Annotated in this window: 41 protein-coding genes and 2 pseudogenes; 24 read left to right on the top strand and 19 right to left on the bottom strand. The window is 59.4% G+C overall.

Translation table 11 applies throughout. From position 1 onward, the window contains the following. Window positions 1–2,200: heavy metal translocating P-type ATPase (locus tag C0V97_RS07935; protein ID WP_148114928.1), on the bottom strand; the 2,200-nt coding region annotated here is incomplete at its 3' end. Window positions 2,201–2,335: 135 nt separating this feature from the next. Then, window positions 2,336–2,551 (bottom strand): heavy-metal-associated domain-containing protein, encoded by a 216-nt coding sequence (locus C0V97_RS07930; protein ID WP_158625374.1) that lies wholly within the window; start codon window positions 2,549–2,551, stop codon window positions 2,336–2,338. Window positions 2,552–2,660: 109 nt separating this feature from the next. Between C0V97_RS07930 and C0V97_RS07925 the strand changes: the two genes are divergently transcribed. The 5 genes from C0V97_RS07925 to pstS all read left to right on the top strand — a co-directional run bounded on the left by C0V97_RS07925 (window position 2,661) and on the right by pstS (window position 8,949). Continuing rightward, entirely contained in the window at window positions 2,661–3,041 is a 381-nt protein-coding gene (locus tag C0V97_RS07925; protein WP_127102080.1) for a hypothetical protein, read from the top strand. Between the two features lie 75 nt (window positions 3,042–3,116). Further along, on the top strand, window positions 3,117–5,003 hold the full coding sequence (locus C0V97_RS07920; protein ID WP_127102079.1) for a copper resistance system multicopper oxidase: 1,887 nt from the start codon (window positions 3,117–3,119) through the stop codon (window positions 5,001–5,003). Then, on the top strand, window positions 5,000–5,785 hold the full coding sequence (locus C0V97_RS07915) for a copper resistance protein B (RefSeq protein ID WP_127102078.1): 786 nt from the start codon (window positions 5,000–5,002) through the stop codon (window positions 5,783–5,785). The genes C0V97_RS07920 and C0V97_RS07915 overlap by 4 nt, the downstream gene beginning before the upstream one ends. A 307-nt stretch (window positions 5,786–6,092) precedes the next feature. Continuing rightward, window positions 6,093–7,670, top strand: a complete 1,578-nt coding sequence (locus C0V97_RS07910) for a carbohydrate porin (protein WP_233582046.1) — start codon at window positions 6,093–6,095, stop codon at window positions 7,668–7,670. Between the two features lie 271 nt (window positions 7,671–7,941). Then, the gene (pstS, locus tag C0V97_RS07905; protein WP_127102077.1) at window positions 7,942–8,949 is read left to right on the top strand and encodes a phosphate ABC transporter substrate-binding protein PstS; all 1,008 of its coding nucleotides are present in this window, start codon (window positions 7,942–7,944) and stop codon (window positions 8,947–8,949) included. A 946-nt stretch (window positions 8,950–9,895) separates the two neighbouring features. Here the strand turns inward: pstS and C0V97_RS07900 are convergent. From C0V97_RS07900 to C0V97_RS07875, 6 genes are all read right to left on the bottom strand, one after another. Continuing rightward, window positions 9,896–11,218, bottom strand: coding sequence for an MFS transporter (locus C0V97_RS07900; protein ID WP_127102076.1), 1,323 nt, complete (start codon window positions 11,216–11,218; stop codon window positions 9,896–9,898). A 51-nt stretch (window positions 11,219–11,269) separates the two neighbouring features. After that, window positions 11,270–13,408, bottom strand: a complete 2,139-nt coding sequence (locus C0V97_RS07895) for a TonB-dependent receptor (RefSeq protein ID WP_127102075.1) — start codon at window positions 13,406–13,408, stop codon at window positions 11,270–11,272. A gap of 96 nt (window positions 13,409–13,504) precedes the next feature. After that, entirely contained in the window at window positions 13,505–13,897 is a 393-nt protein-coding gene (locus C0V97_RS07890) for a DUF2946 family protein (RefSeq protein WP_127102074.1), read from the bottom strand. 218 nt (window positions 13,898–14,115) lie between these two features. Continuing rightward, window positions 14,116–15,327 carry a Dyp-type peroxidase gene (locus C0V97_RS07885; protein ID WP_127102073.1) on the bottom strand — a complete coding sequence of 404 codons (1,212 nt, stop codon included), beginning with the start codon at window positions 15,325–15,327 and terminating at the stop codon, window positions 14,116–14,118. Continuing rightward, a complete protein-coding gene (locus C0V97_RS07880) occupies window positions 15,324–16,478 on the bottom strand; it encodes a hypothetical protein (RefSeq protein WP_127102072.1) in 1,155 nt (384 codons plus the stop codon). Before C0V97_RS07880 ends, C0V97_RS07885 begins: the two co-directional genes overlap by 4 nt. Window positions 16,479–16,486: 8 nt before the next feature. Then, window positions 16,487–17,980, bottom strand: coding sequence for a carbohydrate porin (locus tag C0V97_RS07875; RefSeq protein WP_127102071.1), 1,494 nt, complete (start codon window positions 17,978–17,980; stop codon window positions 16,487–16,489). Window positions 17,981–18,548: 568 nt separating this feature from the next. Here C0V97_RS07875 and C0V97_RS07870 point away from each other — a divergent pair. Together C0V97_RS07870 and C0V97_RS07865 are read left to right on the top strand one after the other, a co-directional pair. Beyond that, the gene (locus C0V97_RS07870; protein WP_233582045.1) at window positions 18,549–20,921 is read left to right on the top strand and encodes a TonB-dependent receptor; all 2,373 of its coding nucleotides are present in this window, start codon (window positions 18,549–18,551) and stop codon (window positions 20,919–20,921) included. Window positions 20,922–21,146: 225 nt separating this feature from the next. Beyond that, window positions 21,147–23,768: a TonB-dependent siderophore receptor gene (locus tag C0V97_RS07865; protein ID WP_127102070.1), complete on the top strand. Its 2,622-nt coding sequence runs from the start codon at window positions 21,147–21,149 to the stop codon at window positions 23,766–23,768. Window positions 23,769–23,858: 90 nt separating this feature from the next. On the opposite strand, the gene C0V97_RS07860 is transcribed toward C0V97_RS07865, so the two are convergent. Beyond that, complete coding sequence (locus C0V97_RS07860; protein ID WP_233582044.1) at window positions 23,859–25,616, bottom strand: hypothetical protein; 1,758 nt, start codon at window positions 25,614–25,616, stop codon at window positions 23,859–23,861. 312 nt (window positions 25,617–25,928) lie between these two features. Between C0V97_RS07860 and C0V97_RS07855 the strand changes: the two genes are divergently transcribed. Further along, on the top strand, window positions 25,929–27,062 hold the full coding sequence (locus C0V97_RS07855) for a serine hydrolase (RefSeq protein WP_127102069.1): 1,134 nt from the start codon (window positions 25,929–25,931) through the stop codon (window positions 27,060–27,062). 96 nt (window positions 27,063–27,158) lie between these two features. Here the strand turns inward: C0V97_RS07855 and C0V97_RS07850 are convergent, their stop codons facing one another. The 8 genes from C0V97_RS07850 to C0V97_RS07815 form a co-directional block, all read right to left on the bottom strand. Further along, the gene (locus C0V97_RS07850; protein ID WP_305006224.1) at window positions 27,159–27,938 is read right to left on the bottom strand and encodes a GolD/DthD family dehydrogenase; all 780 of its coding nucleotides are present in this window, start codon (window positions 27,936–27,938) and stop codon (window positions 27,159–27,161) included. A 245-nt stretch (window positions 27,939–28,183) separates the two neighbouring features. Continuing rightward, window positions 28,184–29,116, bottom strand: coding sequence for an ABC transporter permease (locus C0V97_RS07845; protein ID WP_127102068.1), 933 nt, complete (start codon window positions 29,114–29,116; stop codon window positions 28,184–28,186). Further along, entirely contained in the window at window positions 29,113–30,153 is a 1,041-nt protein-coding gene (locus C0V97_RS07840) for an ABC transporter permease (RefSeq protein ID WP_127102067.1), read from the bottom strand. Before C0V97_RS07840 ends, C0V97_RS07845 begins: the two co-directional genes overlap by 4 nt. Further along, window positions 30,150–31,712: an ABC transporter ATP-binding protein gene (locus C0V97_RS07835; protein ID WP_127102084.1), complete on the bottom strand. Its 1,563-nt coding sequence runs from the start codon at window positions 31,710–31,712 to the stop codon at window positions 30,150–30,152. Before C0V97_RS07835 ends, C0V97_RS07840 begins: the two co-directional genes overlap by 4 nt. Before the next feature lie 28 nt (window positions 31,713–31,740). Next, window positions 31,741–32,838: a BMP family ABC transporter substrate-binding protein gene (locus C0V97_RS07830; RefSeq protein ID WP_127102066.1), complete on the bottom strand. Its 1,098-nt coding sequence runs from the start codon at window positions 32,836–32,838 to the stop codon at window positions 31,741–31,743. After that, on the bottom strand, window positions 32,829–33,392 hold the full coding sequence (locus tag C0V97_RS07825; protein WP_127102065.1) for a glutathione S-transferase family protein: 564 nt from the start codon (window positions 33,390–33,392) through the stop codon (window positions 32,829–32,831). Before C0V97_RS07825 ends, C0V97_RS07830 begins: the two co-directional genes overlap by 10 nt. Continuing rightward, window positions 33,386–33,982 carry a Rieske 2Fe-2S domain-containing protein gene (locus tag C0V97_RS07820; RefSeq protein WP_127102064.1) on the bottom strand — a complete coding sequence of 199 codons (597 nt, stop codon included), beginning with the start codon at window positions 33,980–33,982 and terminating at the stop codon, window positions 33,386–33,388. Before C0V97_RS07820 ends, C0V97_RS07825 begins: the two co-directional genes overlap by 7 nt. Continuing rightward, entirely contained in the window at window positions 33,979–34,218 is a 240-nt protein-coding gene (locus tag C0V97_RS07815) for a hypothetical protein (RefSeq protein ID WP_127102063.1), read from the bottom strand. The genes C0V97_RS07820 and C0V97_RS07815 overlap by 4 nt, the downstream gene beginning before the upstream one ends. Before the next feature lie 216 nt (window positions 34,219–34,434). On the opposite strand from C0V97_RS07815, the gene C0V97_RS07810 reads away from it, so the two are divergent. From C0V97_RS07810 to C0V97_RS18545, 7 genes are all read left to right on the top strand, one after another. Then, complete coding sequence (locus tag C0V97_RS07810) at window positions 34,435–35,271, top strand: aromatic ring-hydroxylating dioxygenase subunit alpha (RefSeq protein ID WP_127102083.1); 837 nt, start codon at window positions 34,435–34,437, stop codon at window positions 35,269–35,271. Next, entirely contained in the window at window positions 35,268–35,759 is a 492-nt protein-coding gene (locus C0V97_RS07805) for a nucleoside deaminase (protein WP_127102062.1), read from the top strand. Before C0V97_RS07810 ends, C0V97_RS07805 begins: the two co-directional genes overlap by 4 nt. Window positions 35,760–35,868: 109 nt before the next feature. Beyond that, window positions 35,869–37,221 carry an 8-oxoguanine deaminase gene (locus C0V97_RS07800; protein WP_127102061.1) on the top strand — a complete coding sequence of 451 codons (1,353 nt, stop codon included), beginning with the start codon at window positions 35,869–35,871 and terminating at the stop codon, window positions 37,219–37,221. Window positions 37,222–37,619: 398 nt separating this feature from the next. After that, window positions 37,620–39,365 (top strand): YbaL family putative K(+) efflux transporter, encoded by a 1,746-nt coding sequence (gene ybaL, locus C0V97_RS07795; RefSeq protein WP_127102060.1) that lies wholly within the window; start codon window positions 37,620–37,622, stop codon window positions 39,363–39,365. Window positions 39,366–39,742: 377 nt separating this feature from the next. After that, window positions 39,743–39,904, top strand: a complete 162-nt coding sequence (locus C0V97_RS07790) for a DUF3309 family protein (protein WP_233582043.1) — start codon at window positions 39,743–39,745, stop codon at window positions 39,902–39,904. Window positions 39,905–40,754: 850 nt separating this feature from the next. Further along, a complete protein-coding gene (locus tag C0V97_RS07785) occupies window positions 40,755–42,314 on the top strand; it encodes a Hint domain-containing protein (RefSeq protein ID WP_127102059.1) in 1,560 nt (519 codons plus the stop codon). A 905-nt stretch (window positions 42,315–43,219) separates the two neighbouring features. Continuing rightward, window positions 43,220–43,777, top strand: coding sequence for a transposase (locus C0V97_RS18545; protein ID WP_199751732.1), 558 nt, complete (start codon window positions 43,220–43,222; stop codon window positions 43,775–43,777). 20 nt (window positions 43,778–43,797) lie between these two features. Here the strand turns inward: C0V97_RS18545 and C0V97_RS07775 are convergent. Further along, a pseudogene (locus tag C0V97_RS07775) lies at window positions 43,798–44,753 on the bottom strand (integrase core domain-containing protein). Between the two features lie 791 nt (window positions 44,754–45,544). Between C0V97_RS07775 and C0V97_RS18890 the strand changes: the two are divergent. From C0V97_RS18890 to C0V97_RS07730, 9 genes and pseudogenes are all read left to right on the top strand, one after another. Continuing rightward, window positions 45,545–45,892, top strand: a complete 348-nt coding sequence (locus tag C0V97_RS18890) for an energy transducer TonB (protein WP_127102058.1) — start codon at window positions 45,545–45,547, stop codon at window positions 45,890–45,892. Window positions 45,893–46,098: 206 nt separating this feature from the next. Beyond that, on the top strand, window positions 46,099–46,407 hold the full coding sequence (locus tag C0V97_RS18885) for an energy transducer TonB (protein WP_127102057.1): 309 nt from the start codon (window positions 46,099–46,101) through the stop codon (window positions 46,405–46,407). Between the two features lie 604 nt (window positions 46,408–47,011). After that, window positions 47,012–47,769 (top strand): annotated as a pseudogene (locus C0V97_RS07760) (IS5 family transposase). A gap of 186 nt (window positions 47,770–47,955) precedes the next feature. Beyond that, window positions 47,956–48,975 (top strand): hypothetical protein, encoded by a 1,020-nt coding sequence (locus C0V97_RS07755; protein WP_127102056.1) that lies wholly within the window; start codon window positions 47,956–47,958, stop codon window positions 48,973–48,975. 63 nt (window positions 48,976–49,038) lie between these two features. After that, window positions 49,039–49,287 carry a hypothetical protein gene (locus C0V97_RS07750; RefSeq protein WP_127102055.1) on the top strand — a complete coding sequence of 83 codons (249 nt, stop codon included), beginning with the start codon at window positions 49,039–49,041 and terminating at the stop codon, window positions 49,285–49,287. Continuing rightward, the gene (locus tag C0V97_RS07745) at window positions 49,284–49,775 is read left to right on the top strand and encodes a lysozyme (RefSeq protein WP_127102054.1); all 492 of its coding nucleotides are present in this window, start codon (window positions 49,284–49,286) and stop codon (window positions 49,773–49,775) included. Before C0V97_RS07750 ends, C0V97_RS07745 begins: the two co-directional genes overlap by 4 nt. Next, a complete protein-coding gene (locus C0V97_RS07740) occupies window positions 49,772–50,002 on the top strand; it encodes a hypothetical protein (RefSeq protein WP_127102053.1) in 231 nt (76 codons plus the stop codon). Before C0V97_RS07745 ends, C0V97_RS07740 begins: the two co-directional genes overlap by 4 nt. Window positions 50,003–50,059: 57 nt before the next feature. Continuing rightward, window positions 50,060–50,350, top strand: coding sequence for a hypothetical protein (locus tag C0V97_RS07735; protein ID WP_127102052.1), 291 nt, complete (start codon window positions 50,060–50,062; stop codon window positions 50,348–50,350). Continuing rightward, complete coding sequence (locus C0V97_RS07730; protein WP_127102051.1) at window positions 50,347–50,697, top strand: hypothetical protein; 351 nt, start codon at window positions 50,347–50,349, stop codon at window positions 50,695–50,697. Before C0V97_RS07735 ends, C0V97_RS07730 begins: the two co-directional genes overlap by 4 nt. A gap of 172 nt (window positions 50,698–50,869) precedes the next feature. Here C0V97_RS07730 and C0V97_RS07725 read toward each other — a convergent pair. Further along, the coding region (locus C0V97_RS07725) for an outer membrane beta-barrel protein (RefSeq protein WP_148114927.1) at window positions 50,870–51,249 on the bottom strand (380 nt) is incomplete at its 5' end.

Here is a 51,249-nt window from a genome sequence, read left to right as displayed (position 1 = left end):
GGTTCTGGGGGATCTTGGAGACGTGGGCTTTTGAGGGAGACAGAGCCTCCAGAATGGCCCCCAAATCCGAACTCATAAGAACGAGACCAGCCGTTTCCAAGGCCGGGGCGGAACCTGGGCCGATGGCAATCCTGATATCGGCTGCGGCAGGCGCCGGGGCATCATTGACCCCATCCCCCGCCATTCCCACAACGAATCCCGATCCACGCAATGCCTCGATGGCCGCCACCTTTCCTTCGGGCCGTAAAGCCGCCTGAACCCTCGTAATTCCGGCATGCCGGGCGACGGGAGCCGCGCTTTGCGCAGTATCACCCGTGAGCATGGTCGTGCTGATACCAAGTGCCTCGAGCGTTCGCACCACTGCGGGAGCTTCAGGACGTAAGGCATCTGCCAGCGTGATGATACCGAGACACTGCCCCTGCCGGGCAACCCAGATCTCTGTCGCCCCCTCTTCTGCATCGCTAAGCGGCGCGCATGCTATGCCATTTTCTGTGAGGTAGTCGCGCGTTCCAAGCCTGTAGAGGAGATCACCGGATCGCGCCTCGATCCCTTTGCCGGGCAAGGCGCGAAAGCCCTCGAATTGCGCCTCGAGCGAGACCTCTTCTTCGTGGGCCTTGCCCACAATCGCCTTGGCCAGAGGATGCTCGGAATTCATTTCCAGACTTGCAGCCAGCGCCAGCAAGGCACGCCGATCAAGCTCTGCATGAGGCGTGACACTCACGACACGAGGTTGGCCCAGCGTGATCGTGCCCGTCTTGTCGAGTGCAAGGGCAGTAAGGCGGTGCAGTCGTTCGAGTGCCTCGGCATTGCGAAAGAGAATACCGGCAGAGGCCGCTTTGCCGGTACCCACCATTAGCGCTGTCGGGGTCGCAAGGCCAAGAGAGCACGGGCAGGCAATGACCAGGACCGATATGGCCGATACCAGAGCCCAGCTCGCATCGCCTTTGATGGCCCAGCCGATCAGAAATGTTGCAACTGCAATCAGGACTATGCAAGGCACGAAAATGGCCGAAACCTGATCGGCCAGACGTTGTATCGGGGCTTTGGAGCCCTGGGCGCGCGAAACAAGGGCCACGATGCGTGCGAGCGCCGTATCGCTCCCAAGGGAAACGGCGCGCGCGCGCAGCGCTCCCGTCGTGTTCAATGTTCCTGCGAAAATCCTGTCACCCGCCTTGCGCAGGACAGGGCTTGCCTCGCCCGTGAGCATAGACTCGTTGATCTCGCTCTCGCCCTCCTCCACCACACCGTCAACCGGGATCGCATCGCCGGGACGTACCAGGAACAGGTCATCGATGCGCAGGGCCGATACTGGGCGGGAGACGACTGATTCGCCCTCGATCCGGTTAGCGATTTCCGGTTTGAGGTTGAGAAGGGCTTCCAGACCGGACGCAGCACGATGACGCGCCCTTTCCTCCATCAACCGCCCCAATGAGACAAGAAGAATGACGAAGGCACTAGCCTCGAAATAGACTGGCAGGTCGAGCCCGAACAGCGTCACAGCAAGGCTGAACCCGTAAGCTATGCTGGTCCCGAGGCAGACCAGCACATTCATATTGGCGCCCCCCGTGCGCAGGGCATGCCATGCGCTTCGATAGAAAACGCGCGCCGAGTAGAATTGCACAACCGTCGCACAAAGCGCCTGCATCCAGAGCGGTACGACATGGTGGAAACCAAACGCCATGCCGATCATCTCCACGATAAAGGGCAGGCAGAGCAGAGCGGTCAGGACGAGATCGATATAAACCCTGTGGCTCGCGTCGTCTTGCGCGCCAACGCGTCCCTGCTGGGGGGCGCTTGCTCCGAACCCAGCTCTGGCTACCGCTGCGATGAGACCCTGCTCATCGATCAGCCCATCCACATATCGGATATGCGCCCGTTCACTTGCCAGGTTGACTGTGGCACTCACCCCAGGAAGTCGATTGAGCAGCTTCTCGAGCCGGGCAGAGCAGGCGGCGCAAGTCATACCCGAAATTGCCAGAACGATCTCGGACCGGGCGATGCCAAACCCCGTCTTTTCAACCAGATTTTCCAGGGTTGGGAAGTCCGGGGCCCCCTCTCCCCGCGTGACCACGGCGCGAGAGGAAGCGAAATTGACACTGGCCGTGACGCCCGCCTGCCGGTTGAACTGCTTCTCCAGCCGCGCCGCGCAAGCGGCGCAACTCATGCCAGTGATTTCAAGATCGAGGGTAGAAACAGACATCGGTCCGGCTTTTCCTTTGTGTACCCTCGGGGGAGGACAGGCGCATCCTGGCTTGGGTCAGGTCCTGATCCGGAATGCGGATTGCCGTCGCCGCCGCCCGGTTCTGAGTGCTGGCTGCGGTTTGGCTCATCGCGCCTAGCGGCGTACCACGTCGAAGCCGGTTTCCCCGATCACGGTCTCGACGGCCGCGCGCGGAAGGGACGTATCGCCCGTCGATACGGTAACGTCACCGGTCTCGTGGCTTGCCTTGACCGCAGTGACACCGGGGATCGTGCTCAGGGATTTTTCAAGACGGCTCGAGCAGCCCCCACAGGACATTCCGTCTACCTTGAACTGCATCGTTGTGCTCATCGTGGTTCTCCTCATCGGTACCGATGGTCAACTAGGTAGGCATCATACGGGTTGCAATCAACTCGCAGCCTTGCATAGAGTATGGCTATTCTCCCCTGGTCGAGGAACCATGCCCCGGCATCGCCGCTCCCTCCTGATCGTCACGGTCGTGACATGCATGATCGCTTTGCGTGGGTTGCTCCCTGCGACGGCGAATGCCCTGCCGCACGCCCATGATGGGTGCGGCATGACATTGTCTGTTGAAGCATCCCATCAGGGCTGCATCGACCATCCGGCGATGCCTGCGCACAAGCAGGCGCATGGTCACGACTGCGGCTCCTGCCTGCCCTCTCCCGGCTGCCTGTCGGTCCTGACCCTGCCTCAGGAAATTCGCCATGGCAGAAGTACCGCTGCTGTGGGGGCAGCTTATGCCCTGCCACGTACGGCATTCCTTTCCGGACAACTCTCCCCCCCTGATCTGCGTCCGCCCAAGGCGTTTCTGAACCTCTGATACGTTGCCCCGCTCATGGCCTGCATGGCTGCGACGCGCGGGCTCCTATTGCACGTGATGTTCAGGACAAAATTCATGACAATGCTTTCCCGCCATGGGGCAGGCCTGTCGCGTCGTATTTTCGTCAGCGGTCTCGCAGGGTTGGGCGCCTCGCCCGTTCTCTCTGCTCGAGCCGATGTCGTGCCACGCCCAGATCCGGCCGCCATCCCCCGCGTCGCAACATCGCGTCCGCGCCTCGACATCGACACACGCATGTGGACCATCGGCAATCGCACCGGCCGGGCCTTCACGGTCAATGGCAGTGCCCCTGCCCCCACGCTGCGTTGGCGCGAAGGTGACGACATGGAAATCGAGGTGGTCAATCATCTCGATGAGCCGACCTCGATCCACTGGCATGGTATACGCCTGCCTGCTGCGATGGATGGCGTGCCCGGTATCAGCTTTGCTGGAATCCCCGCACGCTCCACATTTACCTATCGCTTCCCTTTGCGCCAGGCAGGTACCTATTGGTATCACAGCCACTCAGGAATGCAGGAAGCACAGGGGCTTTTCGGTGCTCTCGTGATCGATCCCACCACTCCGGACCCGAGGCGCGCCGACCGAGACTATGTGATGGTACTTTCGGACTGGAGTGATGTCGCCCCCCATGACATCGTGAGTAATCTGAAACAACAGGATGATTATTATAACTTCCGCCAGCGCACGCTGGTGTCGCTCTTCCATGACGCGCGCAAGCAGGGGCTGAACGAGGCCATAACCAACCGCCTCATGTGGTCACGCATGCGCATGTCCGCCACGGATATCTCGGATGTCAGCGGCGTGATCTACTCCTATCTCATCAATGGTCAGGCACCGGATGCCAACTGGACGGGTCTTTTTACACCCGGCGAGCGTATCCGCCTCCGGGTCATCAATGCCTCGGCCATGACCCTGTTCGACTTCCGCATTCCGGGACTCAATTTTTCTGTCGTCGCGGCGGATGGGCAGGACGTTGAGCCGGTCGAAATCGAGGAGTTCCGCATCGGCCCCGCCGAAACCTATGACGTGATCGTAGAGCCCCATGACGCACGCGCCTGGACCATCTTCGTGCAATCCGAAGACCGCACCGGCTATGCTCGCGGTACGCTGGCACCGCGCGAAGGCATGACGGGGCCAATCCCCCCGATGGACCCTCGGCCCGTCAGAACCATGGTGGATATGGGCATGGGGCGAATGGCGCCGGAAAAGTCGGGTTTGAGCGGCATGAGCGGCATGAGCGGCATGAGCGGCATGAGCGGCATGAGCGGCATGAGCGGCATGAGCGGCATGAGCGGCATGAGCGGCATGAGCGGCATGAGCGGCATGAGCGGCATGAGCGGCATGAGCGGCATGAGCGGCATGGACCAGTCCGAGCGGGCGCCGTCAAGCTCCGGAACCAGCCCTGCCCCTCAGGAAGCGATCGTCAGGGACGATCCCGGTTCTCCACCGCGCAATGTCGAGAACCAGAACGTGGCGATGCATCCCGTCGACCGCCTGAACGAGCCGGGGGACGGACTGGAAGATAACGGACGGCGTGTTCTGAGCTATGCCATGCTGCGCGCGTTGCACCCGGCACCGGACCCGAGACCGCCCAGCCGTGAGATCGTGCTGCATCTGACAGGAAACATGCAGCGCTATATCTGGGGTTTCGACGCGAAAAAATTCTCCGAAGCCCCCCCGATCATGCTGCGACTCAACGAGCGCGTCAGGATCACGCTCATCAACGATACCATGATGGAACATCCCATCCATCTGCACGGGTTCTGGAGTGAGCTTGAAAACGGGCACGGAGCGCACCGTCCCAACAAGCACACGATCATATCCCAGCCCGGATCGACCCTGAGTTATCTGGTCACTGCCGATACGCCCGGCATGTGGGCGCTGCACTGCCATCTGATCTACCATATGCATCTAGGCATGTTCCGCACCGTGGTGGTGTCATGAGAGTAACTCCCTCGCTCGCTGCGGCTGCGACACTCTCCTTGGCCGTGACCACGACGGTGGCCGTTTCGGCTGACGCCGCACCCGCATCGGGAACGACTACAACGCCCGCCAGCATGCCGAGCTATATCGATGGGGTCATGCCCGTCATGGATCAGGGCATATGGGTCCATGGTCTGCTCAACCAGTTCGAAGGGCGCCTGGCAGGGGCGGATTCCAGTTTTCGCTGGGACGGCGAAGCCTGGATGGGAGGCGACTACAACCGCCTTTGGCTGCGCTCCGAAGGGACAGTGACCGAGGGGCGGATGGATGACGGCGATCAGGAGTTGCTCTACAGCCGCTCCGTCTCGACGTATTTCGACATCCAGGGGGGTGTCCGGATCGATCTCGATAGTGGCCCGACACGAAGTTGGGGCGCCTTCGGAATTCAGGGTCTGGCCCTTTACCAGTTCGAGGTTCAGGCAACAGGGTATGTTAGTGATCAAGGACGCTTCGCAGGCAGGTTCGAGGGCTCCTACGACATCCCCATCACCAACAGGCTCATCCTTCAGCCTCAGATCGAGCTGAACCTTTACTCCAAATCCGATGAAGCCCGTGGGAACGGTGCCGGCCTCTCCGATATCGATACCGGGCTCAGGCTGCGCTATGAGATCTGGCGCAAATTCGCTCCATATGTTGCCCTGACCTATGATGGTTATTTCTACCAGGCGCGACGTTTCGCGCAGCAGCATGATGAGGCCGCCGGGAGGGCAAGGCTGACCTTCGGGATCAGAAGCTGGTTCTAGCCACGGCAGCATCGGATACGGCGAAGTGAGTCGAACCCGATCAAGGCACTTCAGTGTTGCAGGAGCGAAGAGTCCCCCCCGGGTCCGGCGCCCCTGCAACATTCCCTTCGGTAGCGCTGATCTTTTGATCTTTCTTTAACGTCGCTGTGCGACTCATGATCTGTGGCGGCAAAACAACACTCGCGAAACCCATATCGTGAGTTTTGGTGCGAACGCGTCAAGATGCTTGTCATGATATGAAATATTGATAGGGAGTGCCTGCGGCTGTGAAAGCCGCCTCCTGTCACAGCGAAAAGTTCGTGCGATCATGCCTGTATCAAAGACCGGGACGCTCTTATCCCTTTGGGCCGCTGGCACCATTCTGGGGAGCTGCTTCTTCGTCTCGCAGGCTACCGCACAAAGCCAGAGCCAGAAGGCCAGCCCGAGCGATCAGACAGCGGCCACGCTCGACCCGATGCTGAAGGAGACGGCTACGCAGAACCACGCGGGCAAGGGCGCGGATAATCCCCCCAATCTCTATGGCAGCCCCTATGATCGTACCCAGCCCTCGCTCGGCACGGTGCGCCATCCCGTCGTCCCGGTGCCTGGTGATGAAGCCCTGTTTCCGGCAAGCTTTTCCGACTGGCTGAAGCAACCCACCATGACCGGAGACTGGGGCGGCCTGCGCACACGCCTGCAGAACATGGGTATCACGCCGCAGGGACATTACCTTCAGGATAGTGCGGGCAACCCGACAGGCGGACGCGCGCAAACCGTGCGCTATGCGCATGAAGTAGCGATTGGTGCCGACGTCAATTTTGCCCAGCTGACCGGCTATAATTACGGCATGTTCCATGTGCTTCTGACCGAGCGTGCAGGTCTGGGTATTGGCCAGCAGCTTCCGGCGTTGAACAGCCCACAGGAAATCTTCGGGTCTGGCGAAACGATCCGTTTCACCCGCCTCTCATGGGAGATGCAGTGGAACCGCTACGCCGATACCGAAATCGGCTGGATCAATACCGAAAACGATTTCGGCCAGTCGACCATGCATTGGGGCATGAATCTCTACTGCCAGTTCGAATCAAACGCGATCTGCGGTATGCCCCAGGCGCTAGCGAGTAACTCGGGCTACGGATACTATCCGACGGCGCATCCAGGAGCTTTCCTGAAGCTCTTCCCGTTCGGAGACGAACGCATGCTGGTCTCGGCCGGTATCTATAACGTCGACCCTACCATTTCGAACACGGGATATGCCTGGAAGATGTGGCTGCACGGCTCGACCGGGGCCTATCTGCCCTTCCAGCTGGGCTGGCACTTCGGCGGCACTGACAGCAAGGGCCGCCTGCCGACCAATGTGAAGATCGGCGGCTACTGGGATACGTCCGAGGTCAAGAACGTCTATGCACAGCTCGCCGGGTTCGAGCTTCCGACCAGCGTGCTTGGCAATCTGCCTATCGACAAGGTGCGCGGGCGTTACGGCGGATGGTTCATGGCCGACCAGATGCTGCAGCGCGACAAAAGCGACCCGACGCGTTCTACGGTGGCGTTCATGTCCTTCACCTGGGGTGACCCGCGTACCGCGATCGCGCCGTACTTCATCACCTGGGGCGTGGTGCGCAAGGGGACTTTCTGGAACCGCCCGAACGACACGATCAGCATCGGCGGCAAGTTCAACTTCGTCAATCCGAAGCTCGGCGCCTATGTGGGGGCCCTCCAGGCCGTGCAGACCCAGGATACCGGACTGCTCAAGCCGAGCGGAGAGCATTCAGGTGAAATCAACTACGGTTGGCGCCCTGCCCCATGGCTCACCATCCGCCCTGGTCTGCAATATATTTGGCACCCTGGTGGGACCAACCGTTACAAGAATGCGCTGCTGATCGACCTGGAAACCGGCGTGAGCTTCTGACGGGCCACCCCTCTCCAGGGAGTTCCTTCATTGCGAGGACGCCCCTCTCCGGAGGGGCGTTTTGCGTTTGGAACGAGCGTGCAGTCGGACCCTAGGCAGCTTGTTCCTTCAATGACACTGTTTCCCAGGAAGACACTGTCCGTCGACTGCCAGACTGTTTTCCGCTGCTGGGCGCCGACGTCGTTTCATAAAACTATCATCTTATATTTGTATCTTCCTATTGCTGGCGCCGATAGAACGAGCCGTCATCTCGATCTATAGAGGTCAAACAATGCGTCTTACCCGAATTTTCGGTGCCCTTTCTCTCTCCCTGGCCCTGACCTGCGGTGTTTCTCATGCCGCGACCATCACCGGTGCCGGGTCGAGCTTCGCTGCGCCGATCTATGGCGCCTGGGGCGAGACTGCACAAAAGGCCATCGGCACGTCCATCAACTATCAAAGCGTCGGTTCGGGCGCAGGCCAGAACCAGGCGATCGCCCGCACGGTCGATTTCGGCGCCTCCGACAAGCCGATGGAAGCCGCCAAGCTGGAGAGCAACAAGCTCTACCAGTTTCCCACGGTCATGGGCGGTATCGTGGTGATCGTGAACGTGCCTGGAATTGCCCCCGGCATGTTGAAGCTCGATGGCCCGACCATCGCGGGTCTGTATGACGGCACGATTTCAGCGTGGAATGACCCGCGCATCGCGGCGCTGAACCCCGGCCTAAAGCTGCCTGACTCAGATGTCGCGCCGATCCATCGCGCCGACGCCTCGGGCACCAGCTTTGTCTTCACCTCGTACCTCTCGAAGGTCTCGGCTGGCTGGAAGCAGAAATTTGGCGCGGGCACCTCCATCGCCTGGGCTGGTGGTGCAGGCGCGCGTGGCAATGACGGTGTGGCAGCGGGAGTAAAGGAATCAGAGGGCGGTATCGGCTATGTCGAATATGCCTATGCCAGCCGCAATCACCTGAACATGGCTCAGCTGCGTGACCATGATGGTGCATTCATCAAACCGGACGCCGCCTCGTTTGCAGCTTCCGCCTCCCATGCCGACTGGGCACATGCGGATCGCTTTGCAGTCGATCTGCTCGACATCGCCGGTGCCAATGCATGGCCGATCATGAGCGCCACCTTCGTCCTGGTGCCTACCGATCCGAAGGATGCAGCCCAGGGCAAGGCGGTGAAGGATTTCTTCAGCTACGCGCTGAAGAACGGCAACCCGGACGCTGTCAAGCTGGACTACGTACCTCTGCCGCAATCGGTCAAGGACGCTGTTCTGAGCGGCTGGACCAAGAACTGATCGCGACTGGAAGCTCTGGCTCACTGCCAAAGGGTTCAAGGGGAGTGCGCAACAGCGCCTCCCCTTTTGATTTTTCCGCCCACTGACGAGCACAGCATATCCGGCGCGCGCTCGCATGACTTGGAGAGGATCGCCGGAAGCCCCGCACCAATGAACTGACGCCCCGACGCGTCGGTCTTCGATGACTCGAGACTGAGCATGCCTATGGGTTCCGCCCGCACGTCTCCCCCCCCCCCCGGCAGGCTTCCTTGCATGGCCCATCCTTGGCGTCTCGCTTTGATCGGCGTCTATGGCCCACGGCGCTTGGTCGATACATGGAAGCGTGTCATAGGCGCGAGCACCCCAGCGTTCCTGCGGGCTTTGCTGCACGGCCTGTCGCAGTCCGCACGACGCGCCCACACGTCCAATCGTTCCCTTCACGGCGAGACACGACCGTCGCATTCCACCCTCACAGCGTCACATTTCCTGTTCAAAAACAACCACGCTTGCGTTACTTGAAATAGCGCCGAAAGGCTGAATATTGATCTAGATCAAAGTATCGATACCGTGATAATGATGGATTAATTCAAATATTGAAATTCGTTTCGTACGGGCGCATTTTCCTCGTGTCGCTTGGACCACCCGCACATCAAGGGCCCTGAAGAGCCAGATGAAGCGGGCTCCGGCGACACCGACAGGAAGGGGAGATCGCACAATGAGATGGTGGGGTCCATTACACCAGCACTACGCCATGACAGACCTTGAATCGCTGGCGATCAGTCTGGGAATCACGATCATTCTGGTTAGCGCCGTGACTCTGAGCGTCAGAGCCATTCAACGCAAACGCCTGCATTGGCAACTTACCCACAGAAAGCACTCCTGAGTTCGGGCGCTTGTAAAGCCCGGACGGTGTTTCCCCGGGCGGAAGCGGCGTGCTCTCCGCTCCGGCAGGGTAGCGGAACGCGCGCTATCTGATCAGGGGGCGAAGCCCCCTGACGAAGGCGGCCAGACCGAGCAGAAGCAGCAACAGCGCCATCCACGGCAAGCTCCCGATCGAGACGTGTGTCAGAAGCGCGCCGCCGAGCAATCCCCCAGTTGAGACGGCGAGATTCCAGGCTGTGGTCGCCATGGCCTGTGCGACATCGATGAGCCGCCCGCTCACCTGTGCCATCGCACTCTGGGTGAGAGCGGCGAAGCCGCCGGTCGTCAAACCCCAGCAGATTATGGCGGGCAACACCAGGGAGATGTGAGCAAGACCCAGAGCCAGCAACATCGCGGCTATCGCGAACAGCGCAATGCTCAGCGATGTCAGGCGCGACAGGTGATGATCAATCAGAATACCCGTGACGAACAGCCCCACAACAGAACCTGCTCCGAATAACAGCAGCAAGGCATCGACGCGATGTGAAAGACCGGAGGGTCCCAGCAGCGGCTCGACATACACGTAAAGCAGGCTATGCGCTGCGACGAAGCTGAAGATCAGCGCAAGATTGGCCGCAACTCCCGGAAGCCTGAGCGTGGGGAGGATGGCAAAACGCTCTTCCTGCGCGGTTCCCGGTGCATCGGGAAGGATGATGACCGCCCAGACTGTCAGGACAGCGCTTAGTGCTGCGAGTGCCCCAAATGCCCCGCGCCAGCCTATGGCCTGACCCAGAAAGGCGCTGAGCGGCGCCCCGAGAACCATGGCCAGTGTTACGCCCGAGCCCGCGAGGGCAATCGCACGTCCGCGCTGTGCGGGTGGGGCCAGGCGGGTGGCGTAGCCCGCAAACATGGCCCATACCAGACCGCCGAAACAACCGGCGAGGAAGCGGATCACAAGTGACAGGGTAAAATCACTGACAAGCGCGTTGGCGGCATTGACCAGCGTGAAGCCGACGAGCCCGAAGAGCAGAAGCTTTTTGCGACCCATGCGGTGAGAAAAGGCAGCCGAAGGCAGCGCGGCTGCGAGCGCACCGAAAGCAAAGGCCGTGATGAACTGCCCCCCCACCGCCTGCGACACGCCGAGGCCCGCGGAGATGGATGAGAGCAGTCCCGCTGGCATGATTTCGGTCAGAAGTGTCACGAAGGCCGCCATGGCCAGTATCAGCATTGCATGGACCGGCATGGGCGTTACTTTGTCCGGAGGACGACGGTCCGACACGGAATTTGTCTCTTCGCTGATTTTGGCTGGGGCGACAGTTTCGCCGGACATTTTGATATCGAGCATGGGCGGGGCGTAGCCCATCGAGGCCTCCACGCCAAGACAAACGCGCTGGCGGAGACCCGGGCTGGTGGCTCGGTCCTGTTCCACCCTCCTCCGGCCCCGGGACCGGAGGAAGCGTGTCCTCCTGGAGAGGCAGGATCAGAACACGGCGGTCAGGCTCAGATTGAAAGAACGTCCCAGCCCTGCAAGGGGGGCGAGGATATTGGTCTGGCGATAGTCACCGAGGGATAGTCCGCCGAGGGGAAGGTAGTATTTCTGGTTCAGTACGTTCTCGATGCTCGCATCCAGGGTGTATTTACGCCAGCGATAGCTCCCACCCAGTCCAAGAAGCGCGTAGCCGGGTGTACGGGGCTCGTTGCGTATCCAGTCCACCGAGGATTTGCGTTTCACCAACGTGACATCGACCCTCCCGGCCCAGTTCTGCCAGGTCTCGCGCAGGCCTATCGTACCGTTGGTGGGCATCTGATGATAAAGCCCCGTATGCGTCTCCATGTCCTGGCCGCGCACCCAGCTGAACGTGCTCACGATCTTACCCTGGCCGAAACGATCGCTGTTCCACAGGCGCGCCTGCGCATTGGCGTTGATTCCATAGCTCTGGGCATTGTGATTGACGAATTGCAGTTTGGAGAGGCCATTGCTGAATCGGGCAAGTGGGATGACGTTTATGTAACCCTCCGTGTAAGTGTAGAAGGGCTGCAGACGGATTCGCCACCCCTCCCCTTTAGGATCATGCCATGTGATCGTCACACTCGCCGTGTTAGCAATTTCGGGCCTCAGATCAAGATTTCCGACATAGCCATTGCCATCGCCAAACCAGCCGATCATCCGCGTGGCCATGGTGCCCATGCCCCATGCATAACGTTCGTAGAGATTGGGCGAGCGTGTCTTGCGCGCGTAGCCTCCCTCGATCATGAGGCTGTCCAGAGCATGATAGCGCCCGGTCGCGGTGACATCGAAATTCGTGTCTGTGCGCCCGCGTGATGCGGCGTTGAATCGTTTCGCCGCCATGATATCGGCCATCTGCATCATGCCTGTCCAGGAGTACGGTGCGACCTTGCCGGTGTTCATCATGATGAGATCATTGCGCAGGCCAAGCTGCGTGGAGAAGCGGCTCGTCCATTGTGCGTTCCACTCAATGTAGTGACCCAGTCTGTCCCGATGCCCGTTATTGATGTTGTGGAACGTGTTGGGGCCCATCATCATGCTTCCGACCAAAGGAGGCCACCAGTCATTGAGCCCGTTATGGTCGTAGCCGCTCCCGATCTTGACGGAATGCTGTGTGGATAACGGGATAGTTAGATCAATTGCATAGCCGGCGGTCCGGGCATCCGTGTTCATAGGCATCCCGGTGGTCGCGCTATGGCCGCCCTTGTCATTCATCATGTTCATGACGTGATCCACGCGCTGCCAGAAGCCCCGGATGTCGAGAGTCGCCCACGCGAATTCGCCCCGGTACTTGCCGTTGACAAAGGTGGATCGGTTATTGGTCATGTCCATATACTGATTCGGAAAACCCTCATACGGGATGTCCTGCTGACCAAAGGTCAGTGCCACAAGGTGATTGTCCTTCTTCAGTCCGGCCGTTACAGCGTGATTGAACGAGAGATAGCTCGTGGAGCGCACCTGACGCCCATCACCACCCGTATGGTAATTGCTGGCATGGCTGTACGAGCCGGTATAGCGCAGGCTGAGTGTGTCATTGGCGACCGTCACGGTGCCCGAGGCGCCCGACCCGCCGCCATTGCTGCGGTAATCGCCGCGCACATGTCCTGTGATCAGGACCTTGCCCGATTGAGCGAAGAGCGGGTCGCGACGCTCGATTTTGACTGTTCCCCCCGTGCTGTCTCCACCGATACTGACTGGGGTCACGCCTGCAATCGCCTCCGCCGAGGCCACGCTATCCGGGTCGATATAGGACATGGCGGGATTCATGTGATTGGGGCAGGCCGATGCGATGCGCATACCATCAACGATCGTCGCCACACGGTCATCCGCCATCCCGTTGAGTACGGGTAGCGCAGAGACGCCGCCAGCTGAATAGAGGCTGTAACCGAGCGATCCCTTGAGAAGTGTGGCCGTATCGGCCGAATGGATGGCGGTGCGCCTTATGCCCTGGACCTGGAGATATTCCACAGGCTTGTTATCATCGGGGGCCGAAGGGCTTTTCGAAAGACTCTCAGCATGAACGTCGAAGGCGCAGAGCAAAGCGATAACGGAGGTGCAACCGAGCACGCGCAGCGCGCGCGTTCTGGCTCTGCCGGACAGAGGCAGGATCATGGGTCAATTCCCGAACTGGATCGTAAGCGTGATCCGTGTGCGCCTGCGACCAACCCAAGGTAGGTCACGACGCCGCACGGAAGCGTCAAATCAGGTTCAGGGCAGCGGTGGCGCGTGGGAGGGGGGCAGACACCATCTGAGATGAGGCGGAGCCCTGGAGAGCGGCAGCCTGAATCGGCGCTCGAGCGTGACGCTTGTGGCGAAAGCCAGAAACACAGAACTGCCGAGGATGAAGAGGCCCAATTGGAGCAAAGGACAGAGGGCGCAGGCGGCATCATGATGATGACCCTTTTGCGCCCCGCCCGTTTTGCCAGGCATGACCATGTCGGGCATGCTTTCGCAGTCCGGCATACTCATCGCGGGAGCGATGTCCACACCAATCAGACGCTCGATCTCAGCCCGGGGCGTCTCCTCAGGCGCGGCGAGAGTCTGAAGTGTCAGAGAGAGCGCGAAAGCAACGAGAACAAGACAGGCCACAGCAAGACGCAAGATGGGCCATCTCGCCCCTCTTCCATCCCGATGATGCCTCGACGCCTGAATGGACCCGCTCCCTTTATGCCCTGCACCTGCCCGATAGGGGTTACAACCCTGGGTCCCAGGCGTCCAGAATAATAAAAACGGACTTCATTACTCTGGAATTACAGGGCGAGAGCCTTTTCAGCCTGACGGAGCTGGATCAGAGTGCACCCGTCCCCCAACTCGTGGCCTCAAGCCTCGAAAAGCGCCTGACCGATGTAGCCGCCTTTCCTGCGACCGGGGCAGGCAAATAAGCCCCCGCCGATATGGGTGGTATACTGGTTCATCATGTCGAATTTCGACATGCGCTCGAAGATGCGCGTGAACCCCGTCCTGGGGTCCTGCTGCCAGCTCATGAAAAGCAACCCCGCATCCATCTCCATGCCCTGGCGCCATGGCGGCCAACGCTCGGCCGTGAAGCTCAGGCCGTTATCATAGGAATAGGCCCGTCTGAGGATCTGGGCGCCCCCGTTCTCCTCGGGTGCAGCCAGTCTGGCGTGGGAGTTCTGTGCCGTGACAGGATTACCGTCATGATCCTTCTGGGCAAGGGTCAACGGCTCGAACTCATCGTGCCCACCAATCGGTGCACCGCTCTGTTTTTCACGCCCCATCGTCTCTTCCTGAAAACTGACCGGGGTTCTGTCCCAGTGCTCAAGGGCGATCCGGATGATGCGCGAAACGAGATAGCTTCCACCCTGCATCCAGGGCAGGTCCGTATCCGCCGCCCAGATATAGCGACCGGCAGATTGAGGGTTCTGGCTATCGGGGTTGATGGTGCCATCCTTGAACCCCATCAGGTTGCGTGGCGTCTTGCCCTTTCCGAAACTCGGCAGAAAACCCGCCTGTGCCCAGCGCGGATCGGCCACACCATAGGCGAGCCGCGTCAGCTCGCGTGAAGCATGAAGCGTGGTTTGTGGATCATTGGCGCAGCACTGGATGCAGAGATCACCCCCCGTACGAGCGGGAACGAGCTGATCGCCCGTAAAGCGCGGCAGATCGGCCAACGCCCCCGGTCGATGAGCATTGAGACCGTAGCGATCCTTGCCATCTTTCTGGAAAAGGCCGGGGCCAAACCCGATGGTGATCGTGAGATCACGACCCTTCAACCCGTCTATCTCGCCAGAATCCACGAGACCATTGACCGAAACGCCGGCCATCAGCGCGTCTGCGGCCTCTGTCCAGCGCCGCAGCAGTGCGACGACCTCGTCGCGCTTTGTCGTCGCGAGATCGAACGTGATGAAATAGGCGCAGGGCTGTTGCGGCGTGATGATCCCGGGCTGATGAAGCGGCGGGCTCTCCATAGCAAAGCCCTGATCGGCGCTCGCCGCCACCCCACCAGCTGCAGCGGTGGTCGCGAGGAATCCCCGCCTGCCAAGGCGAAGTCCGGAATTGGAATGTGTCATGGCTGGCTCACATTCAACGTGTTCATGTCGTCTTCGACGTAATAGAAACTCTTGCCGTCCGGCGTCATCGCCAGACCAAAGAGGTCGCCATTTCCCGGCGGCTGCTGCGCCTGATCCGCGTCGACCCACTGCGCGTAGATCTGCTTCTTGGTAGCAGGATCGATCTCGACCACCTGACCGTTGCGGCCATTGGCGACGAGAAGATGGTGCCCCGGCACCCAGATCATGGCGAGAGGCCAGTTCAACAGCCCCCCCTTGGTAATGATCCGTCCTACGGCATCATCCTTTCGAGTCACCGGATCCGTGCGCGTAAGAGCGTCATCGATCGCGGTCACCTCATTGTCGTAGCCGTCGGTGACATAGAGTGTGCCGTCATCGTCAAGCGCGAGGCCGGTCGGGCCGAACAGGAAGTTGTCTCGATCCGCTCGGGCGGAGAAGCCGCTCGCGATCACGGTCTGACTCTCGAGCTGCGGCGGACCGCCATCGGGAATGCTGAGTTCGAGGCGCAATACGGTCGCTTTGTGCAGGATGGGCGGGTAATGCGTCTGCGGGTCCACAACATTCGGTCCAGGAAGATCGAACCCGGTCATGGAAATGAACAGGGTTGCCTTGTTTCCCTTATCGACGCTCGCGATGTCCCCCCAGGGTGCATTGATCAGAGGACCTTTCCATGTGGTCGTGTATTTGCCATTCGCATCGAGCACGATCAGGCAGCCATCGCCCTTGGTCGTGGTCGTGCCATCCTTGCTGGGTGCACTTCCGACGATGATCCATCCCGATTTCAGGATGGCGAGGGCCGTGGTCAGCCCTACCCCGCCGGGACAGGCAGCCAGATTACTTGGCAGGTTGGCGAAGAGCCGCGCATTGCCCGTGACAGGTGAGTAGGCAACAATCGTCGTGCCCGTACCCTGCAGGTTACTGATGTTGTTGAAATTCGTGACGAGAACCTCGTCCTTTTTCAGCACACCCATGTCCTGCGGGACCACCACCACGGCATAGGGATTGAGATCTCCATTGCCTGGGCTGGTCGAGGCCAGGGTTGTATGGCGATGCAACGTCTCCAGAAAGCCCTTGTTCTGGGCATGGGCGGGCAGAGAGAACGCGACGAGGGAGCATGCGGCCAGGGCAGCATTGCGGAATTTGGAGGACATGGTTCTTCTCACAGCGCAATATTAGTACGGAACCCGAAGACGAGTTCGTCACGCAGGCGCCGGTCAGGGTGAGACGGGTTGGGAATGCCGCCCCCCGGGTTGAAAATGTATTGGAAGTCGGGCTGCCACTGCATCCAGCCCGTGAACTGGTACTGATACGTGACCTCGACATAGGTCTCACCGCCCTGCGCGGGCGAATATGCGCCCGAATAGCGACGCACAGCGCGGTCATAATTTGCCAGGGCGCCGCTGACATGGGTGTAGCCCATACCGATACCGAAAGTGTCATCAGTGCGGTACGGAAGTGGATCGTTGAACGTCAGGCCGAAATTGAGCGAGAAGTCGATGGGCACGCGATCGGATTGCGGTGCCCCCATGGCGCGCCCGAAGATACTGATTGTCCGATTGGGATCAGTATGGCTGCGCCAGATCATCTGATCCATCACGGCATAAAAGCTGAACGCCCCTCTGTGAGTCAGTGCGGTGCCGTTGCTGTTGGGTGAAGCAAGGGGAATGCCGGTATTGTCCCAGAACTGATCAGCGAAAGGCTCGGAATCATACCATCCACCGATACGGTAGACATGCGAAAGCGGTTGGACCTCGTCAGGGGAAACCATCGCCCCGAGCGCCGGATAGACATATTGCAGCTCCGCAATGGCGAGCACCCCCCGATTGAGCGGGAAGCTCGTGCCGGAGGGGTTGGTCATTTGCGGGTCCCCATCGCGATGCCGGGTGGGGCTGCCGCTATAGACACCGCCAAGAAGATAGAGGGGCGTAGCCAGCCAGTACTTTCCCCGGACGCCCAGCGCCGAAAGCGGATAGGCCGGACCACCACCTGGAAGATCCGCCGATGGAAGCATGGGCCAGCCAAACATGGTGTTCGCAAATACAAGCGCGTTCGAGCTGATCATGTATTCCTGATCAAGGCTCTGCTGGCCGATCTTGATATCGAGCTTCTGCTGATCGAGGAATTTCTGATCGAACCAGAGCTCCCAGAGGCGCGTCGCGCGATCGGCCTCGATCCCGCTCACGGTCTGTAGCGCCATGAGGTTATCGGCACTGAAGGCGCGGCCGTGTATCTGCTCCATGCTGACATTGAAAGTACCGCCATACCAGCCCATGGCGCGCTGGGTATCGACCTGCAGCACGGCCACGGTCAGTCCATTATACCCTGCCCCGCGATGGCTCCCCCCGGTCGGATTGCCGAAAACCTCGGACGTTTCCTGAATGGCCAGCACCGCGCCGTATTTGCCGAGTTCCGGCCTGAGCCCCCACATGTTTCCCAGAAGATTGGAGGTACGGCGCCAATTGGACAAAAAGCCGAAAACACCTGATGAGGCATCGTCGCTCGCTCCCGCTGCATTGCCCAGATTGACGGGTGGCGGTACGGCGCCCGCCTCGAACGGAAGCGCGAGCCCCCCCATGCCGAGGCCTATGAGGAGGGCACGGGCCCTGAACTTTCGGGCGGTCTTACGCCGCCTTGGTCGAAGAGTGCTTGTCATGGAACCAAACTCGTTAGGAGTGAGAATCGTTCGCATTCCATAGCAGCAATTTTTTGACATCCTAGGTTAATAATTGCCAACATACGGAATTGTGTTTTCTTGTCCCCTATAGTTTTATCATTCCAAGAATATCGAACGATTACACGAGTGAGTAGACGAGTGAGTAGACGACTATACCGTCCTGACTTTACTGCACGCAGGACAGGTCAATATAGAGATGTTAACGCTCTCTTGGATCCACAACGTCTGTTCTGATTATCAATGCATCGCGAGCTGGACTGAATTACCGCCTCATTACCCTCCCTCTCTCGCGTACGGCGGTCTAGGGCGCGCAAATAGTGTCTCACGCCCGCGCCCTCTTCGACAGCCTCCGCTTCAGACGCTGCGAAACCAGAGGAGCGCCAGAGTATCCCTCGTGCGGTAGTACCCTTCGTGCGCTGACAGCCAGCCTCGCGCCTGCGGCGGGGCAACATTCGAGTCAGCCATTTTTTGTTATAATGTATCATTTTACACAGAATGACAGACTCCCTATGCCGAGCGGGACACAAAGCCGCGCCGGACCCGAGCCATGACACGCATCACCCTCTTTCTTTTGTCTCCGCTGATCTGCGCCTTGACTACATTCCCCGACCGGGCCGACGCCGATACCGTTGAACCATCCGGAGAGTCCCGCCCGGAGACACCGCGCACACGACCGCTCAAACCCTCCCGGCATGAGATCGTGGTTGTGCGCCACAAGCGCGCCAATCCAGACGGTTCCAGCGGTACGACACCGGGCGGCGGTCTGATGCCCAACCAGACTGCGCCGCGGGCCCAGAGTGGTCTCACGCGAGATTTCATTGCCAGGCAATCGCCCACTCTGTCCCCTCTGGCCATGATCGCAAGCCTTCCGGGCGTGGTCTATTCCGGCAATGATCCACTGGGCACGAATGACGAGCAGCAGGGATTATCCGTTCGCGGACTGGATCAGACCGAAATTGGCTATCTCTTCGAGAACGTGCCTGCGGCGCCGCCCCTGTTTCTCGTGCCCTACGCCTCCCAGACGGTGGATAGCGAAAACATCACTTCCGTTACCTTGGCTCAGGGAGGCACCTCGACCGCTGCCCCCCTTTATAACGCCGTGGGAGGGACGCTCTCGATGCGTATGCGCAAACCATCGGAGGAGCGTGGCGGGTTCATTGGCGGCTCCTGGGGATCGTATAATCTGAACCGTGAGTTCGTAAGGCTCGATACAGGACGGATCGGCCAGAACGGCCCCAAGGGCTTTGCGTCGTTTTCCTATCGTGGGGCGGATCCGTGGCGTGGCGCAGGGCCGATGCGAAGGTTCCACACGGATATGCGTCTGAGCAAGGAATGGGGCAAAAACAGCACCGCCGATCTGATCTTCTCGTTTAATCGGGAGCGCGGCACCTACCTGCGCCCACCGACCATGGCGCAATGGAAGCAATATGGCACCGACTTCAACTACACATCCGGTTATGTTCCCGGTGATCCGAACTATTACAGATATCAGGAGAATGCCCGTGCCCAGAGCTTTCTCGCGGCGCCACTTTCCCTGTATCTCTCGCGGCAGCTTCGGCTCGATCTGACGCCCTATTTTATCTATGTCTGGGGGTATGACAGCTACGGCACCACGCTCAGCCGCCTGGGGAGCTATAATGGCAATAGCCCTGCAGGGGCCTTGCAGGTTCCAGCCACTCTAGGCACCAGTTTTGTTTCGGTTGCGACAGATGCCTATCGCCAATCTCATCCGGGACTGAACGGCGCCCTGCATTATGAGACGGGTCGTAACCGTCTCTCATTGGGCTATTGGTACTCCTATTACGATTTCTCTAGCCTCTCGCGCTATGTTCTGCCCAACGCGCAGGGAGGCGTATCCAATCAATGGGGGGATTATCCGATCCTCACAGCCAGTGGCGCGCCGCTCTCATCCTATGACGCTCGGCTCGTTCAGCAGATCAACGCGCTCTCGCTCACTGATCGCGCCCACTTTCTGCATGATCGCCTCACAATCACGGCCGGTCTGCGCGTTGTGATGGTGTCTCGCTCGGTCACCAATCTCCTACCAGGCGCGCGCTACCGCAACGGGGCAAGCTATGTCTCGCCCCTGCCCCAGGTCTCGGCCGCCTTCCGTCTATCGCCCCATGACCAGATCTATCTGAATGGCACAACCGGCTTCAGGGCTCCGTCAGGCATTTCGAGCTACCAGGATCGCTTCAGCCTGACGAGCGGTCTCCAGACACGCAGCGCTTCATCTGATACGAGACCGGAATATTCCATTGGCGAGGAGATCGGCTATCGCCATACCGGCCTCGTCAACCTGTCGCTCGCTTTCTTCAACTACAACTTCACCAATCGCCAGGTAACCACCACCACGCCTCTGAATGGCGTGATGACAACAGAGTCGATCAATGGCGGTGGCCAGACAGCGCGCGGCGCTCAGTTCGAGCTTGGTTTGAAGCCATGGCATTGCTTCAGCCCTTACCTTTCGGGGCAGTACATTCACGCGACCATCGACAATAATATCCGCTCTGGAAGCGATTACCTGCCGACAGCCGGCAAAAGACCGGTCCGTACGCCGGAATTTTCGGGCGGCCTCGGTCTTTCCTATGATGATGGCGCATTCTTCGGGCTGTTCAATGGACGTTATGTCGGGCCGACCTATTCGACCTTCATGAACGACGAGAAGATCCCCGGTTTCGCGACCGCAAATCTCTCGCTGGGCTACCGGCTGCAGAGCAGTCAGCGCCTCAAAACGCCGCAACTTCAGCTCAACCTGATCAATCTCGGGCGATCAGGATATCTGTCAGGGGTCAATGGCGTGGGGCTCAATCGGAACCCGACGCGGGGCATATATGGCACGACGATCGCGGGACGGGCACCGACCTATTTCGTTGGAGGCGGCTTCGCAGGTGTCGTCTCGCTTTCAGCAGGATTCTGACCTGAAATGGTCTCATTTATGACAGAATGTTGCGCAGACGATTCAGGGCTTCTGTTTCCTTAAAATCGCATTTATCGTTTCCATGTCGCAATGGAGCGCCGGTCCCAGCCCGGCTGCTCCCTTGCGCGCATTCCTGACGTCGCGTTCCAGGCCAGCTACGCGACATAACCTCTTGCAGATCGTTCCGATATAGGAACGTTCCGATATACATCAGAAAGGCCCTAGATGAGACGACGCGCCTCCCTTCTTACGGCCTCACTCACCGTGATAACTGCCATGGCCCTGCTCCAAGACGCCCAGGCAGCAGGTTCCAAAGAAACGCATGCACGCAGGACCCCTGGCAAAACGGCAGGCAAACCTGTGCAAGGAGCAAGCCAGGAACAAACCCTAAGACGGTCGGTACGGCAGAGAGCGATATCAGGCGACGAGTCCGTGATCGTGACGGGCACCCACGCAGTCAATCGGAAGGCACGCGACAGCACCAGCCCGATCACGGTCATCAGCGGCGCAGAACTCGCGCGTTCGGGTCAGCTCAACCTCACCGACGCAATCACGCGCGTCAATCCTGCCATCAATATCCAGACAAGAGGCAGCGATACGGCAGCACTCACCGGCTCGATCCGCATGCGCGGTCTCAACCCGAACGACGTGCTGGTGCTGGTGGATGGCAAGAGACGCCATGTGACCGGCAACGTCGTACAGAACCCGGGACCGCAGTTCGGCTCTACACCGGTCGACCTGAACATGATCCCAGCCAATGCCATCGACCATATAGAGGTGCTGCAGGACGGTGCCGCCGCGCAATACGGGTCGGATGCCATTGCGGGCGTGGTGAATATCATCACCAAGAAGCAGGATCACGGACTTCATATGACCGCCCAGACCGGCGCGAATGCCTATTCAGGCACGGGCTGGAATTATCAGCTCAACGCCGATGGCGGCATGAAGCTTGGGCGTGATGGGTATCTCCATCTGAGCGGGCAGGTTTATCACACCGACCACTTCTTTCTGGACACACAGGACCATCGCCTGCTGCCCTATGCCCCGCCGGGTGCAAATACGGTCGGGTATTACGGAATTCTCCCCGGCGCGATCAAAGTTCCCTACAACTCGAACAAGATCATGAGTACGCCTGAGGAAACGCGTGAGAATCTGGGTATCGATTTCGGCAAGAAGGTGAGCAGCACCGTCGATTTCTATGGGCTCATCACCTATGCCCATCGTCATGCCGAGGCGATCCAGAATTATCGCATCCCCACGATTGCGCCCACCCTCTATCCGACCGGTTTTTCGCCGATCGAAGCCATCGAGGAGAACGACTATCAGGCCAATCTCGGGTTCAAGGGGAGCCATCTCTTTGGTTTCGACTGGGATGTGAGCACCGAATACGGTGCGGATGAGGACGACATCAACACGATCAACACCGCCAATACGGGTATGCTCGGTCGCTCCTGCCAGACCACCAATCGGGCCCTGCCATACTACTCGTCGCAGGGTTGCGGATATTCCCCCACCAGCGCACGCGCTGAGACCTATCGCAACGCGATGTGGACCAACAATCTCGACATACGCCGCGGGTTCCGCATCGCAGATGCCGTGCCAATGACGCTCGCCTTTGGCGGTCAGCATCGCCTCGAAATGTACGATATCGTCGCCGGTGAACCTCCCTCCTATGAGGCGGGCGGGACACAGGGCTATGCGGGTGCCGCGCCACAGAATGCCGGGAGCTGGAGCCGCAATATCTGGGCGGCCTATATCGACGACGATTTCCATCCGCTTCCCAAGCTCGATATCGATCTGGCGGGGCGTTTCGAGCACTACACGGCTTCCGGAAATACCGAGAACGGCAAGATCTCGGCGCGTTACGACTTTACAAAGCGCATTGCCGTGCGTGCCACAATCAGCAATGGTTTCCGCGCGCCAACACTGGCCGAGCAGCATTACAGCGCCCTCAGTGTTGGCCCGACCTCAGCTTCAGGCCTGTTGCCAGTGGCCTCCGAAGCTGCGCGTACGCTTGGCGCCAGTGCGCTCAAGCCGGAGCGTTCCACCAATGCCAGCGGCGGCATCGTGTTGGAGCCAGTCAAGAATTTTCATGTCGAGGCTGATGTCTATCAGATCAATCTGAGAGATCGCATCGTGCAAGGTGGTTCTGTGGTGGGCGCTCAGGCCATCACGGCCATTGAGCAGATGGGGTACACGCTTCCAGGTGGGGCGACGCTCAGCAATCCGACCGGATTCTCGGCGTATTTCTTCTCGAACGGAGCGAGTACACGCACCCAGGGGCTGGACATCAAGGCGGATTATCGCCTGAGATTGCAGCGCTACGGATCGGTTGTGCTCTCCATGGCGCTCAACCTCAACCGAACCACATTGACCCATAACGGGCTCTCTGCTGCGGGGCGTCCGCTGCTCAATGCGCAGACGATTTCCTATCTCACCACGGAATCTCCACGCAGCAAGATCGTGCTCAATGCCTATTACACAATCGGCCATTGGGACGTGAATTTGCGTCAGACCCGTTACGGTGAGACCGTGGGCATGCTCACCTATCAGGACTGGACCCCGGCAAGTGCCATCTGCCCGCTGACCGGCGGCGCGTTGCGTGGATCGAATACCTGCTTCGCACAGTTCAAGAACACGCCGCGCTGGCTGACCGATCTTGAACTCGGTTATCGTTTCAACGATCACTGGCATGTAGCAGTGGGCGCCAACAACATCTTCAACCTGCGTCCTCGCAAGGTGCCCGCTTATCTCGCATCGAATGGCGTGAATGTTTATGATTCGGCCTCTGCACAGGTGCCGATGACAGGCGGATATTACTTCGGCCGTGTTAACGCCGACTTCTGAATGCAGAAAACCGCCAGAGCGTGATGCTCTGGCGGCTTCCTGATCTCGATGACCGGCCTCTCCCGACGGGGAGGCCGTTTCGCTCTGCCCTTATTGGAAAGGCAGGTAACGCAGCGACAGGAACACCATGTTGTCGTTGGTGTGTGGCGTGCCGCCCACCCCGCTGAAGGAGGTGACATAGGTGTAGGAATACTGCGCGCCGACCCGCAGCGTGCCGTAATCACCATGCAGATAGGTCCACCAGAACCCGGCTGTACCCTGCACGACGCGATTGATGCTGGTCTGGCAGGCGCTGGACGCCGCCCCTTCGATATCGCAGCCACCGACGTTGTAGAGCGGATTGCCGTAGCCGTAATGCTTGCCGCCTACATTGAAATAGGAGCGCGAACGCAGCATTTCCATACCGCCATAGGCATAGAGCTGGAGCGCCTTGGTGGCATTGCCGTAAAGACCGACCAGTACATTCGCCGCAGGCATCGGCTTGACCTGGCCCTTGGAATCGATGGTCACGTCGGGAATATTGGACGTGCCATAACGACCAATGCCGGTCCCGATCAACCCGGAAGCCTGGAAGAACACCTTGTGAGACTTTTCGACCGGCAGGATCAGTCCACCGCCGCCACCGCCAGCCAGCTTGGTGCTGCTCTGTCCGGTTCCGGTATAGGAGACGCGGCTATGGGCAAAGCGCAGCAGACCGGTGAGTTCGTAATGGCCCCAGCCCGGATCAGCTGCGAGCTTGCCAATGACATCGGGAGCCACATCCGTCGAGTAATTCGTGGACGGGTTGTTCACGTTGACACCAGCATTCTGATACGTGCCCGACGTTGCGCCGGCAGGCAGATACTGGCCGCCTGAACCGACCGCGATGACCTGCTGCGGGTTCTCGACCGAGATACCGACATTATAGCGGCTGTGATCGAAGCCCTTCACGAGGCGGATCTGGGTGTTACGCGTCCAGTTGAACCCAGGAATATACTGGGCGTCGATTGACAATGGCACCTGCTCGTCACGAGCCCGCATGCCATGGTTAAACATGGTGAGAAGCGACCAGTTCTGACCGCCGAGCAGGGTCAGATCGTCCACATCGTCGATCAACTGTCCGTAAAATACGCGCTCACGCAGAACGTAGGAGTTTGACTGGCGCGAGTTTGAGGACGACCCCGAGCCCTGAAAATCGGTCTCGATATACGCCTGAGCGCGCAGGGCCTTGGTGATATCGCCTTCGACGAGTGCTGCCAGACGGCTCTGACGTGCCGATTCATGGAATTCGTTGATATGGTAGTTCGGGCTGTTCGCAAACGGGATCGAGCCGAAGTTGGAAGAGATATCCGACACGTTGTTGCGTGACCTGAACATGGTCGCGGCCTCGACATAGCCGCCCAGCGTGATGCGAATGCCCCCAATCTGGATCTGACCGCGATGAAGCGGCCCGTAGAGATCGGTCACGCGGCCGGTTGGGGTACCGGTCAGCTGGCCATAAGGGGTAGCCGCATTGACAGGGGGAAGCAGGACATTGCTATTCGGCCCGGGAGCCGAAGCGGTAGCGAAGCCTGCGCCCGGGGACATGGCACCGGAGCCGTGGGCTGGCGCGCCGCGATAGCCGTTACGCGCGCCATAAGGGTCATTCTCTTCTGCCTGACGCTGCTGCGCCAGCTGGTCATGGATGCGCTTCATTTCGCGCTGGTGCTCGCGCTTCATCTCTGCGAGCTGCGACTGCATGGCCTTGATCTGCTGCTCCATCAGACTCATCTGATCGAGACTTGCGGCACGCACCGGGGTCGCGACGGCCAGTGAGGCCAACGACACCGATGCCAGCAACAAGCGACAGGCACGGGGGAGAGAGGTCATGTCAGTATCATCTTCCGATGCTGCGGTGGGTGTGAGCCTCCCTTACCCACTGCTCTGCGCCGCTTCCTGCGAAGCTTTGATGACTCCCGTATGACAGTTTGATGACACATCAGCCAATCCGTTGAAATCAAACGTCTTTTGAAGAGGACACCTTGTCGTTGAATGACTACTTCCTGACAAAGTATGACCGAATGTGGTTTCGCTGCCACATCGAACCGTGCCGGAAGTCATGGCGGGAGCTGGCAATAACCTTGCTCTGCGGTCTGAAACCCGATCTTCTGGTCTCAGACCGCAGGGCAGGAATGGCATCGCATGATCACAAGAAGGCAGATTGTCATCGGCCTGGGTGGAATCGGTATTTGCCCCCCAGGGTGCGCTGAGCCCCAATTCGGCGAGATCGATCACACGCTCGATCAGGCTGTCAGCAGGGGCACGCTTCCAGGTTTCGTTCTGATCATCGGCGATCGAAATCGGGTCGTCCATCGCCGTGTCGCTGGCTGGCGCGCGCTTGAGCCGCATCGCGAGGCGATGACCCTGGATACAGTATTCGATATGGCATCGCTGACTAAGCCGTTGATAACAGCACCGTGCGTCATGCGCCTCATCGAAACCGGCGAGATCTCCCTCGAGACGAAAATCGCAACGATATTTCCCGATTTCGCCGCCAACCAGAAGGGAGATATCACGATCGGCCTGCTGCTTACGCACTACTCCGGTTTGCCGCCCGATCTGCCGCTTGATCAGAACTGGTCCGGTCGCGCAGAGGCGTTTGCCCGCGCCTGTGCCTCGCCACTCGCCGCCGAACCCAGCACAAGATTCATTTACAGTGACATCAACTATCTAATGCTCGGTTTTATCGTGGAGAAACTCACGGGGGAGAGCCTAGACATCTATGCGCGCGCGCTGATCCTCAACCCTCTATCCATGTCAAAAAGCGGCTTTCACCCTCAGCTCGACAGGCGTCCGTCGATTGCCCCGACGCAGTATGACGAGACTGGCGTCATGCTGCGCGGGGTCGTTCACGATCCCACGGCGCGCCGCATGAACGGCGTTGCCGGCCATGCCGGGCTCTTTTCCTGCGCGGAAGATCTTGTACGCTATATCACAGCCCTGCTCGACCGGCGTTCGGGAAGAGACAGTTCGTTCCCCCTCACTCAGGAAACGGTGCTCGCCATGACGCGCCCCGCACAACCCGCGCGTCAGCGTGAATTGCGCGGGCTTGGGTGGGATATAGACACGCATTATTCTACATTGCGCGGCGAGCGGTTTCCGAAGAACTCATTTGGTCATACCGGCTTCACTGGCCCCTCGCTCTGGGTGTCTCCAGATACGGAAAGCTACGTGCTGATACTTACAAACCGCGTCCACCCACGGGGGGGAACGAGCCTCGTCGCACTGAGGCGCCTGATCTCAACCCAGACCGCTTTGGCACTCGGCATTGGCTGAAAGGCCGAGTTTGCTGGGATTGGGCGTTAGAATACACTGCGCAAAGTGGAGCCACGCTGTCATTGAGGATAGCGTGGCTCGTGAAACCCTCTGTCTTCAGAGTATGGTGTAGCCACCATCGATCAGCAGATCCGCACCATTGATCATCGCCGCCCCGGACGAGGCGAGGAAGAGTGCAGCAGCGGCGATCTCTTCGGGAATCGCGAAACGGCCAGTTGGGATGCGTCGGATCGCGGCCTCGCCCTTTTCGCCTGCCCAGGCCTTCTTGCCAAGCTCGGTGAGAACGACCGTAGGGGAAAGCGTGTTGACGGTGATACCGTATTTACCCCATTCGGCTGCGAATGTCTTGGACATGCCGATCACGCCGAACTTCGAAGCACAATAAGCGACATGTTCCTCAATGGCGACCGTTCCCGCCTGCGAGGCCAAATTGATGATACGTCCCCCCTTGCCTGCCTTGATCATCTCCTGACCAACAGCCTGCGTCACCAGAAAGCTCCCCTTGAGATTAATGGCGATCGTCTTGTCCCAGTAGTCGAGCGGTAATGTCTCGGCTGGCGCAAGAAAGACGACCCCAGCGCAATTGACGAGGATATCGATGCGCCCGAAGCTGGCGACCACATCGGAAACCATCTTGCGTACGGAATCAGGGTTCGACACGTCACATGAGAAAGGACGCGCCGCCGCGCCAAGGGCCTCGGCCTTGGCCGCTGCATTGTCCTGATTGACATCGACAACAGCGACCTGTGCGCCCTTGCTGACAAAAGCCGCGGCAATGGCCGCACCGATCCCGGAGGCACCCCCGGTAACAAGGGCAATCTTGCCCTGCAGCTTGAAGTCGAAATCGATATCCGACGCCGTGAACTTCATCTCCATGATCACACTCCTTGTGATTAATCACAGCTTTTCTATGACTTTTGTTTGCGGGAGGTAAGCGCCAGAGGCCTTGTCTCACAGAGAGTTCAGCGCGCACCACACTTCGTCAGAAAGCGGCAATCACATCGCAGGCCACATTATTGCGTCATTCTGTTCGGATACCTCAGGTCATCAGCAGCATTTGCCCATCTCCCGTGAAATGCCCTGCGCGATGCGGACAGGTTGGGCGCTGCCTTGAGTGCGGCCTAACGCTCTTCGCGAAAATACGGCGTCCCGAGCGCAGCGGGAGCGGCCATGAAACGGCGAAGACCTGGGAGCAGGAGCGCTGGGACGATCATGAAAACAATTGTGCCGAGATAGGGTGTCATGTTGAGGATAGCAGGGGGCACGGGCCATCCCTCGGCCTGGCCGAAGAAGCTGAGCGACATGACGAGGCCAAACAGCAGGGAGGACGCCGCAGCGAGGATCGGCCGGTAACCGCAAAAGATTACAAGCGCCACCGCAATCCACCCCCGCCCTGCGATCATTCCCTCTGACCAGACGGGCATGACCGAAAGCGTCATATCTGCCCCCGCCAGTCCGGCCAGCGCCCCTCCAGCCACAACCGCCCAGAGGCGGAAGCGTCTGACCGGAATACCTACCGCATCCGCTGCTGCCGGGTTCTCTCCCACGGCGCGCAGGCTCAGCCCCATGCGTGTCCGGAACAGCAGGATATGACCCAAGATCGGCAGGATGACGAAGGCAAGATAGACAAACGGACTCTGATCGAAGAGGGCCCCGATCAGGGGGAGGCGCGACAGACCGGGTATGGGCCATGAGGCGAAGACTGCAGCGACGGGAAGCCCGGCGACCGAATGGCCAAAAACGGCGCTCAATCCCAAACCCAGAAAGGTCAGGGCAACACCGCACAGTGTCTGATTGGCGGCGCCATTGACCGTGGCAAGTCCGAGAACGGCCGCACCGCCGCCGCCAATGGCAAGGGCGGCGAGGCAGCCCAGCCATGGCGAGGATGTTGCGTCTGCGGTCAATACAGCCATGACGGCGCCAAGCGCCATGAGCCCCTCAACACCGAGATTGATGACACCGGCACGCTCGGCCACGACCTCGCCTTGCGCAGCAAGGGCCAGGATGCTGCCATAGGCAAGGGCATGAAGAACCAGAGAGATCCAGAGGGTCATTTCTGCATCTCCAGCTTCACGTACGCTGCCAATTCATCGCTCACAGCGATAGCGAATACGAGGAGCCCGGTAATCGCCAGGACCGAGGACGCACTCACCTGGAGCGTTTGCAGCACAATACCTGTGTTGAGAATCACGGCCATCAGAAAAGCGGCAGGGATCAACGCAAGCGCAGAATGACGCGCAAGCAGCGCGACAACGATGCCAAGGTAACCATAGCCATGGGCAAGACCGCCCTGCAGGCGATGGACCGTACCCATGACCTCCATCATGCCGCCAAGCCCAGCGAGAGCCCCAGAAAACACGAGTGCGAGGAACAGGCGCGGTGCAACGGTAACACCGGCATAATGCGCCGCTTCGGGGTTGGAGCCACACAGGGTCAGCTCATATCCGAACCGGCTGCGCTTGAGGCCCAGCCCCAGCGCCGTCACCACGGCCAGTGCGAAGGGGCCACCCCAGTGAACGACACTATACAGCGACGGGATCGCTGTTTTCATGCGCTCGCTTGAAACTTGCGCGCCCGTCACCTGATCAACCCAGGGGCCGGTCACGAGATAATAGACGAGAAAGGAAGCGATGAAGTTCAGCAGCAACGTCGTGATGATCTCGCTCACCCCCAGCCAGGCGCGCCCGGCGGCGGGAACCGCGCTCCATGCTGCCCCGGCCAGCAAAGCGGCGATCGCGGCCAGGGGCAGGCTGAGTGAGGACGGGAGCGGGACGAACAAGCCGATCGACGCCGCAGCCGTCGCCCCGGCAAGGAATTGCCCCTCTGCGCCGATATTCCAGAGCCCCGCGCGCAGGGCCAGCCAGACGGCGGCCCCCGTCATGAGAAGCGGCGTCATATACAGAGCCAGATTTTCGAGACCGAAGACCGTGCCAAAAGTCGAGGTGAGAACGAGCCTGGTGACCATTGCCAGGTTGAGGCCAAGCATGGCCAGAACGACCCCAAGCACGAGAAACACGCAACTCAGCGCCACACACCGGCCGATCAGGATACGCCGGGCCGGAACGACCGCCAGGCGGATACGGCGACTCATGACGGCTCTCCCTTATCTCTTCCGCTCATCAATGCGCCGATCTGAGCGCGGTCGAGCGCCCCGTTTTCGATCACCGTCATCAGCCTCCCGCCACAGAGAATGGCGATGCGATCACTGAGCGCGAGGATCTCGTCGAGGTCTTCGGAAATGAGAACGACCGCCCTGCCCTCGTCCCGGATTTCGGCGAGTGTCTCACGCATTGTGGCAATCGCCCCGATATCCAGACCGCGGCTAGGGTAACTCGCAATCAGCGCGCGATGGCTGATCATGCGCTCGCGTGCAAGGACTACCCTTTGCTGGTTCCCCCCCGACAGCCCCCTTATGGGCGCTGCGGGATCAGCGAGCGTGACCTCAGCCTGGCTGAGCAGGGAACGCGTGAAGCGCAGCGCCTCGGCGGCATGATAGGCGAGCCGCCCGCCCACGGGGTTCGCGCGAAAAACGCGCATCACCGCGTTCTCGGTTACCCCCAGAGCGGGAGCGAGGGCCTTGTGCAGGCGGTCTTCAGGCACATAGCCTATACCGGCCTCCCGGAAAGCGCCCGGTCCGGCGGCGCGCATGACGCGCCCGGCAACATGGACCTGCCCCTCCTGTGGCACGCTCAGCCCGGTAAGCAGATCGGCAAGCTCTGCCTGTCCGTTTCCGGTGACCCCCGCGACGCCCAGGATCTCGCCTGCGCGAATGTCGAGTGAAAGCGGCTGCAGCCGCACACGCCCTGAGGAATCGCGGCAGCAGACATCCTGCAACGCAATCACAGTTTCCTGCGAGCAGCGAGGAGTAGCACGGGGATAGGTGGTTTTCTGCTCGACCGGGCGACCAATCATTTCGGTTACCAATGTGGCCGGTGTCGTATGGGCAATTCTGTGCGTGCCGGCCACACGCCCATGACGAAGAACCGTCACGCAATCGGCCAGCGCCATGATCTCGTCGAGCTTGTGACTGATCAGAATGACCGCGCCACCGCCATCACGGAAGCGGCGCAACGCGGCATAGAGTTCCCCGACCTCGAGCGGGCTAAGAACGGCGGTTGGCTCATCGAGAATGAGCATTCGCGCGCCACGTGACAGCACGCGCAAGATCTCGACACGCTGCTGCTCACCCGAGGTGAGACTGTCTATCGGAGTATCGGCCTTTATCTCAAGGCCGAACCGGGAAGCTTCGGCCTCCGCGCGCCGAATGATTTCCTTGCTGCTTAGCCACCGTCCTGTTTCGCTCCAGCCGAGCGCGAGATTTTCAGCCACTGTGAAGCGCGGGACGAGCTTGAAATGCTGATGCACCATGCCGATCCCGGACGCGATAGCCGCCTCGGGACTGTCGAACCGAACGCCATAACCATCAAGGATCAATTCGCCTTCATCGGCCTGATAGAGGCCGGTGACAATATTCATCAGGGTCGATTTGCCCGCACCGTTCTCACCGAGCAATGCGTGAATTTCCCCGGCGTAAAAATCGATCGAGACGTCCTTGTTCGCAATCACGCCGGGGAAATACTTGGCCACCCCGGAGAGCGAAAGAAGAGGCGGCGTGCCTGCCGGGAGATTTGCCGGACGCGTTTCCGGCATGTGATCGGCGCCAAAGGGTGGAACGGCTTCAGACAAGACCCGACACTCCCTCGACCTGCCAGTTCCAATGGAAAATCTCCATATCGGTCATCGTCTGGCCAGCAGCCACACGCAATTTGCCACTGGAATCCCTGATCGGCCCTGTGAAGGGCGACCAACCGGCGAGCATGCGATCACGTGCGGCATCGGCCTCGCGCTGGACGGCGAGCGGCACGCGCGCGCCCCAACGGTCGCGATCTACACCGTGTCCGAGAGTCAGGAATTTTCCCTCCGGGCGCCATCGCCCCGCCAGACGCGCCGTGATGATGTCACGGTAATAATCGACAAAATCGAGCACGACCGAACTGACATACGCCTCGGGCCCAAACTGCCGCATGTCTGTATTCCACATGGCGGCCCAGACATGCCGCTCGACCGCCACACGCAGATAACCGGGATCGTCCATGATCCCGCACAGAAAATCGCAGCCGCTATCGACAAGCGCGGCGCCCGCCGCAGCCGCTGCCTGCGGATCGAACCAGGAATTGATGGAGATCACCCGCATCGTCGCCTGGGGATTCACCGACCGCGCGCCCAGCAAGGTTGCATTGGCGCTGGCTATGACCGAGGGCGTTGGGAAAGAGGCGACATAGCCCAGCTTTCCGTTTTGGCTCAGCCGGGCCGCTGCGATGCCGATCACGTAGCTCGCATACCAATGGGTGATATAGTACCAGCCAAGATTGCCTGTCACAGAATTGCCGTCGCATTCCATGAACCCGACATCAGGGGCCTGATCAGCCACATCCTTTATGAAGTCGCCATAATTCGACGTCGAGATGACCATTTGGGCGCCCTCGGCGACAAACTGTCGGAACAGGCGTGTGGCATCGGCTGAATAGGGAATGCTTTCCACATAGAGAGAGCGCATTTTCGGGAAATGCTGCTTGAGCGCGCGGATCGCCTTGTCATGCATTTGCGTCCAGCCACCATCATTGATCGGACTGGTATGGCCAAAAGCCACGAGCAGATCCTCTTCCGCTATCGGTGCGAAGCGCGTTGCCGCGCGGGCGGAAAGGGGGAGCGCCGCACAGGATGCGGCACTGAGCAGGGTGCGACGGGTCAGCAGCCCCGGCTTGATCAATGACATGCGGCAATCCCAGGCATGACGACGAATTCAGGTAACTCACGAATCATTCGGACGAAGCGCCTTATCGCCGGATAGAAATCCATCGACACACCGAGGTCGCGGGCAAGCCCGGCGATCGGAAACGCCACGATATCCGCAAATCCGATGCGCTCACCACATAACCAGGAATTTCCCGCCAGCCGCGCACGGCTCAGACGATCTTCCAGGCCGCGGAGGACAAGCGTTACCTCCTCGGTTTCGGCGTTTCCAGGCATGGTGGCTATCAAGGCCCGGCGCCGGGCCGCGGAAAAAACCTCCAGCCCCTCGAGCGCCCATTTGAGACAGGTCAGATCCTCTCCCTCTGGCCAGCTCCACCAGCTACCCGACTGACGGGCGAGGCAAAGCAGAACGTCGTAAAGACCCACGTTCGAATAGCCTTCTTCGTCATTGAGCGTGGGACCATAGATTTCGGCGCGCCTGTCTGTGATGATCTCGAGAGGAATATGCATCAGAGCCGCTGCGAGACGCACGGCGTAGCTGCGCTCATCCATCATCCAGCCATGCAGGATCAGCATCGTGTTTCTTCCACTGTATCGCGCAGATCCTGCAGCCAGTCATAGGCTGCAAGGCGCGACCCAGGGTCTCTTACAGCCAGGTGGACCATGGTGACACTCTCGTCCGGGCCATGCATCGCAATAAGGCGGTCGCCCGCCACGCGCCAATGCTCCTCTCCGAATGCGAGGGCAGTGCGCATTTCCTGCAGCGGCGCCCGTATCGCAAGGCTGCGGACCGGGTGCCATACCCCCTCGGCTGGCGTCAACAGGGCGCGCGCCTCACGCGCGTCATCGCCGAACCAGACCAGGCCCGCCTGTTCGACAATCTTGAAACTCCGCGTCCTGATCGTAGAGGGCGGATTGAGGGCGGGATGTGCCGGTATGGCGCGGCACTGCCCGGCACCGTCGAACTGCCAACCATGATAGGCACAGGCCAGACGCCCATCGCGAATGAAACCAAGGCTGAGTCTGACGCCGCGATGCGGACACCGATCCTCCCATCCGTGAACTACGCCATCGGGACCGCGCCAGAGTACCAGTTCCTGACCATTCAAACGCATGGGCGCAATGTCACCCGGAGCAATATCGGTTGAGAGCGCGACTGGGATCATGGATGATGGCTCTCTTCCCATTGGGTCACGACACAGGCGGCGGGACCAATGACGCATGCCATGACGAACATGCCGACAAGCGCCCGAGCGCCACGCAGGACGAGAACGATCTCGTTCGGGAGCAAGCGTTGGAGCGTCATCTCGATGTTGAGCAGATGAGCTCGGTCTTCCGCAAACTGGCAAAACACCGCGATGTCGAAACGACCGAAGAGTTGAAGCGCGGTCGTAATGGTCATCCTGTCTCCACGCAAGATTGTTTCAATGGGAACGATCCTGACAGTAATAATTTTTTTGACAAGTGGACGAAGCCTATTAATGTGACTGCAAGCGCAATGAAAATCGGAACGCCTCGAAGGAGTCCAACCCCGTGAACGACCAGGTCTGACAACGTGACGATCAGCGGCTGGAAGAGTCCCGATCCGGTATCATCACGTCACTGGTATCCCCTTGGCATGATCGATGAACTGGGCAGGGAATTTACCGATACCCTCCTGCTGAATGCGCCGATCCGTTATCGCTTGAATGCCCGGGGTGAGGCCGAGGTTTTTTCCGATGATGGCCCTCTCCCGGTTTGCATCCGGCACGGATATGTCTGGACAAATCTGTCGGAAAACAAGACAGATATTGCCCCCTTCCCGCCGCTTCCCGAGGCTGAGGAACCTGACAGACGCCTCGTTTGTTGTGGCTCGATCATGGTTCACGCCTCTGGACTGCGCGTGGTCGAGAACTTCCTCGACATGGCCCATTTCCCGTTTGTCCATACTGGCATACTCGGCGCGGAGCCCCGTACCGAAGTTGAACGCTACGCCGTCGAGACGCGCGAGGAAGGACGAGAGATCTGGGCGACCGAGTGTCGCTTTTTCCAGCCTCAAGCCGCGCTCGCCGCGTCAGACGGTTTGATGACCGACTATATTTACCGTATCGCCGCGCCCTTCTCGACATTGCTGTACAAGACCAGCCCCAATCACCCGCAGCGGAAGGACGTCATCGCGCTTTTCGTCCAGCCCATGACACCTGGAACATGCCGCGCGCATCCGGTCATGTTTCTACTCGATGAGGGGTCCGAGTTCGACGCACTTGTCGAGTTTCAGCAGATGATTTTTCTGCAGGACCGGGTCATCCTCGAAAACCAGCGCCCTGTTCCCATGCCACTGGATGCCTCGAGCGAAATCCCGACACTCGCTGACCGGTCATCGGTCGCGTACAGGCGCTGGCTCAAGGTGCAGGGAGTTACCTTTGGCGCTGCAGGAATTCCTCTCTCTTCTCCTGTTCAGGAAGCGGTCACATGAGCCCTAGCCCCAACGACCTTGCCCTCCTGCGTCAGGCTTTCGAGGTGGCGGATCAGTCGCGTCTCGCGGGCGATCATCCCTTCGGGGCCATTCTGGTGGACGAATCAGGTCAGATCGTGATGACCCAGGGAAACGGCTACAGCAGTGAGGGCCACGACATGACGGCCCATGCGGAACGGCTGCTCGCTACGCGCGCCAGCAAGACTTTCGGCACGGCGCGGTTGCGCGGTTTCACGCTCTATAGTTCTGCCGAGCCCTGTGCCATGTGCGCCGGCGCTATCTACTGGGCTGGCATAGGCCGCGTCGTATACGGTCAGTCAGAGGCGCATCTGAAGGCCATGACCGGGGCCCACCCCGAAAATCCGACCCTTGATCTACCCTGCCGTGCGGTATTCGAGGCGGGACAGACAGAAACACTTGTTATCGGCCCTTTGCTGGAAGAGGAAGCTGCCGAACTTCAGCGCAGTTTCTGGCTCGAGAAAGCCTGAGGCGCCTCTTCAACGCCCGTTCTTGACTGGAAGATGACGATCCGGGCTTCCGCGAGCCCGGAACAGGGCTCTGGCGGATCATCCGTTTGTCTCCTGAAAGGGGCTGGAAATGTCGTCTTCCCTGCTTGTCACCAACGCCGCGCTCTATCTGGATCGGGGTTTGGAAATCTCCGATGGCTGGATCCATCTGGAACATGGCCGCGTCAAGGCCTACGGACCGATGAACTTAGCGCCACCTGAGGCCGACCGCATCCTCTCCGCCGAGGGGCGCCTGGTCACACCCGGTATGGTGAATAGTCATCACCATATGTACCAGAATCTGACCCGTTCCTATGCTCCTGTAGTCAATGGAACATTGTTCGAGTGCCTGAAAGGCCTCTATCCGCTCTGGGCGACCCTTGATGAGGACGCGGTCTATCTGTCCTCTTACGTGGCAATGACAGAATTGCTCCTCGGTGGCTGCACAACCTCGATGGATCATCATTATGTCCACCCCCGCGCAAGGCTGATCGATGCGCAGATCAGGGCTGCACGCGATATCGGCTTCCGCTTCCTCGCCACACGCGGGTCAATGACCCGCTCGGTCAAGGATGGCGGCTTGCCCCCTGACAGCGTCGTTCAGAGTGAGGACGTCATTCTGGAGGACAGCGAGCGTCTGATCAGCCTCTATCACGACCCATCGCCCGGTGCGCTGACGCGTGTAGCCCTGGCACCCTGCTCCCTTTTCAGCGTGTCAGAGACCATCATGAAGGAAAGCGCCCTCATGGCTGAACGCCATGAGGTGCGTCTTCACACCCATCTGGCGGAAGACCCCGATGAGGATGTGTATTGCAAGGAGGTCTATGGCTGCACCCCGACGGAGTATTTCGAACGTTCCGGCTGGGCCAGCGCTCGTTCCTGGGTTGCCCACTACATCTACCCCTCGGGTGATGAAATCGATCGTCTCGCGCGCAAGGGTGTGTGCGCTGCGCAATGCCCCTGTTCCAATATGATGATTGGAGGCGGTGCTGCAAACGCCCTCGACCTGCGGCGGCGGGGCATGAAAGTGGGTCTGGGTTGCGATGGGTCGGCCTCGACCGATCACGCTTCGCTTTGGCTCGAAGCCCGCATGGCACTTCTGCTTGGACGATTCCAGAATGGCCCCCACAGCATGACGGCGCGCGATGCCCTCGATATGGCCACGCGGGGCGGGGCCGCGTGCCTGGGCTGGGAAGACGAAATCGGCCATCTGCGCATCGGCGCCTGTGCAGATCTCGTGATCTGGCAGCTTCCGCCGCTTTCCCGGGCTGGCGCCCTGAGTGACCCGGTAGAGGCGCTTCTGCGCTGCGCGCCAGCCACGGCATGGTACACTATTGTTGCCGGCCGCATCCTGGTATCTGAAGGACAGCCCTGTCAGTCCGATCTCGACCGTGTTCTGGGTGAGCATGAGCGCGCGGCTCGCCGCATGCAAAAACTTTCCTGAAGCCCTTCCCCCCTGAGCGCGCGTGATATGGCTTCAATGCTGTCGCCACGTCGCAGCAATATCCTCCGGGGATCCGAATCACGCCTTCCATGTCGGGAGCGACCGTGATTAACAAGCGGATGATCGTCGTCACCTCCGTTTCTCGCATCATCACACGGCCTGGGTTGATACCCGCGCGGAAAGATCGTGACCCTGTCGGGTCAGGAAACCTGGTCAATTCGACTGCCTCTTTGGAGTAATCGCATTCATGTCCCGTTGAACGCGCAATCTCTTGAAATATTATGAAGCTGTCTTGCCCACCAGGTTTTCCTGCTCATGACATTGCAAAACCATTCTTGATCGCAGATGTTCCTACACTGACCCCTTGATTGTTTGATGTTGCAGGATCCTGATCTGCCATGACCCATGACGCGCCCCTGATCGGTATACTCGTTATCGGGCTTGGATTAGCGTTCATACTGGGCACGATAGCCCAGCGAGTCAGGATATCACCGCTGGTTGGGTATCTGCTGGCGGGCATCGCTGTCGGTCCGTTCACCCCGGGGTTCGTGGCCGATCAGCCTCTGGCTGCCGAACTGTCGGAAATCGGCATCATCCTGCTCATGTTTGGCGTAGGGCTCCATTTCTCACTCAAGGATCTGATCTCGGTGCGCGCCATCGCGGTTCCGGGCGCACTGCTTCAAGTAGCGGCTTCGGTCATGATTGGTGCCTCTGTGGCCTGGGTCCTCGGGATGAACATGGGGGCCTGCATCATATTCGGCATCGCATTGAGCGTTGCCAGCACCGTGGTTCTGCTCAGGACGCTTCAGGAGCAGCGGCTGATCGAGACAGAGCGCGGGCGCCTTTCGGTTGGATGGTTGATCATTCAGGATCTGGTGACGGTGCTCGCGCTCGTCCTTCTGCCTGTGTTCTCTCCCATGATGCAGCAGGGATCTCATCAGACAATCAGCCTCGCAGGTCTGGCCGTAACCATCGCCTTGACGCTTGGCAAAGTGGCCGCCTTCATGGCGCTCATGCTGGTCGTGGGCCGCCGGGTCATCCCCGCCATCCTGCATTACGTCGCTCATACCGGGTCGCGTGAATTGTTCCGGCTGGCGCTCCTCGCGCTGGCACTGGGCGTTGCCTTCATTGCGACAGAATGGTTCGACGTGTCATTCGCGCTTGGAGCCTTCGTGGCCGGCATGGTTCTGAGCGAGTCAGAACTCAGTCATCGCGCTGCGGCGGAAACACTGCCGCTCCGCGACGCTTTTGCGGTGCTGTTCTTCATCTCTGTCGGGATGCTGTTCAACCCCCTTGTGCTGGTTCATCAGCCCTTACCCCTCCTTCTGACGTTTCTCGTGATCCTGGTGGGGACACCGCTTGCGGTGATTGCGATACTGCGTCTGTTGCGCCAGCCCTGGAACACGACATTGTTCATCGCGAGCGGCCTGGCGCAGATCGGTGAATTCTCCTTCATCCTCGCCGCACTCGGCATGAAGATGAAGGTTCTGGATGGCCGAGCACAGGATCTGATCCTGGGCGCATCTATCCTGTCGATCCTCATCAATCCATTCATCCTCATGGCGACACAACGTATCGAGGCATGGATCACGCGACACAGCGCCGCGCCCGAAAGCCCGGTCCCCGACGAGGCGGGCATTCTGCTCCCTCCCCCCCAGCCTACAACGCTGGAGAATCATGCCGTGGTTGTGGGATGTGGGCGCGTCGGTCGATTGGTGGTCGATGGCTTACTGGGAGAAGGATGGTCTGTCCTGGTCGTTGAGACCGGCAAGATGGCTGACCCCTTCGCCAGCAGGGAGCGGATCGAATTGATGCTGAGCAATGCTGCCGAAGCGCGTACGATCAAGGCGATGCATCTTGGAAAAGCGCGCCTTTTGATGGTGGCGATCCCGGAACCTTTCGAGGCGGGACAGATCATCGCGCAGGCCAAAGCGATCAATCCGGATCTGATGATCATCGCTCGCGCCCATTTCGACAGCGCAGTCGAGCATCTCAAGGAGTTGGGCGCCGATCATGTGATCATGGGCGAACGCGAGATGGCTCTGGCGATGCTTGCTGTGACGGCCAGCGATCTACCCTTCGACTCACGACCTCCCTTGTCCGACCCCGCAGCCGAGAGCGGTCTGGACCCGTTGCCCGCGTAATCTTCCAAGCCAGGGCCTCACGCCTCCCCCGGTATTGCGTGGTCAAATCGGCGGTGCCTGCTGGCGCGACCGACCTGAGGCTCCAGGGAGAAAGCTGGCATTACGAGAGATTCCCGAATGCTATGCCCGCGCATGGCCTGCCTCGAAGCATGTTTAACCCCCGATGCTCGACGGGTGCACTGCCCTGCCCCGGCTCGCTATCTTGGTTGCCTGCTCTGGCATAGTCGGGCGGTCCTCGCCGAATCAGGGACTGTGATAAAAAGAGCGCAACAGAACCCATATATCGGGATTTATTGCCTAGCCCCGAACCATGCGCCTTTTGGAACGTGAATGCAGAACGGCAGAAAACCTGTTTTGCCGACTGGGAGATCCTGGAAATGAACCTCATTATAATCCTGATCATCGTGCTTCTGCTGCTCGGCACATTTGGCGGATATGGCGGATGGTACGGCACGGCCTGGACCGGATACGGAGCCGGCGGCGGCGTTGGGCTCATCGTGCTCATCCTTGTGGTTCTGATTCTGATGGGCAGGCTCTAAATCGGTCAGCGCCCCGTCATCACATGTCGCGATGACGGGGTAGCTCCCTCCGCCCCGGCGCTCGACAGTCGATACAGAAGAATGCGCCCTGGCGTTCTTCTCCATCGCACTGGGGGGTCTTCGGACGAAGCGTTTTCGAGCAGGACGCACCAAGAGAGGCCCGTGCATCTCCTCTCGTCGGATCATTCCGCGGGGCATCATTGCATCGGCCCCACGAGAAGCTGATCCTCCCTCCAAGTATAGTCGTAGCAGGTCGCGGTACGGCGGAAGTGCGCCCCGCAGCGCTCATGAGATTGTGCCTTTCTCGAGATACCGCAGGAATCTGTAACTAGAGCCCTGGTATACAACGGCCTCCCGGCATTTCCTGACCGAATCCGAACCGTCAGTCAGGAACTGGCGGAACGACCGACGAGAAAATATTTTCAAAAAGAAAACATCACCATGCGTTTTCTCCGATCCTGATCTAGGACTGCATCGGTACGCGATCCGGTATAACGTTCGGATATGTTATATGTTCTCTTTAAGCAAACTCAACAGTACAAATAACACTTTGAGACGGTATAGTTTTATTTGAATCACGCACCTGTGAAACAAAGTACTTGAATGAATCATTTTCAGGTCTTATTGACCCACACCGAACGCAGACTCACAAGTTGGGAAGATTACCGACGAATTACGGAGTAGTTGACGATATATGGCTCGATGAATCCTCCGATCGATGGCAGATACATCAAGTTCACGCCATACTCTCACCACTCGTCGGGATTTCGCTCATGACGCCCGCGTTTCGGGCTACTCGGATCAGTTTCGGGTGCGGTTTTGATGGTTGAACTGGAACAGGGTGGGGCAAATGGCCAACTGGAACGGCAATACTCGTTATTACAATGTTAATGGCGATACCCTGAATATAAATACGGGAACGGCACCCGTCGGTGCGAGCGGTACCTCCCACATCTATGACGTCACGACGGGCACTCGTGGCGTGCGGATTGTCACCACTATGCCGACCTATGCCTATGCCGGGAACAGCTACAGATTCCGCTTCACGGTTCCAACAGGTGCGCCAATTTCCTTCGCTTTTACGAACCAGAGCGCACGCGAAAAGGTAGTTACCTATGTCTACATCGCCGCGCTCAACAAAACGACGATCACGATCGCTACCGGAATCACCAATGCCGGCTCTTTCATCTATGAGATCCCTGGCAATCCGTTCAATCTGACGACCGGCAGGATCGCATCCCATACAGTGCCGGTCGGGAGTTCGTGGTCGCTTGCAGGGCTTGTGTGCTATTTGCCGGGCACGCTCATCCGCACGGCAAATGGTGACCGTGTGGTCGAAAACCTCGCGATCGGCGATCTGATTGCTGTATGGGACGCGCGCAAGGAGAAAGAGGTTCTGCGACCCGTAACCTGGATTGGCCGCGGCTTCGCAGTCCCACGTTCGGGACGGCCCGACGACACCAGTCAGCATCCCGTGCGTATCCTCAAAGATGCCGTTTCACCAGACGTCCCATCGCGGGATCTGCTGGTCACGAGTGAACATTGCGTCTACCTCGACAGCGCCTTTGTGCCTGTCCGCATGCTCGTGAACGGGCTGACGATACGCTATGAAGAGGATATCGGGCCTTACAGCTACTACCATATCGAAACGGAAGAGCATTCGATCCTCTGGGCAAATGATCTGAGAGCAGAGAGCTATCTGGATACGGGCAATCGCTATCTGTTCAGAATGGGCGCCTCGCACGAAAAATGCGCCCCGCAGGAGAGAAACTGGCAGCTTGACAGCGCTGCGGCTCTTGTGACGGAACGGGATTTTGTGGAACCGCTCTACCGGAAGCTGCTGCAACGCGCTCGGGAGCTCATGCCGACATGCTCTCCTCCACTGCCGAACCTCACCTCCGACCCCGATCTGATGCTGCATACCGATAAGGGGCAAACCATACGGCCCATGCGCAGCGCCAATGGGTGGGTGACATTCATGATCCCGTCTTGCGTTTCCGAGCTTTGGATACACTCCCGAGTATCGAGACCCAACGAGACGATTGGTCCCTTCGTTGATGATCGCCGCCAACTGGGTGTGCTGATCGGGCAGATGCATATCTTTGCCAGTCAGGGCACTCTGGAGCTGAACAATCATCTGCGTGAGGCGGAACTAACCGGATGGCGTGAGCTCGACCGAAATGCGACCTCCCGTTGGACAATGGGCCGCGCACTGGTAAGATTGGCGAAGACGGAAGGGCCGGAACAGGGTCATAGCCTGCTGAGCCTTCAAATCCTCTCCGCTGGTCCCTATGTCGTGACCTCTGCTCGAGATAGCGCGCTCTCCGGGTTGGATTTCCTTGACCCAGGCTTCCATGCTGGAGCAATCCGTGGCTTGCTCGGTGAGGCGGCTGGTCAAAGCTGTACCTGAGCTCACGTCTTCCCACAGGAAGAGAGTAGAAATGCGGGCCGCTACGCCCTCGAGAGCATGCGCATCAGCCCGCGGCACGAGCATTTCTGGTCTCCGGTCGGGAATGTCCTAAGCGCCCGTATCAAGCTCTCGCGCCGCGCGATGATCCTTCCGTCACTCTGGGGCAAAGATGTTCATTTCCCTGAGCTCTCTGAAGGAGCCGGAGAAACAGACGTCCTGATTCGTGCTTCCCTTCAGTCCAATCAAGGCGAAACTCATGTTTCGGTCTCGCCGATGGAAACCGGACCACGTTTTTCTGAGGGAAATCTCTGGGGACTTCCCGTAGCTGCGAACGCTTTCCAGAACAATGGTGGCTTGAAATCAAAGACAATGTATGGCATTATGCCATCATTGTCTGACGGCTCGGTTGGGCTCTAGCCTCGACCCGGTTCGGCGCTGTGTATTGCCAAGACCATCCCACCGCCCACGCATTAGCGACGTCACCTGTAGCACCCCGCATCTTTCCTTAAGCGCCACTTCCGGGCGCTCCCCCGGTGGACCATGATCGAATACTGGAGAAAGCTTAGTCCCGTCCTGGAGATACGTGGGTAAATCATCTTCGTTTATTGGGGGAGATGCTGCTCGGAACCTCGAAAATCGTCTGAACATCCGATGAGTTCGACCGGGTAATTGAGGTGCGCTGATTCCATACAATTCCCCGCCCGAGTTCCCGACCTCACGGGGCCTCAACGACAACCGTGGTATAATCCCGAACCTGAACTTCGGATGTCGCCGCCGGAGACATTGGCACCGAAATCGCCCCCCCCCTTCCGAGGAACCGTGCTCCGTTGAGTCGATCACATCACCCGGAAAGCGCTCGGCGCTGCTCCGAAAGACCCCGTCCCTCACATATCGAGATCCCGTGAATGGTGCCCGAAGACCAGCAGCTTGCCAGAAAATCGGTTCGTCCATGGCCTCGGCTCAAGACCCTTTACGAGACTGAGATGATGTCATTCGACGGTCATCGGAAGGGGATCCCGATGTCTGATCTGCCGATGCTGCCTGTGAGCAAGATGCGCGGGTTAGGGTCATATTTACCGAAAATACGCGGTCTGAAACGCGTAAATGATCACCGCGTGCTGAGCGGCATCGTCCACGTGATCCGGCATGGCGTGCAATGGAAGGACGCGCCGTCGGGCTACGGTCCGCATGAGACGCTGTATGATCACTTCATCCGTTGGAGCCGTCTTGTCGTACTTGCCCGGATCTTCTCCGCCCTGACGGGTAATGCTGGCGTCCCGGAGGAGTTGATGATCGACAGCACACATCTGAAGGCGCATCGCACTGCCGCGAGCCTGCTCAAAAGGGGGTGCTGCGCGTCGGATCGGACGCACAAAAGGGGCCTTAACTCGAAACTGCATGCCGTCTGCGACGGGCATGCCTTAGAGGTGGACCAGTTCGTTCGGACAGTTTTTAGTGCCTGATAAGCTACAGCCGGTTGTTGTTATGCCGCCCGTTTGACGGCGTTACTGTTGGCCAATGGGTCCGGGGCTAACTCCGGACCCATTGGCGTCGGCATGTCATGATACGCTTCAGCGGGCGTGCGTCCAGCCAATGCCGGATGCGGACGCTTACCATTGTAACTGGCGATCGATCCCGCAAGCCCGATCCGCAGTTCCGAACCGGTCTCAAACGCGTGCAGGTAGATGCGTTCGTATTTGAGCGACCGCCACAGGCGCTCGATGAACACGTTGTCCAGCCAACCTCCGCGCCCGTCCATGCTGATGCGGATCTGGCGTTTCGCCAGCACTTCCGTGAACCGGGGCGTCGTAAATTGCGAGCCCTGCTCCGTGTTGCAGATATCCGGAGCGCCATAGCGGATCGGGGCCTCCTGCAGCGCCCCGATGCAGAACCCGGCGTCCATCGTGTTCGACAGGCGCCACGACAGAACCTTACCAAGCAGGCGAAGATGCCGCGTCATCTGCCGCGACCCATAATAGGGCGTCTCCAGAAACTGCACGTCGATCAGTCGCATCAAAGCCAGGCTGGTCTCACTCTCAGGCACGGGCCGGTAGTAAACGCCCGACCGGTTGAGCTGCAGCAACGCGCATTGCCGCACCACAGATAGCCGGGGCCGCTTCAGGTCAATCATTTGCCGCTTCTGACCACGCCCAACCACACAGAGGCATCCCGTGAAAAATCCGGTTCCACCAGGAGCTGCCCGATCTTCGCGTGAAGTTTCTCCATGTCGGCCGGGCTGATTGTCGCGTCAGGTGCCAGCTTGCCGGAAAACGTCGCCGACATGCCCTCAAGCGCCTGGCGCTTCCATTGGACGATCATCGTCTGATGCACGCCGTGCGTCGACACCAGTTCTGCCTGCGTCTACTCGCCCCGAATTGTCTCCAGCGCAACCCGAGACTTGAACTCACCCGAATACCGTTTCCGCGTAACCTTACCCATAAACCCGTCCTGTCTCAGGCCGGTCTATAGCTTAACCCCCTGCCCGAAAACCGGGGCCACCTCTGTGCCGTAGCAGAGAACAAGCTGCTCATCGCTGAGGGCTATCAGGTCAAGGTCCAGGCATCGTCATCGGGCTCGGATTATCAGGCGACGGAAAAGGGCGCACCATTTGGGCGCATGTTCGACACGACGAGCATGAGCGGCAAGGGATCACCAGCTACCCTGAAATGGTCCAACCGGATCGTGAAGGATCTGCTCCCTTTCTCCCGCCCGAAGGAGGCAGCGTCATGAGCGCGCTGACACTGGCGGGCGCGGCGGGCTAGAATAATCGCGTTAAACGAATCGATCACATGGGGCTATTCCCGACACTGCGCCGGGGTGACTATGTGATCTGGCAAGACGTGTCGGGCTTTCTAGAGAAAGGGCTCTATGTCGTCTCTGCTGGCGGCGCGGAGCAAGTTTATCGGGTCCAGAACTGCGGCGGACGGCTGCGGCTACTCTGGCCAGAACGCGACATCGACCCTAAGACACGGGCGTTGAAGCCGACTGCACGGCCACAGGAAATCGAGATGGAGGCGTTCGCGACGTGCTGCCGTGGGTTTGTAGTCGCCTCGGTGGCTGTTCATAAAGGGGCGGCGCTACTGGGGCGAAAGGCACTCATTCCGGTGCGGGCAGGTCAGGCTAGAGCTATTTAGCTGCCGTCAAGCCCGTGCACTATGAGGATGTTGGCCACTAAATTTTGAAGTGTTTCTGATAGATATGACAGACGAGATGTTCTAGATAAAGTACAGGTGCAATCTGGCCGACACTCAAAGGATGAAAATGTGCGAAAAATATTAACCATCGTGCTATCTCTTTGCTTCACCGCCTGCTCGAGCGCGCCTAAAAAGCCCCTTTTGGCTTACTACCCGGAAGATCTACTCAAAAAAAACGAGACCGGCGACGTCACATTGGCCTGTGACATCGACACCAATGGGCGGCCTCTACACTGCCGGATCATATCGTCTACGAATCACCACTTCGATGCAGCCGCATTGAAATTCGTTGGTAAGGCGCGTTACCAGCCTGCCGTGCAGAATGGTCATCCCGTAGTCGAACATGGTCACATTTTGCGCGTGAGTTATCGTTTGTATGATTAACTGGCGGAGGTGAACCACCCCACCTTCGCGTGACCTGATGCCTGCACCTAGCATTCGAAGGGTGCAGGTTTGCATAATTCACGCTTCTGCCAAGAGGAAGATCTTGAATATTGCGAAGAGTTCAAGTAGCCGCCCCCAATAATAAGATTACCTCTTTCGGAGGAGTTTGAGAGATGCGGAAGTAAATATTCGGGGCATTCATTTTAATGCTCTCGGGGTGCGCCAGTAATGGCCTACAGCGTGCTCGACCTGAGAGACCCTTCCAGCATGGTCCCATATACCCCAGCCCCCTATTGGAAAAAAATATACAAGGTAGCGTCTCAGCAGTATGTGATATTTATACTGATGGTCGTGCACACAATTGTGTCATTACATTTGCTACGCATCCTCTGTTTGCACAGGCTTTTTTAGACTACATGCGCGAACAGCGCTACCATCCCGCCTCGAAAAATGGACAGCCTGCAGTCGAGCACGGCTATACTATCCATATAGGCTTTTCAGTGGCGAAGGATTAGTTGAGAGAAGTACGGACAGCCCTGCCCTCGCTTAAAATCCTAGTCAAGCGATGATCGCGTCATAAAGCATACAGTATGCGATCAATGCGAGCACGATCATAAAATAAACTACTACCGGTCCTAACACGATCAGCAGGACCACCGCTTACGAAACCTCGTGCGGCGCAATTCTGCGCCCATGCGTTGCTTGTTTGGGCGCGGTGGTCACAACATGCCGCAGCTGGCCGGTAGGTTTGCGCGCCGAGGCCGTTTGGGGTTGCTGTGTTCTAAACTGCGGCATCTCAGCGACCAAATCGGCCTGCATCTGAAGCCACATGGGTGTCCCCCCTTCATCAAATTCGTCGTCTGTTTCGTCACGAAGTGGGCGCATGCCAGGAGTATAGCATATGGCTGACGTCTATCGCATCGGCGTCGCGATCGGCATGACCGACAACTTCTCTTAAGCCTTGTAGGCTCTTGTGGCAAAGGCACCGGACGTCAACGTCGCAGCCACGGAACTTGAAGGCACGTTCAATCGTGTCAAATTGCTCGTGGCAGGCCTCGCCTCAAGACCCTTAACGAGACTGAGATGATGTAATTCGACGGTGATCGGAAGAGGAACCCAATGTCTGATCTGCCGATGCTGCCTGTGAGTAAGATGCGCGCGTTAGGAAGATATTTCCAGAGAATGCGCGGTCTGAAACGCGTAGATGACCGCCGCATGCTGAGCGGCATCGTCTGCGTGATCCGGCATGGCGTGCAATGGAAGGACGCGCCGTCGGGCTACGGTCCGCATAAGACGCTGTATAATCGCTTCATCCGTTGGAGCCGTCTTGGCGTATTTCCCCGGATCTTTTCCGCCGTGACGGGTAATGCTGGCGTCCCGCAGGAGTTGATGATCGACAGCACCCATCTGAAGGCGCATCGCACTGCCGCTAGCCTGCTCAAAAAGGGGTGCTGCGCGTCGGATCGGACGCACAAGAGGCGGCTTGAACTCGAAACTGCATGCCGTCTGCGACGGGCATGGCCGTCCAGTGGCGATGCTACTCACCGAAGGTGAGATGGAGTGACCACAAGGGCGCAGCCCTGCTGCTGCCACGCTTGCCCTCCACCCGCCACCTGGTCGGCGATCGCGGTTACGACAGCAATCACTTCCGGCGCAATCTGACAGAACGAGGCATCGAGCCATGCATCCCGTCCACGAAGACCCTGAAAGTGCCGATCCCGCACGACAAGTCCCGATATCGCCGGCGGCACGAGGTCGAGAACATGTTTGGCTACCTCAAGGACTGGCGCCGCATCGCCACGCGCTACGACCGCTGCGCCCACACCTTTTTCTCGGCAATCTGCCCCGCCGCAACGGTCATCTACTGGACGCCGTAATGAGTCCTGAGCCTAGGCCGTGCCGGCCCTGATTGCCGCCTCAACACCCCCTGCGCCCGGCGTTGATATCAGCGCGGTTTACGACGCCACAATGACCGCCTGGCTGGCCACCCTGCCGACCTCAACCCCCGCAACGGGCGGCTGGTGGAACAATGCAAACATCCCCTCATACAAAGAGCTGGAATCATGAGACGCTTTCTCGCGCTATTGGCCCTCCTTCCCTCTCTGGCCTGGGCTCAGAGCACAAAGTCGCAATTCGTGCCTCCCAATGGCCTGTCACTGGATACGCCGCTTGGGACGGCGCGCAACGCAGACGGATCGGGTGTCGTCACCTTCGCGACGATGCAGGCCGGAATTGCTGGCGCAGTAACGCAGTCCCAACTGGCAGGCGCTCTCACCTCATATCTGACTTCTGAGGCGGCAGCGGCGACCTATGCAGCCACGACCTATGTTGACGCGGCCGTTCAGACGGAAACCTCGCGCGCTAAAGAAGCAGAACAGGCGAATGCGAGCACCATAGCGTCGCTCGTATCCGATAGCGTCACCCAATCCGATCTGACGTCAAGCCTTTCGGCCTACCTGACCACGACGCGATCCGATGCACGGTATGCAACGCCGTCTGCAGTGGCCAGCGCGGTCCAAGGCGAGGCCAACCGGGCCAAAGGCGCAGAACAGGCGAACGCTTCGGCCATAGCCGGGATCAAGTCGGATTATATCACGCCCAGTATGCTGGATGGCACTCTTGGCGGCTACGTCACTGGCGCTGCCCTCAACTCTGCGCTCTCTACCTACCTTACGCAAGCCCAGGCTACCTCCACCTATCTTACGCAATCTCAGGCTAGTTCCACGTATCTTCCCTTGGCAGGAGGATCTTTATCCGGTGCCCTTAACACCCAGCAGATTACCATTTCACGAGGGGATATTGTTCTTACCGGAGGCGGCAGCGTTCTGCTTTTCAGCGGAGGGCGCACGGGGGCATATTTTTCAACCAATTCCTTTGGGGATTTGGTTATCAACACTGCGGTTGGCGGTGGTGGCGGCATCCGAATGATACCGACGACCTTTGCAAGCCTGCCGTCATCGCCGCCAGCAGGCACTGAGCATTACTGCTCTGACTGCTACATCGGCAGCGGCGCCAAAGGCGTCAACGTGCTCTACAATGGCACCGCATGGACCGGCGTTTCCGGCGCAGCGATATCACATTAGCTGCCCATTTTCTCAAATCCTCAGCCGCCCTTCACCGGGCGGCTTTTTTTTATTGGAGGCGACATGAGCCCCCCAGGAGATTTCATCACGCGCGACGCGTTTTCCGAGGTCAAGGCCGAACTCGAGGAGATTGTGCTCGACGTGCATTCCCTCCGGGTGGCTCAGACAGCCTCGAATGCCAAGCTCGACAAGATCCTCGCTCAGGTCACCAGGCAGGGCAGCATCAAGGCCTGGGTCGGCTGGGCAATTGTGACGGCCACATCTGCGGCCGTTGCCACAGTTCTCACTCATATCCCCATGGCGCATCCATGACCGGCATCGACATCGCACTCGCGCTGATATCGCGCGACGACTTCGAAGGGCTGAGCCTCAAGCCCTATCTCTGCCCGGCCAATTACTGGACCATTGGCTACGGCAATCGCTTCCTCGGTGACGGCACGCCTGTCACGGCGACGACGAAGACAATCGCCCAGGGGCAGGCCCTCGACCTTCTGCGGAACACGGTCATGACCCTGCAAGCGAAGCTGCGCGCGTTCGTGACCGTCCCGCTGACGGATTATCAGGAGGGCGCCCTGCTCTCCTGGCAGTTCAATGTCGGCACCAACGCGGCCAAGGGCTCGACCCTCGTGCGCCGCCTGAATCAGCACCTCTATAGCTCGGCCGCACAGCAATTCCTCGTCTGGGACAAGGCCACGGTGAACGGACAGCTCGTCAGTCTGCCGGGGCTTCAGCGCCGCCGCAAGATCGAAAGCGGCGTGTTCCTCGGGCGCGGTATCCCCACAACCGGAGTATCCGCATGAACTTCGACTGGCAGACGATCTTCGAGACCGTCCTCCCCTTCCTGCCTGCCTCTCTCGCCGGTGATGCGACGACGATCCTCACCTTTGTCGTGGCCCTGGCCGCCGTAATCGCCCGTTTCTGGGCCCGACCGGCGGACGGCTCGAAATGGCTTCCACTTTACCTGCTCGTGAACACCGTCGCGATGAACGGCAAGCACGCCACCAACGCAGACGACGCCAAGCCCTGACAGACGACACCGGCAATCGGGCCGGGATCAGTCCTCATCATCCAGAAGGAAAAGACCATGACCATTAGCGCGAACACGCTCGTCACCAAGTTCGTCAAGCTGATCACCGAGGCGGATGGCAGTTCTGTCAGCACCGCCACCACGGCCAAGCTGACGGCGGCAGCCGCCATCATCGGCGAGGTTGGCGATCTGATCATCCCGTCGCTCGAGAACTCCAACAAGGATCTGTCGGCCATTCTCGATGCGATCAACGCGATCGAGGACGATGCCGACAAGCTCCACACCGATATCAAGACGCTCGTTGCCGCGTTCAAGGGCACGAGCAGCACTGTCGCGCAGCCGGCGTGACGGCTGACCTCATTGCCGGGGCCGTGGCGTTCATCGTTGCGGCACTCGGCGCCCTGATCTGGTACGCCAACCGGGCGGGGAAGAATGCGGCGTTTGTCAGCACGTCCGAGGCGGCGAAGACCTCTGCCGATGCGACGACGCTCAAGGCCCAATCCATGGCCCAGGCTCAGGCCGACAAGCCAGCAACGGAAGATGCCGTGTTGCAGCGGCTCGGGGGGACGGCACTGCATGAGGTGGATCCCTCTCTGGGCCCTGCTCGGGCTCTCCGCCTGCTCGTCGGTGCAGTACGTGCCCTGCCCTACCCTTGTGACCTACAGCAAGGCCGATCAGGCAGCGCTTGCTGCTGAGATTAAGGCGAGCCCGAAACCGGAAACGGTGCGCTGGCTTGGGGATTATATCGGGCTGCGGGATCAGGTGCGAGCCTGTAAAAGATGATCGACGCCCCCCAGCGACCCCGACAAAGCCGATAAAATCGAAGTGCAAACGTACGACAGGCCTTTCGGGCAGAGCAAGGGTAACTCAGAAGCCGATCATGGCATCGCCACCGAAGGTGAAGACGCCGCTGTTGCGTCCATCATTGAAGGGGATGGTGCCATTGAGCGAGCGGTCGAAGCGGATCTCGGGACGGAGCGCGAACACGCGTACGCCATGACCGAGGTCGGGCTTGTAGGTCACGCCGAGGGTAAGCGCACCATAGGTCGTGGCCGGAGCGGATTCGGCAGGCGCATAGCCGCCCTTGAAGGCGTTCATATAGGCCTGGTTGTTCAGGAAGCTCACGACGAACAGACCCGTGCTGTCGCGATAGAGTTCGCCACGATAGTTGAAGGTCAGGCTGKGCGTGATCTTGTAACCTGCAAAGGGGACCACGCTCCGGGGGGCCGCGTGGAGACCGTTGTCAT

Source organism: Asaia sp. W19, assembly GCF_003994335.1.
Lineage (GTDB): Bacteria > Pseudomonadota > Alphaproteobacteria > Acetobacterales > Acetobacteraceae > Asaia.
This window is presented reverse-complemented; position numbering and strand designations above follow the sequence as displayed.

What these genes read in the sequence shown, in the direction of transcription:
- C0V97_RS07785 (WP_127102059.1), top strand. Translation starts at nt 40,755, where the DNA reads ATGGCCAACTGGAACGGCAATACTCGTTATTACAATGTTAATGGCGAT.
- C0V97_RS07835 (WP_127102084.1), bottom strand. Translation starts at nt 31,712, where the DNA reads ATGCCGGAAACGCGTCCGGCAAATCTCCCGGCAGGCACGCCGCCTCTT.
- C0V97_RS07805 (WP_127102062.1), top strand. Translation starts at nt 35,268, where the DNA reads ATGAGCCCTAGCCCCAACGACCTTGCCCTCCTGCGTCAGGCTTTCGAG.
- C0V97_RS07875 (WP_127102071.1), bottom strand. Translation starts at nt 17,980, where the DNA reads ATGACAAGCACTCTTCGACCAAGGCGGCGTAAGACCGCCCGAAAGTTC.
- C0V97_RS07850 (WP_305006224.1), bottom strand. Translation starts at nt 27,938, where the DNA reads ATGGAGATGAAGTTCACGGCGTCGGATATCGATTTCGACTTCAAGCTG.
- C0V97_RS07745 (WP_127102054.1), top strand. Translation starts at nt 49,284, where the DNA reads ATGACCGGCATCGACATCGCACTCGCGCTGATATCGCGCGACGACTTC.
- C0V97_RS07880 (WP_127102072.1), bottom strand. Translation starts at nt 16,478, where the DNA reads ATGTCCTCCAAATTCCGCAATGCTGCCCTGGCCGCATGCTCCCTCGTC.
- C0V97_RS07790 (WP_233582043.1), top strand. Translation starts at nt 39,743, where the DNA reads ATGAACCTCATTATAATCCTGATCATCGTGCTTCTGCTGCTCGGCACA.
- C0V97_RS07920 (WP_127102079.1), top strand. Translation starts at nt 3,117, where the DNA reads ATGACAATGCTTTCCCGCCATGGGGCAGGCCTGTCGCGTCGTATTTTC.
- C0V97_RS18545 (WP_199751732.1), top strand. Translation starts at nt 43,220, where the DNA reads ATGGTGCCCGAAGACCAGCAGCTTGCCAGAAAATCGGTTCGTCCATGG.
- C0V97_RS07910 (WP_233582046.1), top strand. Translation starts at nt 6,093, where the DNA reads ATGCCTGTATCAAAGACCGGGACGCTCTTATCCCTTTGGGCCGCTGGC.
- ybaL (WP_127102060.1), top strand. Translation starts at nt 37,620, where the DNA reads ATGACCCATGACGCGCCCCTGATCGGTATACTCGTTATCGGGCTTGGA.
- C0V97_RS07930 (WP_158625374.1), bottom strand. Translation starts at nt 2,551, where the DNA reads ATGAGCACAACGATGCAGTTCAAGGTAGACGGAATGTCCTGTGGGGGC.
- C0V97_RS07755 (WP_127102056.1), top strand. Translation starts at nt 47,956, where the DNA reads ATGAGACGCTTTCTCGCGCTATTGGCCCTCCTTCCCTCTCTGGCCTGG.
- C0V97_RS18885 (WP_127102057.1), top strand. Translation starts at nt 46,099, where the DNA reads ATGCTCTCGGGGTGCGCCAGTAATGGCCTACAGCGTGCTCGACCTGAG.
- C0V97_RS07840 (WP_127102067.1), bottom strand. Translation starts at nt 30,153, where the DNA reads ATGAGTCGCCGTATCCGCCTGGCGGTCGTTCCGGCCCGGCGTATCCTG.
- C0V97_RS07820 (WP_127102064.1), bottom strand. Translation starts at nt 33,982, where the DNA reads ATGATCCCAGTCGCGCTCTCAACCGATATTGCTCCGGGTGACATTGCG.
- C0V97_RS07830 (WP_127102066.1), bottom strand. Translation starts at nt 32,838, where the DNA reads ATGTCATTGATCAAGCCGGGGCTGCTGACCCGTCGCACCCTGCTCAGT.
- C0V97_RS07845 (WP_127102068.1), bottom strand. Translation starts at nt 29,116, where the DNA reads ATGACCCTCTGGATCTCTCTGGTTCTTCATGCCCTTGCCTATGGCAGC.
- C0V97_RS07865 (WP_127102070.1), top strand. Translation starts at nt 21,147, where the DNA reads ATGAGACGACGCGCCTCCCTTCTTACGGCCTCACTCACCGTGATAACT.
- C0V97_RS07825 (WP_127102065.1), bottom strand. Translation starts at nt 33,392, where the DNA reads ATGCTGATCCTGCATGGCTGGATGATGGATGAGCGCAGCTACGCCGTG.
- C0V97_RS07885 (WP_127102073.1), bottom strand. Translation starts at nt 15,327, where the DNA reads ATGACACATTCCAATTCCGGACTTCGCCTTGGCAGGCGGGGATTCCTC.
- C0V97_RS07870 (WP_233582045.1), top strand. Translation starts at nt 18,549, where the DNA reads ATGACACGCATCACCCTCTTTCTTTTGTCTCCGCTGATCTGCGCCTTG.
- C0V97_RS07750 (WP_127102055.1), top strand. Translation starts at nt 49,039, where the DNA reads ATGAGCCCCCCAGGAGATTTCATCACGCGCGACGCGTTTTCCGAGGTC.
- C0V97_RS07925 (WP_127102080.1), top strand. Translation starts at nt 2,661, where the DNA reads ATGCCCCGGCATCGCCGCTCCCTCCTGATCGTCACGGTCGTGACATGC.
- C0V97_RS07860 (WP_233582044.1), bottom strand. Translation starts at nt 25,616, where the DNA reads ATGACCTCTCTCCCCCGTGCCTGTCGCTTGTTGCTGGCATCGGTGTCG.
- C0V97_RS07855 (WP_127102069.1), top strand. Translation starts at nt 25,929, where the DNA reads ATGATCACAAGAAGGCAGATTGTCATCGGCCTGGGTGGAATCGGTATT.
- C0V97_RS07735 (WP_127102052.1), top strand. Translation starts at nt 50,060, where the DNA reads ATGACCATTAGCGCGAACACGCTCGTCACCAAGTTCGTCAAGCTGATC.
- C0V97_RS07815 (WP_127102063.1), bottom strand. Translation starts at nt 34,218, where the DNA reads ATGACCATTACGACCGCGCTTCAACTCTTCGGTCGTTTCGACATCGCG.
- C0V97_RS07800 (WP_127102061.1), top strand. Translation starts at nt 35,869, where the DNA reads ATGTCGTCTTCCCTGCTTGTCACCAACGCCGCGCTCTATCTGGATCGG.
- C0V97_RS07895 (WP_127102075.1), bottom strand. Translation starts at nt 13,408, where the DNA reads ATGATCCTGCCTCTGTCCGGCAGAGCCAGAACGCGCGCGCTGCGCGTG.
- pstS (WP_127102077.1), top strand. Translation starts at nt 7,942, where the DNA reads ATGCGTCTTACCCGAATTTTCGGTGCCCTTTCTCTCTCCCTGGCCCTG.
- C0V97_RS07740 (WP_127102053.1), top strand. Translation starts at nt 49,772, where the DNA reads ATGAACTTCGACTGGCAGACGATCTTCGAGACCGTCCTCCCCTTCCTG.
- C0V97_RS07810 (WP_127102083.1), top strand. Translation starts at nt 34,435, where the DNA reads ATGATCGATGAACTGGGCAGGGAATTTACCGATACCCTCCTGCTGAAT.
- C0V97_RS07915 (WP_127102078.1), top strand. Translation starts at nt 5,000, where the DNA reads ATGAGAGTAACTCCCTCGCTCGCTGCGGCTGCGACACTCTCCTTGGCC.